Origin of the sequence: Clavibacter tessellarius (assembly GCF_001618005.1) — a bacterium.
Classification (GTDB): Bacteria; Actinomycetota; Actinomycetes; order Actinomycetales; family Microbacteriaceae; genus Clavibacter; species Clavibacter tessellarius_A.
Window position 1 is genome coordinate 1 of record NZ_LQXA01000013.1, and the last position, 56,888, is coordinate 56,888.

A 56,888-nucleotide genomic window follows, 5' to 3' on the forward strand; every position below is an offset into this window, starting at 1 on the left:
GCGACGGGCCTCCCCGTTTACTCAAGTTAAGTCCGGCGGTGTCCTACTCTCCCACAGGGTCCCCCCTGCAGTACCATCGGCGCTGAGAGTCTTAGCTTCCGGGTTCGGAATGTGACCGGGCGTTTCCCTCTCGCTATGGCCGCCGAAACACCTCATACACACCCCTCAGGGCATGAAATCTGTGATGAATCGACCAGTCAAGCTGGTTGTTCAATTGATACCCGACCGTATATCGGGAACCACATAGTGGACGCAAGCAAAGTGTTTTCAAGATATCGGCTTATTAGTACAGGTCAGCTCCACGAGTCTTTAGTCCTCGCTTCCACATCCTGCCTATCAACCCGGTAGTCTAGCCGGGAGCCTTCACCCTAAAAGGGATGGAAATCTCATCTCGAAGCCGGCTTCCCGCTTAGATGCTTTCAGCGGTTATCCGTTCCGAACGTAGCTAATCAGCGGTGCTCCTGGCGGAACAACTGACACACCAGAGGTTCGTCCATCCCGGTCCTCTCGTACTAGGGATAGATCTTCTCAAATTTCCTACGCGCGCAGCGGATAGGGACCGAACTGTCTCACGACGTTCTAAACCCAGCTCGCGTACCGCTTTAATGGGCGAACAGCCCAACCCTTGGGACCTACTCCAGCCCCAGGATGCGACGAGCCGACATCGAGGTGCCAAACCATGCCGTCGATATGGACTCTTGGGCAAGATCAGCCTGTTATCCCCGAGGTACCTTTTATCCGTTGAGCGACAGCGCTTCCACAAGCCACTGCCGGATCACTAGTCCCGACTTTCGTCCCTGCTCGACTTGTCAGTCTCACAGTCAAGCTCCCTTGTGCACTTACACTCGACACCTGATTACCAACCAGGTTGAGGGAACCTTTGGGCGCCTCCGTTACTCTTTAGGAGGCAACCGCCCCAGTTAAACTACCCACCAGGCACTGTCCCTGAACCGGATTACGGTTCGAAGTTAGATATCCAGAGTGACCAGAGTGGTATTTCAACAATGACTCCACCCGAACTAGCGTCCGAGCTTCACAGTCTCCCACCTATCCTACACAAGCCACACCGAACACCAATACCAAGCTGTAGTAAAGGTCACGGGGTCTTTCCGTCCTGCTGCGCGTAACGAGCATCTTTACTCGTAGTGCAATTTCGCCGAGTTCGCGGTTGAGACAGCTGGGAAGTCGTTACGCCATTCGTGCAGGTCGGAACTTACCCGACAAGGAATTTCGCTACCTTAGGATGGTTATAGTTACCACCGCCGTTTACTGGGGCTTAAATTCTCAGCTTCGCACTTGCGTGCTAACCGTTCCTCTTAACCTTCCAGCACCGGGCAGGCGTCAGTCCGTATACATCGTCTTGCGACTTAGCACGGACCTGTGTTTTTAGTAAACAGTCGCTTCCCACTGGTCTCTGCGGCCTTCAAACGCTTCAGGAGTAAATCCCTACACGCCTCAGGCCCCCCTTCTCCCGAAGTTACGGGGGCATTTTGCCGAGTTCCTTAACCACGATTCTCTCGATCTCCTTAGTATTCTCTACCTGACCACCTGAGTCGGTTTGGGGTACGGGCGATTGGAACCTCGCGTCGATGCTTTTCTCGGCAGCATAGGATCACTGATTTCGTCCGTGAGGACTACCCATCGGGTCTCAGGCTACATAGAAGACGGATTTGCCTATCTTCTGCCCTACATCCTTAGACCGGGACAACCATCGCCCGGCTCAGCTACCTTCCTGCGTCACACCTGTTAATACGCTAAACGCCTCAGCGTAGGGTCGTGTGCTAGGCCAAGACCGTCACCCCGAAGGGATCGAATCAAGGATTCAGACACTTAGCATTACTGGATTGTCTTGGGCGGTTCTTCATCGGTACGGGAATATCAACCCGTTGTCCATCGACTACGCCTGTCGGCCTCGCCTTAGGTCCCGACTTACCCAGGGCGGATTAGCCTGGCCCTGGAACCCTTGGTCTTTCGGAGGACGGGTTTCTCACCCGTCTTTCGCTACTCATGCCTGCATTCTCACTCGTGTGGCCTCCACGGCTGGTTCACACCGCCGCTTCGCTGGCCACACGACGCTCTCCTACCCATCTATACGGCTGGACCACGAAGGCCTGCCTGTAATATAAATGCCACAACTTCGGTGGCGTGCTTGAGCCCCGTTACATTGTCGGCGCGGAATCACTTGACCAGTGAGCTATTACGCACTCTTTCAAGGGTGGCTGCTTCTAAGCCAACCTCCTGGTTGTCTATGCAACTCCACATCCTTTCCCACTTAGCACGCGCTTAGGGACCTTAGATGGTGGTCTGGGTTGTTTCCCTCTCGACGATGAAGCTTATCCCCCACCGTCTCACTGCTGCGCTCTCACTTACCGGCATTCGGAGTTTGGCTGAAGTCAGTAACCTTTTGGGGCCCATCGTCCATCCAGTAGCTCTACCTCCGGCAAGAAACACGCAACGCTGCACCTAAATGCATTTCGGAGAGAACCAGCTATCACGAAGTTTGATTGGCCTTTCACCCCTATCCACAGCTCATCCCCTCCATTTTCAACTGAAGTGGGTTCGGTCCTCCACGACGTCTTACCGTCGCTTCAACCTGGCCATGGATAGATCACTTCGCTTCGGGTCTAGAACATGCGACTCATACGCCCTATTAAGACTCGCTTTCGCTACGGCTGCCCCTCACGGGTTAACCTCGCCACATATCACTAACTCGCAGGCTCATTCTTCAAAAGGCACGCTGTCACACCAACAAGGGTGCTCCAACGGTTTGTAAGCAAACGGTTTCAGGTACTATTTCACTCCCCTCCCGGGGTACTTTTCACCTTTCCCTCACGGTACTTGTCCGCTATCGGTCATCTGGGAGTATTTAGGCTTATCAGGTGGTCCTGACAGATTCACACGGGATTTCACGGGCCCCGTGCTACTTGGGATACTCTCCGGACAGGCGACGACATTTCGACTACGGGGTTCGCACCCTCTATGACTGGCCTTTCAAGACCATTCGTCTATATCGCGCTCATTGCCCTCACAGCTCGGTAGAACTGTACGGAAAGTCCCGCAACCCCGACCATGCAACTCCTACCGGATATCACACATGATCGGTTTGGCCTCTTCCGGTTTCGCTCGCCACTACTAACGGAATCGCTTTTGCTTTCTCTTCCTGTGGGTACTGAGATGTTTCACTTCCCCACGTTCCCTCTACCCGCCCTATATATTCAGGCGGGAGTCACCAGGTCACCCAAAGGGCCTGGCGGGGTTTCCCCATTCGGAGATCCTCGGATCAAAGCTCTATTATCAGCTCCCCGAGGCTTATCGCAGATTTATACGTCCTTCTTCGGCTCCAGATGCCAAGGCATCCACCGTTTGCTCTTAGAATCTTGAAATCACATGAGATTGAATCGTTTCGCCTCCCCTAGAGGAGACAGAATTGACCAATGATCTATAAATAGATCTTTGTGATCCACCGGTAAACCGGTGAATCTAAGATGCTCGCGTCCACTGTGTAGTTCTCAATATACGGGCGGTACCCCACCACCATCCACTCAGGGACGACAGAAAGGGTCCGACAAGAAACCAGACACACCAAACGGTGCGGCCCGGTCCCTCAGGACCCAACAGCGTGCAACATGCCCGCGACACCCCACACCACGTTCCCACCCCACAAGGAGGCGTACTAGCAGCACGACGAATCAACCGGCATCAATGTCAATGTTCCACCCATGAGCGCCACCACCAGGACATACGCCTGACGCGTGACTTGGCACCCTTGATCTCCCTGTATACAGAGGAGAGGTGCACATGCTCCTTAGAAAGGAGGTGATCCAGCCGCACCTTCCGGTACGGCTACCTTGTTACGACTTAGTCCTAATCACCGATCCCACCTTCGACAGCTCCTCCCTTGCGGTTAGGCCACTGGCTTCGGGTGTTACCGACTTTCATGACTTGACGGGCGGTGTGTACAAGGCCCGGGAACGTATTCACCGCAGCGTTGCTGATCTGCGATTACTAGCGACTCCGACTTCATGAGGTCGAGTTGCAGACCTCAATCCGAACTGAGACCGGCTTTTTGGGATTCGCTCCACCTTGCGGTATCGCAGCCCTTTGTACCGGCCATTGTAGCATGCGTGAAGCCCAAGACATAAGGGGCATGATGATTTGACGTCATCCCCACCTTCCTCCGAGTTGACCCCGGCAGTCTCCTATGAGTTCCCACCATTACGTGCTGGCAACATAGAACGAGGGTTGCGCTCGTTGCGGGACTTAACCCAACATCTCACGACACGAGCTGACGACAACCATGCACCACCTGTATACCGACCTTGCGGGGCACACATCTCTGCATGTTTCCGGTATATGTCAAGCCTTGGTAAGGTTCTTCGCGTTGCATCGAATTAATCCGCATGCTCCGCCGCTTGTGCGGGCCCCCGTCAATTCCTTTGAGTTTTAGCCTTGCGGCCGTACTCCCCAGGCGGGGAACTTAATGCGTTAGCTGCGACACGGAGACCGTGGAATGGTCCCCACATCTAGTTCCCAACGTTTACGGCATGGACTACCAGGGTATCTAATCCTGTTCGCTCCCCATGCTTTCGCTCCTCAGCGTCAGTTACGGCCCAGAGATCTGCCTTCGCCATCGGTGTTCCTCCTGATATCTGCGCATTCCACCGCTACACCAGGAATTCCAATCTCCCCTACCGCACTCTAGTCTGCCCGTACCCACTGCAGACCCGAGGTTGAGCCTCGGGATTTCACAGCAGACGCGACAAACCGCCTACGAGCTCTTTACGCCCAATAATTCCGGACAACGCTTGCACCCTACGTATTACCGCGGCTGCTGGCACGTAGTTAGCCGGTGCTTTTTCTGCAGGTACCGTCACTTTCGCTTCTTCCCTACTAAAAGAGGTTTACAACCCGAAGGCCGTCATCCCTCACGCGGCGTTGCTGCATCAGGCTTTCGCCCATTGTGCAATATTCCCCACTGCTGCCTCCCGTAGGAGTCTGGGCCGTGTCTCAGTCCCAGTGTGGCCGGTCACCCTCTCAGGCCGGCTACCCGTCGTAGGCTTGGTGAGCCATTACCTCACCAACAACCTGATAGGCCGCGAGTCCATCCCCAACCGAAATTCTTTCCACGACCAGACCATGCGGCCAATCGTCATATCCGGTATTAGCTACCATTTCTAGCAGTTATCCCAGAGTCGGGGGCAGGTTACTCACGTGTTACTCACCCGTTCGCCACTGATCCGCCAGAGCAAGCTCTGACATCACCGTTCGACTTGCATGTGTTAAGCACGCCGCCAGCGTTCGTCCTGAGCCAGGATCAAACTCTCCATAAATGCTTAAACGCACGACCACCCGAAAGCAGTCGGCACATCTAAAGCCAGACGTGAACGGGAATCGAACACGAACCAGCAAGTTTGAAACCGACAGAACAAATCATTACTGACTTGCTTGTTTGTTTAAATGTATTCCAAAGGAATCCGAAACGAGCATCCGAAGGACACCCGCAACGGGTATTTGGCATTTGACATTGTGCACGCTGTTGAGTTCTCAAGGAACGGACGCTCCCGACACCGACCATCACAGCCAGCCATCGGAGCTCACACTCCACCGCTCCCCGTGGGAGTGATCCAGACCACAAGGCCCAGCACTCACGTCGGAAGCAGAATCAGACCCTAGCTCAGTTGATGGTAAACACGCAACCCGTAAGCCGCGGCAACTTCTGTTTCACCAGGATCAAGCCCACCAGAACAGCTCCGGAAGCATTTCGCTTCCCGCCCGTTCCGGCGACAAGAGGAGACATTACGCGGACCACCCCACCCCCGCAAAACAACCCGCATCCCGGGCGTGTCGCGACGGCCGTGGGCGACAATGCCCGGTCACACGCGCATTCAGCCCACGGTGAGCCCGGCCAGGGTCTTCTTCCCCCGCCGGATCACCGCGAAGCGGCCGTGCAGGAGATCGTCCACGACGGCTCCCGCGTCGCCCACGGCGACGTTGTTCACGTAGACCCCGCCCTGCGCGATCGCGCGCCGGGCCTCCCCCGCGCTCGAGACGAGCCCGGTGTCGACGAGGGCCTGGATGACGGTGGTGCCGGCGGCGATGTCGGCCGAGGGGAGCTCGCCCAGCGCCGCACGCAGCGTCGACTCGTCGAGCGCACCGAGCTCCCCCTGGCCGAACAACGCCTGCGACGCGGCGATGGCGGACTCGGTGGCGGCCTGACCGTGCACCAGGGTCGTCACCTCCCACGCCAGCTCGCGCTGGGCCTCGCGCCGGAACGGCTCGGTCTCCACGGCGCGCTCCAGCTCCTCGATGCGCGCACGATCGAGGAACGTGAACACGCGGATCCGGTGGATGACGTCAGCGTCCTCCGTGTTGAGCCAGAACTGGTAGAACGCGTACGGGCTCGTGAGCTCGGGGTCGAGCCAGACGGCGTTGCCCTCGCTCTTCCCGAACTTCGTGCCGTCCGCGTTCGTGATGAGCGGGGTGCCGATGGCGTGCACGGTCGCCCGCTCACTGCGGCGGACGAGGTCCGTCCCGCTGGTGAGGTTGCCCCACTGGTCGCTGCCGCCGGTCTGCAGCACGCACCCGTGCGCGCGGTAGAGCTCGCGGTAGTCGAAGCCCTGCAGGATCTGGTAGCTGAACTCGGTGTAGCTGATGCCCTCGTCGGAGTTCAGGCGCGCGCTCACCGCGTCCTTCTTGAGCATCGTGCCCACGCGGAAGTGCTTGCCCACCTCCCGGAGGAAGTCGATGGCGCTGAGCGGCGCCGTCCAGTCCAGGTTGTTGACGATGCGGACGCCGTTGTCCCCCTCCGGGCTGAGGAACCAGGACACCTGCGCCTGCAGGCGACGCACCCAGTCGGCGACCGTCTCCGGCGAGTTGAGCGTGCGCTCCGCGGTGGGCCTCGGGTCGCCGATGAGGCCCGTCGACCCGCCCACGAGACCGAGCGGACGGTGGCCCGCCAGCTGCAGCCGGCGCATCAGCAGCAGCTGCACGAGGTTGCCGAGGTGCAGGCTCGGCGCCGTGGGATCGAATCCGCAGTAGTACGTGATGGACGGCCCGGTGAGGAGGGACTTGAGCGCCTCCGGGTCCGTCGAGACCTGCACGTACCCCCGCCAGACGATCTCCTCCCACACGTCCGGGAAGGACGGGTCGTTGCGCTGGGCGGAGAGGTGGGAGGGGATGGTGTCAGGCACTCGACCACGGTATCAGCGGGGTCGCGTCCGGATCGGGGACCGCGACGCGCGTCCACGCGATCCGTCCGGCGGCGGGCGGTGGAGGACGTGGCGCGGTGTCGGTGGCGGCCCGGAGGATCATGTCATGGGCCGACCACAGCATCAGGCCCTGAGGCTTGATCGGGGGAGATCAAGTGCTTAGCCTTGACGTGCGCCGGCATCTCCGCCGACGTGGAGGGGGTCCCGTGTTCGCCATCACCGCCGACCAGAAGTCGAGCCGCCGCGACGTCGACCGCGCGGGCATCATGCGCGACGACCTGGCCGAGCGCTACGACGGGAGGCTCGTGCTCCCGGTCGACCGCACGTCCGGCGACGAGGTGCAGGCGCTCGTCGCCGACGCCGCCACCGCGCTCGACATCGTGCTGTCGCTCACGCGGGCCGGGCGCTGGAGCGTGGGGCTCGGCATCGGCGGGGTGCGCACGCCCCTCCCCCGTGCCACGCGCGAGGCCACGGGCCCGGCCTTCATCGCCGCCCGGGCGGCCGTGGTCGCGGCGAAGCGCAGCCCGACCCGGTTCGCGCTCGCGGTGGAGCCGTCCGGCGGCTCCCCCCGTGGAGCCGTCGACGCCGCGCCCGGCGGCACGGCGACCGCCACCACGACCGGCGACCTCCCCGGGTCCGCCGAGGTCGAGGCGCTCATCACCCTCCTGCTGCTCACCCGCGACCGGCGCACACCCCAGGGCTGGGACGTCGTCGACCGCATGGCGCGCGGCGGCACGCAGCGCGACGTCGCCGCGGCGCTCGGGATCACCCCGCAGGCGGTGAGCACGCGGCTGCGCACCAGCGGGTGGCGCGCCGAACGCGCCGCCGTCCCGGGGCTCGAAGCGCTGCTCGCGCACCTGGACGCGGGCGCGACAGCCGCGGATCCGGGCGCGCCCGTCGCCGGAGGCCGCGCGTGATCCCCGTGGGCTCGCCCGCCGAGGTGACGGCCTGGATCGGCCTCTGCCTGCTCGTCACCGCGAGCCTCGTGCTGGCGATCCTGTCCGCGCGCGCACCGCGCACGGGCCCGGTCGCGGCCTCGGCCGGAGCGCTCGCGGCCGCGCTCGCGCTGGGCCTCGCGCTACTCGATCCGGCATCGCCCCTCGTCGTGGGCTACCTCGGGATCGCCGCGATCGTGCTCGCGGTGCTGGGCGGCGGAAGCGCGTCGACCGTGGTGCTCGCGCTCGCGACGCGCGGATCCGTGCCGCCGGGCGCGTTCGGCGGGATCCTCGTCGCTCCGCGGGGTCACGAGGACGACCCGTCGGCGCTGCGCCGTCCCACCCGCGAGGTGCTGCGCGGAGGCGCGACCATCGGCATGCTCGAGCGGCTCGCCGTCGTGGTCGTGATCCTCGCGGGCTACCCCGAGGCGCTCGCGGTCGTCATCGCCATCAAGGGGGTCGGCCGGTTCAGCGAGCTGGGCGAGGCGGCGGAGGCGCGCGAGCGCTTCATCATCGGCACGCTCGTCAGCTGGCTGTGGGCGGCGAGCTGCGCGGCCGTCGTGCTCATCGTCCGCTGAGGCGGCCCGCACGGCTCACCGGCGCACCCTCGCCACGTGCGCACGGTACGGCGAGACCGTGGCATCGCCCGGGATCCAGAACCGCCAGGGGAAGAGCTCGCCCGATCCGCCGGGTCCCGACACCCCGACGCGCGGGCCCGAGGCCGGGCGCGCCAGCGGGGCATCGGGGAGGACCAGGGCGTAGGGCGGCGCGTCGAGGGCCGCCCCGTCGTCCGCGAGCGGGATGCCGAGCGCCACCGCCAGACGGGCGGGACCGCGCGCGAGATCGCGGTCGCGGACGGTCGCACCCCGGCGGGTCCGCGCGATTTCCGCGCCCTCGATGATCTCGCCGGCGCGGAGCAGGACGCCCGCGCTGGTGCCCTCGGGCCCGCAGACGACGTTCGCGCACGTGTGCATCCCGTACGTGAAGTACGCGTAGAGCCGGCCCGCCGGACCGAACATCGTCGCGTTCCGGGCCCGCTTCCCCCGGAACGAGTGCGATCCGGGATCCTCGCCGACGCCGCGGTACGCCTCCACCTCGGTGAGGCGGACGGAGACGCGGCCCTCCTCCGAGTCGCGCGACAGCACCGCGCCCAGCAGTCCGGGTGCCACCTCGACCGCATCGCCGGCGAGGAACGCGAGGTCGCTCACGCGCGGATCAGAGCAGCTCGCCGTTGAGGCTCGCGACGACCACGACGAAGACGAGCACCGCGACCGCCACGCCCACCACGAGCGGCAGCAGCCAGCGGTGGCGCGGCTCCGGGCGCTCCGAGCGCCCCGGGCGCCCGCCGTTCGAGAGCGTCATGCGGACGCGCTCCCCGAGGCGGTCGCCCGACGCTCGGCCGCCGCATCCGCACGGGAGCGCAGCTCGGCGACGCGGCGCACCAGCTCGGCGCGCTGCTCGTCGACGCGCACGCGCGCGGTGCCGCCCACGCCGTCGCGGCTCGCCACGGATCCCTCGATGACGAGCACCTCGCGGACCTCGGGCACGAGGTGCGGCGAGACACCCCGCAGGTCGTCGTCGGAGAGCTCCTCCAGGCCGACGCCGCGGGATTCGGCCAGCTTCACGAGCTCGCCCGTGATCTCGTGGGCGTCGCGGAACGCCACGCGGTGCTTGACGAGCCACTCGGCGACGTCGGTCGCGAGCGAGAACCCCTGCGGCGCGAGCTCGGCCATGCGGTCGACATCGAAGCGCAGCGTCGCGATCATGCCGGTGAACGCCGGCAGCAGCACCTCGAGGGTCTGCACCGAGTCGAAGACCGGCTCCTTGTCCTCCTGCAGGTCGCGGTTGTAGGCGAGCGGGAGGCCCTTGAGCGTCGCGAGGAGCCCCGCGAGGTTGCCGATGAGCCGCCCGGACTTGCCGCGCGCGAGCTCGGCGATGTCGGGGTTCTTCTTCTGCGGCATGATCGACGACCCGGTCGAGTACGAGTCGCTCAGGGTGACGAAGCCGAACTCGCGCGTGTTCCAGAGGATGATCTCCTCGCTCAGCCGCGAGAGGTCGATGCCGACCTGGGCCAGCACGAACGCGAACTCGGCCACCACGTCACGGCTGGCCGTGCCGTCGATCGAGTTCTCGGAGCTGCGCGCGAAGCCGAGGTCGCGGGCGACCGCACCGGCGTCGAGACCGAGGGTGCTCCCGGCGAGGGCCCCGGATCCGTAGGGCGACACGTCGGCGCGCGCGTCCCAGTCGGCGAGCCGCTCGAGGTCGCGCACGAGCGGCCAGCAGTGCGCGAGCAGGTGGTGCGCGAGGAGCACGGGCTGCGCGTGCTGCAGGTGCGTGCGGCCGGGCATGATCGCGCCGCCCGCCGCCTCCGCCTGCGCGGCCAGCGCATCCACCAGCTGGACGAGCATCGCGTGGATGGTCGCCGCGTGGTCGCGGAGGTACATGCGCACGAGGGTCGCGATCTGGTCGTTGCGGCTCCGGCCGGCGCGGAGCTTGCCGCCGAGCTCGGGACCGGCGATGTCCATCAGGCCGCGCTCGAGGGCGCCGTGGACGTCCTCATCCGCGTCGGATGCGACGAGCGTCCCCGAGCGCACCCGGTCCTCCAGGGTGTCGAGCGCCTGCAGCATGGCGTGCCGCTCGGCGTCCGACAGGTAGCCGGCCGACGCGAGAGCACGGGCGTGCGCCCGGGACCCGGCGATGTCGTACGGCGCCAGCTGCCAGTCGAAGTGCGTCGACCGGCTGAGCGCGACGAGCTCGGGCGACGGACCGCCGGCGAAGCGACCGCCCCAGAGGGCGCCCGCCTCGCCGGCCCGGGAGGACGGATCCGTGCTCTCGGTCATGCGGCTACTCCGCGGCGGGCGAGGACGAGGATGCCGCGTCGTCGGCGCCCAGCGCCGCCTGCTCCACGGCGAGGTCGCGGCGCGCCGAGATCTTGCTCGGCAGGCTCCACAGCTCGATGAACCCCTTGGACAGCGACTGGTCGAACGTGTCGCCGGTGTCGTACGTCGCGAGGTCGAAGTCGTAGAGGCTCGTCTCGCTGCGACGACCGGTGACGACCGCGCGGCCTCCGCGGAGCGTCATGCGGATGTCGCCCGAGACGTGGCGCTGCGAGTCCTCGATGAACGCGTCGAGCGAGCGCTTGAGGCCGGAGAACCAGAGGCCGTCGTAGACGAGGTTCGCCCAGTCCTTCTCGACGCCGCGCTTGTAGCGGCCGAGGTCGCGCTCGATGGTGAGGGACTCGAGCTCCTCGTGCGCCTCGATGAGCGTCATGGCGGCCGGGGCCTCGTAGACCTCGCGGCTCTTGATGCCGACGAGGCGGTCCTCCACCACGTCGATGCGGCCGATGCCGTGGGCGCCAGCGGCCGCATTCAGCTCCTGCACGATGCGCAGCGGCGAGTAGCGCACGCCGTCGATGGCGACGGGGACGCCGGCCTCGAACGTGATGGTGACCTCGGTCGCGTCCCGCAGCACGTCGGGGTCCTGCGTGTACTCGTAGAGGTCCTCGATGGGGCCGTTCCACGGGTCCTCGAGGAAGCCCGTCTCGACCGCGCGGCCCCACACGTTCTTGTCGATCGAGTACGGGCTCTTCTTGCTCTGCTCGATGGGCAGGTCGTGCTCGTTCGCGTAGACGATCGCCTTGTCGCGCGTGAGGGCGAGGTCGCGGACGGGCGCGATGGAGGTGAGGTCGGGCGCGAGCGCGGCGACGGCGGCCTCGAAGCGCACCTGGTCGTTGCCCTTGCCGGTGCAGCCGTGCGCGACGCTGTTCGCGCCGAGCTCGTGCGCCACGCGGGCGAGGTGCTTGGCGATCAGGGGGCGGCTGAGGCCCGAGACCAGCGGGTAGCGCTTCTGGTACAGCGCGTTGGCCTTGAGCGCGGGGACGATGTAGTCGTCCGCGAACTCGTCCTTCGCATCCACGACCACGGCCTCGACCGCGCCGCAGTCGAGGGCGCGCTGCCGGATGACCTCCATGTCCTCGCCGCCCTGGCCGACGTCGACCGCGAGGGCCACGACCTCCTTGCCGGTCGCATCCTTGAGCCAGCCGATGCCGACCGAGGTGTCGAGTCCGCCGGAATATGCCAGTACCACGCGTTCGGCCATGCCGTTCTCCGTTTCCGTTGCTGAGATGTCTGAGGTGTGCGGGCGCTACGCCTGGCGCAGGAGCCAGACGAGCAGGGCCTTCTGGGCGTGGAGGCGGTTCTCCGCCTCGTCCCAGACCACCGAGCGCGGGCCGTCGATGACCTCGGAGGCCACCTCGTACTCGCGGTCGGCGGGCAGGCAGTGCAGGAAGATCGCGTCGTCGACCGCGTGCGCCATCAGCTCGGTCGTGACCTGGTACGCGCCGAGCTCGGCGAGCCGCACGGCTTTCTCCTCCTCGCGGCCCATCGACACCCAGGTGTCGGTGACCACGACGTCGGCGCCCGTGACGGCCTCGACCGGATCCGTGAGGACCCGGACGGAGCCGCCGGTGGACGCGGCGATGCGCTCGGCGTCGGCCACGACGGACTCCGACGGCACGTAGCCGGCTGGGGCCGCGATGCGCACGTGCATGCCCGCGGTGGCGCCCGCGAGGAGGTACGACTGCGCCATGTTGCAGGCGCCGTCGCCGAGGAAGGTGAGGGTCTGGCCGGCGGGATCCCCGCGGTGCTCCCGGATGGTGAGCAGGTCGGCCAGCAGCTGGCAGGGGTGGAAGTCGTCGGACAGCGCGTTGACGACGGGGACCGTCGTGCCCGCGGCCATCTCCTCGAGGCCCGCCTGGCCGTAGGTGCGCCAGACGATGGCGGCGACCTGGCGCTCGAGCACGCGCGCGGTGTCGCTCGCGGTCTCCTTGCCGCCCAGCTGGCTGTTGGCGGTGCTGATGATGAGCGGCACGCCGCCGAGGTCCGCGATGCCGACGGCGAACGAGACGCGGGTGCGGGTCGAGGACTTGTCGAAGATGACGGCGACCGTCTGCGGACCCGCGAGGGGGCGCTCGGACCAGCGCTCGCGCTTCAGCCGCATCGCCAGATCGAGCACCTCGGCCTGCTCGGCCGGGCTCAGGTCGTCGTCGCGCAGGAAGTGGCGGGTCATCGCATCGCTCGCTCTCGGGGGACTCGGGATCGATCAAGCCTAGGGGACGTGCGGGGGCCGTCCGGTCCGGGAGCGGCCCCGCGCGGGGGCGCCGACGGACCGACGACCAGGGGAGGGAACGAGCCGCCCCGCTCCCCCGCGATCAGCGCAGGTGCGCCAGCGCGCGGCCGAACCGCTCGCGGAAGTCGAGCACCTCCGCGTCGCCGACGATGAGCGGGGGTGCGATGCGCAGGCTGCGCGCGTTGGGGGCGTTGATGATGAGCCCCTCGCCGAGCGCGGCGGCCGCGATGCGCCCGCCGTCGTCGTGGTGGAGGCCCACGCCGATGAGGAGGCCGCGACCGCGGACCTCGGCGATGAGCGGGGAGTCGAGGCCGGTGATGGCCGCGCGGATCTCCTCGCCCCGACGCGCGGCGTTCTCCACGAGCCCGGCGTCCTCGATCTCGGCGAGGACGGCGTCCCCGGCCGCGGTGGCCAGCGGGTTGCCGCCGAACGTGGATCCGTGCTGGCCCTTCTGGAGGAGGTCGGCCGCCGCGTCGAAGGCCACGAGCGCCCCGATGGGGACGCCGCCCGCGATGCCCTTGGCGATGGTGACCGCGTCCGGCCGGACGCCCTCGTGCTCGTAGGCGAACCAGCGGCCGGTGCGGCCGACGCCCGTCTGGATCTCGTCGAGGATGAGCAGCGCGCCGTGCTCGCGCGTGAGCTCCCGGGCGCGGCGGAGGAAGCCCGCAGGCAGGTCGACCACGCCGGCCTCCCCCTGGATCGGCTCGAGGATGAGCGCCTGGACGGTGTCGTCGATCGCGGCCTCGAGCGCCTCGAGGGTCGGTGCGATGTGCTCGACGCCGCCGGGCAGCGGCAGGAACGGCGCCTGCAGCGCGGGCTGTCCGGTGAGCGCGAGCGCGCCCATCGTGCGGCCGTGGAACGAGCCCTGGAGCGTGATGACACGCGTGCGCCGCTCGGATCCGTTGCGGCGCGCCAGCTTGAAGGCCGCCTCGTTCGCCTCGGCACCCGAGTTGCCGAAGTAGACGCGGCCGGTGTCGCCCGCGCCCGTGATCCGGCGGAGGCGTTCGGCGAGCGCGATCTGCGGCGGCGTGGCGAAGTAGTTGGAGACGTGCGCCAGCGTCGAGACCTGCTCGGTGACCGCGCGGATGAGCGCCGGGTGCGCGTGCCCGAGCGAGTTGACGGCGATGCCGGCGAGGAAGTCGAGGTACTCGCGACCGGTCGAGTCCCACACGCGGCAGCCCTCGCCGCGCACGAGCATGGCGAGCGGCGGCGGGGACGAGCGCATCATCGCGGCCTGGAAGCGGTCGGACCATTCGCTCTCGGTCTGCGTGGTGCGCCGCTCGGGCTGGGTCGTGGTCATGCGGGCACGACCTCCGTTCCGATTCCGTTCGTGGTGAAGATCTCGAGGAGCATCGAGTGCGGGATGCGGCCGTCGATGATGGCGGCCTTGGGCACTCCCCCGTCGACCGCCTCGAGGCACGCGGCCATCTTCGGGATCATGCCCGACTCGAGGGAGGGCAGCAGGGCGCGGAGCTCGTCCGCTCGGATGTCGGAGACGAGCGATCCGCGGTCGGGCCAGTCGCGGTAGAGGCCGGCGACGTCGGTGAGGATGACGAGCTTCTCGGCCCCGAGGGCCACGGCGAGCGCGGCGGCGGCGGCGTCCGCGTTGACGTTGAGCGAGACGGCCGGGTCGGACTCGTCGGGCGCGATGGACGAGACGACGGGGATGCGACCGGCGTCGAGCTGCGCGAGCACGGCCGTGGGGTCGACGGAGACGACGTCGCCCACGAGGCCGAGGTCGACCTCGACGCCGTCCACGACCGCACCGCGACGGCGGCCCGTGAACAGGCCCGCGTCCTCGCCGGAGACGGCGGCAGCCAGCGGGCCGTGGGCGTTGATGCCGCGCACGACGTCGCGGCTGACCTGCCCGGTGAGCACCATGCGCACGACCTCGAGCACCTCGGGCGTGGTGACGCGGTAGCCCCCGCGGAACTCGCTCTCGATGCCGAGGCGCGTGAGCATCGCGCTGATCTGCGGGCCGCCGCCGTGCACGACGACCGGCCGGAGCCCGGCGTACCGGAGGTAGACGACGTCCTCCGCGAAGGTGCGCGTGAGCTCCTCGTCGACCATGGCGTTGCCGCCGAACTTCACGACCACGATGCGGTCGTGGAAGCGCTGCAGCCACGACAGCGACTCGATGAGCGTCGCCGCCTTCGACTCGGCCTGCGCCTGGTCGCGCTCCGCGGCGTCCTGCGTGATGGCGGTCACGTCCGTCCTGTCTGCGCCCGCCATCAGCTGGCGTACGCGCTGTTCTCGTGCACGTAGTCGTGCGTGAGGTCGTTGGTGAGGATGGTCGCCGTCGCGTTGCCCGCGTGCAGGTCGATGAGCACGTGCACGGCGCGCGGGTGCAGGTCGACCAGGTCGCGGCTCGCGTGCGGCTCGCCCGCGCGGCACACCTCGACGCCGTTGATGGCGACGTCGATGCCGTAGGGGTCGAATGCGGCGCCCGTGGTGCCGACCGCGGCGAGCACGCGGCCCCAGTTGGGGTCGTTGCCGAAGACGGCGGCCTTGAACAGGTTGCTGCGCGCGACCGCACGGCCGACCTCGACGGCATCGTCGTCGGACGCCGCGTGCACGACCTCGATGGCGATGTCGTGGGACGCGCCCTCGGCATCGGCCTGGAGCTGCTCGGCGAGGTCGGCGCACACGGCCGTGAGGGCGGCCTGGAACTCCGCGATGTCGGGCACGAGGCCGGATGCACCGGATGCCAGGAGCGTGACCTGGTCGTTGGTGGACATGCAGCCGTCCGAGTCGAGCCGGTCGAACGTGACCCGCGTGGCCTCGCGCAGCGCGGCGTCGAGCCGGGCGGCGTCGAGGTCGGCGTCCGTGGTGATGACGACGAGCATCGTCGCGAGGCCCGGTGCGAGCATGCCCGCGCCCTTGGCCATGCCGCCCACGGTCCAGCCGGCGTCGGAGGACCGCGCCGACTGCTTCGGCTTCGTGTCGGTGGTCATGATGGCCCGCGCCGCGTCGTCCCCGCCGCCCGCGCCGAGCGCGACGGCCACGCGGGCCACGCCGTCCTCGAGCTTGTCGAGCGGGAGCTGCTCGCCGATGAGGCCCGTGCTGCAGACCAGCACGTCGCCGCTGGAGACGTCGAGCGCGCGGCCGACCGCCTCGGCGGTCGCGTGCGTGACCTGGAACCCGCGGGACCCGGTGTAGCAGTTGGCGCCGCCGGAGTTGAGCACGACGGCGCTCACCCGGCCGTCGCCGATGACCTGGCGCGACCAGAGGATGGGGTTCGCCTGGCAGCGGTTGCTGGTGAAGACCGCGGCGGCCGCCTGCGACGGGCCGGTGTTGCGGACGAGGGCCACGTCGAGCGCGCCCGTGGACTTGAGGCCGGCCGCGACCCCTGCCGCGACGAAGCCGCGTGCGGCGGTGACGCTCACGGGGCGACCCCGTTCACCGGGAGGCCGAGATGCTCGGGCAGCCCGAGCGCGATGTTGGCCGACTGGATGGCCGCGCCCGCCGTGCCCTTGACCAGGTTGTCGATGGCCGTGACCGTGACGACGCGACCGGCGGCCTCGTCGACCGCGAGGCCCACGAGCGCGGTGTTCGACCCCGTGACGTCGGACACGTTCGGGAACGACCCCTCGGGCAGCAGGTGCACGAACGGCTCGTCGGCGTACGCGCTCTCCCACGCGGCGCGCACGTCGTGCGCGGAGGCGCCGGGCGCGAGGCGCGCGGTGGCCGTGGCGAGGATCCCCCGCGCCATCGGCACGAGCACGGGCGTGAACGAGACGCTCACGTGCCGGCCGCCCGCGGCCTCGAGGTTCTGGCGGATCTCCGGGGTGTGCCGGTGGGTGCCGCCGACCGCGTAGGCGCTCGCGGATCCGAGGATCTCGCTCGCCAGCAGGTTGGTGCGGAGCGAGCGCCCGGCGCCGGAGGGGCCGACCGCGAGGACCGCGACGATGTCCTCGGGCTCGATGACGCCCGCGCGGATGCCGGGCTGGAGCCCGAGCGTGATGGCGGTGACGTTGCAGCCGGGCACCGCGATGCGCTTCACGCCGGAGAGGCGCGTGCGCTGGGTGCCGCCCTCCTCGGCGTGCAGCAGCTCGGGGAGGCCGTAGGGCCAGGCACCCGCGAAGTCGCCGCCGTAGAAGGCGTCCCACGCCGCCTCGTCGACGAGCCGGTGGTCGGCGCCGCAGTCGACCACGAGCGTGGAGTCGTCGAGCTCGGCCGTGATGGCGCCGGACTTGCCGTGCGGCAGCGCGAGGAAGACCACGTCGTGGCCGGCGAGCTGCTCGGCCGTCGTCTCGACGAACGTGCGGTCGGCGTACGAGGTGAGGTGCGGATGCACCTGCCGCAGCCGCTCGCCCGCGTTCTGGAAGGCGGTGAGCGTCGTGACCTCGAGCTGCGGGTGGTCGGCGAGCAGGCGGAGGAGCTCCCCGCCCGCGTAGCCGCTGGCGCCCGCGACGGCGACTGAGAATGACATGCATCAAACCTAGCGCCGGTGCCGGGGGCGCCCTGCCGGGAGACGGGCGCCGGACGCTCGCGCGGGCGGGCCCTCCCTGGGGAGGAGCCCGCCCGCGCGGATCGACGCCGCTGCCGGCCCGCTACTCGCGGAGCGCGGCGCCGAAGCGCTCGGCGGCGAGCCGCACGGCTCCGTCTCGCGCCGCGCTGGCCTCGGCCGCGGTCAGCGTGCGGTCGGGAGCCCGGAAGCGGAGCGCGAACGTGAGCGAGCGGGTGCCCGCGTCCACGCCCGGGCCGCGGTAGTCGTCCACGAGCCGGGCGGTCTCGAGCAGCTCGCCCGCCCCCTCGACCACCGTGCCGAGGATCTCCCCCGCGGGGATCTCGAGCGGCACCACCAGGCTGAGGTCCTGCGTGGCGACGGGCATCGACGTGAGCGGGCGCACCTCGACGGTGCCGCCGGCGAGCGCGACGATCCGGTCGAGGTCGACCTCGGCGAGCGCGACGCGCTCCGGCAGGTCGAGCTCCGCGGCGAGCGCGGGCAGCAACTCCCCCGCGAAGCCGACGATGACGGGCCCGTCGGACGTGACGACCTCGACGGCGGCCGTGCGCCCCGGGTGCAGGGCGATGTGCGCGCCCTGCTCGAAGCGGATCTCGACGCCCGCCGCGTGCGCGAGCTGGCGGACCGCGTCGAGCGCGTCCACGAGGCCGGCGCGCTGCGCGGGCGTGCCCGGCTGCTTCGGCACGGCGTCACCGAGGATCAGCACGCCCACGTGGCGCGGCTGCGGCGGGATTCCCGCGTCGAGCGCGCGGAGCGTCTCCGCGTCGGGGCGGGCGGCGCCGGGCGGCATCTCGGGCGAGCCGTACGCGACGCCCGCCGACGGCAGGAACACGGTGCCGGTCTCGAAGAGCGCGAGGTCGGTGGATCCGCGCGACAGGTTGCGCCGCGCGATGTCGACGAGCCCGGGCAGCAGCGAGCGCCGGAGCAGCGGGAAGGCGACGTCGAGCGGGTTGGCGAGCCGGACCGCGGGGGCGTCGTCGCGGTCCGCGGCGCCGAAGCGCGCGTTCTGCGCCTCGGAGGCGAAGGGCGAGCCCATGACCTCGGTCAGCCCGCTCGCGGCGAGCACGAGGGATGCCTGCCGGCGGAGGCGCTGCGCCGCCGTGAGGCCGCGGCCGGGCGGCGCGACGGGCAGCACGGCCGGGATGCGGTCGTAGCCGACGATGCGCGCGACCTCCTCCACGAGGTCCGCGCGGTGCCGGAGGTCGGGACGCCAGGTCGGCGGCGTGACGAGGAGGACGCCGTCGCGCTCCTCGAGCGCGCAACCGACGTCGGCGAGCGCGTGGCGCACCTCGTCCGCGGTGTAGTCCACGCCGACGAGCGACGCCGGGTAGCCGAGCGGCAGCTCGACGGCGTCCGGTGCCGTGCTCGTGTCGAGGACCGATCCGAGGCCCTCCGCGTGCCCGCCCGCGAGCTCCTCGAGGAGCTGCACGACGCGCGCCGCGGCAGCCGGCGCGATCGCCGGGTCGACCCCGCGCTCGAAGCGCTTGGACGCCTCGCTCGGCAGCTTGTGCCGGCGGGCCGTGCGCGCGATCGACACCGGCTCGAAGCCGGCCGCCTCGATCAGCACGCGCGTGGTGCCCGCGCCGACCTCGGTGGATGCCCCGCCCATGACGCCCGCGAGCCCGACGGGCCCGGAGTCGTCGGCGATGACGAGGTCCTCGACGTGCAGCGCGCGCTCGCGCCCGTCGAGGGTCACGAGCGTCTCGCCCTCCGCGGCGCGACGCACCACGAGGCCGCCCTGCAGCCGGTCGAGGTCGTAGGCGTGGATCGGCTGGCCGAGCTCGAGCATGACGTAGTTCGTGACGTCGACCGCGAGCGAGATCGACCGGACGCCGGCCAGCGTGAGCCGCGAGACCATCCACGGCGGGGTGGGACGGGAGACGTCGAGGCCGGAGACCACGCGCGTGACGAAGACCTCGGCCCCGACGCGTCCGCGGATCGGGGCGGCGTCGTCGACGCGCACCTCGACGCCCTGGACGGGCGCGTCGGCCGCGAGCAGCGCGAGCGCGTCCGCGGGGTCGGTGAACGCGGCACCCGTGGCGTGCGCGTACTCGCGGGCGATGCCGCGGATCGAGAACGCATACCCGCGGTCGGGCGTGACGTTGACCTCCACCGCGGTGTCGTCGAGGTGCAGGAGCGCGAGCGCGTCCGTGCCGACCTCGGGGTCGAGGCCGAGCGAGGACAGGACGAGGATGCCGTCGTGCTCCTCCCCGAGGCCGAGCTCCCGGGACGACGCGATCATGCCGTCGGACACGTGCCCGTACGTCTTCCGCGCGCTGATGGGGAACGGGCCGGGGAGCACCGCGCCCGGCAGGCTCACCACGACCTTGTCGCCGACCACGAAGTTGTGCGCGCCGCAGACGATGCCGCGCACGTCCTCGCCGCCGTCGGCCGCCGTGGCGCCCTCGGGCGCGACGCGGACGGAGCACCAGTTGATGGTCTTGCCGTTGGTCTGGGGCTCGGGGGTCGCCTCGAGCACCTGCCCGACGACGACGGGGCCGGAGATCGAGAACGCGTGCACGTCCTCCTCCTCGAGGCCCACCTTCACGAGCGCCGCGTGGACGTCCTCGGGGACGACCTGCGCGGGGAGCTCGACGTGCTCGCCGAGCCAGCTGATCGGGATCCTCACGACTACACCACCATCCCGAACTGCGCGCCGAATCGGATGTCGCCCTCGACGATGTCGCGCATGTCGGAGAGGTCGTTGCGGAACATGAGGGTGCGCTCGGTGCCCATGCCGAACGCGAAGCCCTGGTACTCGTCGGGGTCGATGCCCGCGGAGCGCAGCACGTTCGGGTTCACCATGCCGCAGCCGCCCCACTCGATCCAGCGGGGTCCGCCCGCGGCGGCCGGGTGCCAGACGTCCATCTCGGCGCTCGGCTCCGTGAAGGGGAAGTAGTTGGGGCGGAGCCGGATGCGCGCGTCCTCGCCGAACATGGAGCGCGCGAAGTGCTCGAGCGTGCCGCGCAGGTGCGCCATGGTGAGGCCACGGTCGATCGCGATGCCCTCGATCTGGCGGAACGCGGGCGTGTGGGTCGCGTCGAGCTCGTCGCTGCGGAAGGTGCGGCCCTGCGCGATCGTGTAGACCGGCAGCTCGTCGGCGAGCAGCGTGCGGATCTGCACGGGCGACGTGTGCGTGCGGAGCACCAGGTGCGCGTCGGTCGGATCCACGTAGAAGGAGTCCTGCATCGCGCGCGCCGGGTGGTCGGGCGGGAAGTTGAGCGCGTCGAAGTTGAACCACTCGCTCTCGAGCTCCGGGCCCTCGTTCACCTGCCAGCCCATCCCGACGAAGATGTCGGCGATGCGCTCCTCGAGCATGGTGAGAGGGTGGCGGGCGCCGGCGCGCCAGCGGCTCGGCAGCGCGGTGACGTCGACGGCCTCGGCGACGAGGCGCTCGGCGGCCTCCTGCTCCTGGATCTCGGCCTCGCGGGCCTGGAACGCCTGCGTTACGCGGGCGCGCGACTGGCCGACGAGCTTGCCGGCGTCCTTGCGCTCGGCGGGCGGCAGCGACCGGAGCGACCCGTTCAGCCGGGCGAGCGGGGACGCCTCGCCGATGTGGGCGGAGCGCGCCTGGGCGAGCGACGCGGAGTCGGTGGTGGCGGCGAGCGCGGCCATCGCCTCGTCCACGGCGGAGGCGACGCTCTCCTCGGAGATCTGGGGTTCGGACATGAGGCCCGAGTCTACCGATCGGACGGGGCGCGACCCGCCCTCACGAGGACGCGCGACGGGCCCGCCGCGTGCGTGCGACGGGCCCGTGACGGGAGGCGGGGAGCGCCCCGCGGAGGGCCTACGCCCCCTGCGAGGTCCCGACCGCGACGGTCTTCGCGACACGCGGACCGCGCTTGCGGGCGAGGCGACGCGCGATGGTCGAGACCGTGAGGTTGAGCACGAGGTACATCCCCACCATGACCACGAAGATCGGCAGCGAGTTGTCGCGGCTCGTGGCCTCGAGGATCAGCTCCCCCTGCTTGGTGAGGCCCACGAGGCTCACGATCGTGCCGAGCGCGGTGTCCTTGATGAGCACCACCAGCTGGGCGACGATGATCGGCAGCATCGTGCGGAACGCCTGCGGGAACTCGACGAGCAGGCGGTTCTGCAGCGGACGCAGGCCGATGGCGAGGCCCGCCTCGCGCTGGCCGCGCGGGAGGCCGAGGATGCCGGACCGGAGCGCCTCGCCGATGATCGCGCCGTTGTAGAGCGTGAGCGCCGTCACGACCGACCAGTACGGGCCGATCGGGAAGATGAGGTAGATGAACAGCATCATCAGCAGCACGGGCATGCCGCGGAAGAACTCGAGCACCACGGTGACGGCGTAGCGCACGATCCGGTGCTCGCTCATCCGGAGGAGCGCGAGCACCATGCCGAGCAGGATCGCGAGCACCGCGGCCACCGCGGCGGACTGCAGCACCACCCAGAGGCCCTTGAGCAGCAGGCCCCAGACGAGCGGGTCGTTGAGCACGAGCCAGATGTCGGGGCTGAACTGCCCGGCCTGCTGCAGCTTGACGGCGGCGAAGGCCAGGACGGCCACGAGCACGACCCCGGTGACGACGGAGAGGATGCGGGAGCGACGGCGGGCGCGGGGGCCGGGGACGTCGTAGAGGACCTGGCTCATCGGGAGACCGCCACTCGCTTCTCGAGGTGGTCCGCCAGCTGACCGAGCGGGACCGTGATGATGAGGTAGAAGAACGCGACGCCCACGAACACCCAGACGACCGCGTTCCCGTTGGCGTTCGCGACGTCGCGGCCCACGTTGAACATCTCGTAGATGAAGTAGGCGCCGGCGATCGACGTGTTCTTGGTGAGCGCGATGACCACGTTGATCAGCGGCGGCACGACCGTGCGCAGCGCCTGCGGCAGGATCACGTGCCCGAGCGTCTGCGAGAACGTGAGCCCGATGCTGCGCGCCGCCTCGGCCTGCCCGACCGGCACGCTGTTGATGCCCGAGCGGATCGCCTCGGCGAAGAACGGCGCCGTGTAGAGCGTGAGCGCGAGCACCGCGGCCGTCATGAACGGCAGCGCGCCCGAGATCGACGTGATCACGACGCTGAAGAAGGTGAAGACGAGCAGGAGTGGGGTGTTCCGCAGCAGCTCGACGTACACCGTGGAGGTGGCGCGGAGGCTCGCGACGGGCGAGATCCTCATGGCGGCGATCACGACCCCGAGCGGGAGCGCGAAGAGCACCGTGGTGAGGAGCAGGCGCAGCGTGCCGCCGAACCCCCGGAGGAACACGTCGAGATTGTCGAGGATCACGTCCACGGCACACCTCCTGGATGATGCGTCCGGCGGGCCGGACGGCGGGTGGATCCGGGCGCTCGGGCGCCCGGACGAGGGAGGGCCCCGCGCGCGCGTCGGCGCGCGCGGGGCCCGGTGGGACTAGTAGCGGTCGATCGCCGGGGGCTCCGGCGTGTCGATGACCGTGCCGGCCGTCGCCTCGAACAGGCGCGCCCAGGTGCCGTCGTCGTAGGCCTCCTGCAGCGTGTCGTTGATGAACGTGCGGAACGCCTCGTCGTCCTTGGCGATGCCGATGCCGTAGGGCTCCTCCGTGAAGGTCTCGCCGTCGCCGACGAGCTTGAACTCGCCCTCGTTCTGGTCGATGAAGCCGGAGAGGATCACGTTGTCGGTCGTGACCGCGGACACCTGGCCGTTGCGCAGCGGGTCGAGGCACTTGCTGTAGACGTCGGTGGGCACGACGACCGCGCCGAACTTCGCCTCGATGTTCGCGGCGGGCGTGGATCCGGCGACGGAGCAGACCTGCTTGCCGCGGACGTCCTCGGGGGTCGTGATGGTCGTGTCGTCCGCGAGCACCATGAGCGCCTGGCCGGCGACGTAGTACGGTCCCGCGAAGCCCACGACCTCCTTGCGCTTGTCGTTGATCGTGTAGGTCGCGACGACCGCATCGACCGAGCCGTTCTGGATGAAGGGCTCGCGGTTCGCGGACACCGTCTCCGTGAACTTGATGCCGTCGAACGGGATGCCCATCTTGCTGGCGACGAGCGCCGCGATGGCGACGTCGAATCCGGCGGGCTTGCCGTCGAGTCCCGCGAGGCCGAAGAGCGGCTGGTCGTACTTCGTGCCGACCTTCATCTCGCCGGCGGCCGCGAGGCGCGCCATCGTGGTGCCCTCGTCGAACGTGGGGTTCTCCGCGAGCTCGAGCTTGTAGGGGCCGTCGCCGTTCTCGGGCGCGTTCGTGCCGGCATCGATGCTGCCGTTCGACGCGCTGCCGGCGGCGCCGCAGCCCGTGAGGGCGACGACGACGATCGCGGCGGCCGCGGCGATGGTCAGTTTCCTGTTCTTCATGGTTCCCGTTTCTCTGCTGGTGAGGTGGATGACGGATGCGACGTGTCGCGCGTGGTGCGGGTCGTGCCGTGGTGCGGGTCGTGCGGGCACCCGGACGCGCCTGCCTCGGCGGCGTCCGGATGCGGCGGGCGGGCGGCTCGGGCGGCCCGCCCGCGCGTCAGTGGGCGAGGATCTTCGAGAGGAAGTCCTGCGCGCGCGGGCTCTGCGGGTCGTCGAAGAACGCCTGCGGGGTGGTGTCCTCCTCGATGGCGCCGTCGGCCATGAAGATCACGCGGTCCGCGGCCTTGCGGGCGAAGCCCATCTCGTGGGTGACGACCACCATCGTCATGCCGTCCTTCGCGAGGCCGACCATGACGTCGAGGACCTCGGTGATCATCTCGGGGTCGAGCGCCGAGGTGGGCTCGTCGAGGAGGATCAGCTTCGGGTCCATCGCGAGCGCGCGCGCGATCGCGACGCGCTGCTGCTGGCCGCCGGAGAGCTGGGCGGGCATCTTCTGCGCCTGGTTGGCGACGCCGACGCGGTCGAGGAGCTCCATCGCCCGCTTCTCCGCCTCGGCCTTGCTCTTCTTGCGGACCTTGATGGGCCCGAGGGTCACGTTCTCGAGGACGGTCTTGTGCGCGAACAGGTTGAACGACTGGAAGACCATGCCCACGTCGGCGCGGAGGCGCGCGAGCTCGGCGCCCTCGGACGGGAGGTCCTGGCCGTCGATGGTGATGGTGCCGTCGTCGATGGTCTCGAGCCGGTTGATCGCGCGGCACAGCGTCGACTTGCCGGAACCGCTGGGGCCGATGACGACGACGACCTCGCCGCGGTTGACCGTGGTCGAGATGTCCTTGAGGACGTGCAGGTCCCCGAAGTGCTTGTTGACGTGGGATACGACGACCAGGGGCTCGCCGACCGCTGCTGCGGCGGGCGAGGCGGGGTCCACCGTCGGGCTCTGCTCCATGCGAACACCATATCCATGACGGTGTTTCGTCCGCGTTTCCCCGGGGCATCGTCACCCCATCGTGACGCGCCGCTCGCGTTTCCGCCGATCAGGCCCGGTGGACCCGCCCGTCGGAGACCTCGCGGCCGTCAGGCGTCCGCGGCACCGACCGTCGGGCCGCCGGCTCAGGCGCGCTGCGCGAACGCCGACTCGTAGAGGCACACGGATGCGGCGGTCGCGAGGTTCATCGACTCGGCCTGGCCGTAGATCGGCACGACGACGGCGCGGTCCGCGAGCGCGAGGTGCTCGTCCTGGAGGCCGCGGGCCTCGTTGCCGAACAGCCACGCGGTGGGCGCGGCGAGGCCGCCCGACGAGCGCTCGGCGAGGAGGTCGTCCCCCTTCACATCGGCGGCGAGGACCTGGAGACCTGCGGCCTTCACGCGCTCGAGCACGGCGTCGAGCTCGGGCATGATCGCGACCGGCAGGTGGAACAGCGATCCCGTCGTGGCGCGCACGACCTTGGGGTTGTAGAGGTCGACCGACCGGCCCGTGAGGATCACGGCGTCGGCTCCGGCGGCGTCGGCGGCGCGGATGATGGTGCCCGCGTTGCCGGGATCGCGCACCTCCTCGAGGATCGCGATGAGGCGCGGCTCGTCGCCGAGGATCTGCTTGAGCGAGGTGGGGAACTGCCGGCACACGCCCACGACGCCCTGCGGCGTGACGGTGTCCGCCATCGACGCGATGACGTCCTCCGTGACGAACTCGACCTCGACCTCCGACTCGCGGACCGCGCGCGCGAGATCCGGGTAGCGGTCGAGCGCCGTGGGCGTCGCGAAGAGCTCCAGGACGAGGTCGGGCCGGAAGGCGAGAGCCTCGGACACGGCCTGCGGACCCTCGAGCAGGAAGAGGCCGGTGTCGGCACGGGCATCCCGCTTCGCGAGCTTGGCGACGCCTCGGACGCGCGGGGAGCGGGGGTTGTCGAGCATGGCCCAAGACTAATGGCGCGCCCCCGAACGGGGACGCGCCATCAGCGGTGGGGCGGGAAGCGCTACGCGTTCGCCGCGACCTTGGGGGCCGAGGTGTTCGCGGGCAGGGCGGCCTTGGCCGTCTGCACGAGCGAGGCGAAGGTCGCGGGCTCGTGGACCGCGAGGTCCGCGAGGATGCGACGGTCGACCTGGACGCCGGCGAGCGAGAGGCCCTGGATGAGGCGGTTGTACGTCAGGCCGTTCGCACGGGCGGCGGCGTTGATGCGCTGGATCCAGAGGCGGCGGAACTCGCCCTTCTTGGCGCGGCGGTCGCGGTACGCGTAGACGAGGGAATGGGTGACCTGCTCCTTGGCCTTGCGGTATAGGCGCGAGCGCTGGCCGCGGTAACCGGCGGCGCGCTCGAGGATGACCCGACGCTTCTTGTGGGCGTTGACGGCCCTCTTGACTCTTGCCATTTCAGTTGTTCCTATTCGAGTTCAGGTGTCGCGGGCGACGAGGGGGTCTAGCGACCGAGGAGCTTCTTGGCGACCTTCATGTCGGCCTTGGCCAGGGGCTGGTCCTGGTTGAGTCGCGCCTTGCGCTTGGAGGACTTGACCTCGAGGTTGTGGCGCATGCCGGCCTGCTGCTTCATGATCTTGCCGCTGCCGGTGACCTTGAAACGCTTCTTGGCACCCGAGTGGGTCTTCTGCTTAGGCATTGTTCTCTTCTCTCGCTTCTCGTGCGCTCGCCTTGTTGGCGTCGCGCTTCGCGTTGGCCTCGGCCTTGGCCTCGGACTTGTTCTTGTGCGGTCCGATGACCATGACCATGTTCCGGCCGTCGATCGTGGGGGTGGACTCGACGCTGCCGAACTCGGCGACGTCCTCCGCGAACATCTTGAGCAGGCGCACGCCCTGGTCGGGACGCGACTGCTCGCGGCCGCGGAACAGGATCATGGCCTTGACCTTGTCGCCGTCCTGGAGGAAGCCCTCGGCGCGCTTGCGCTTGGTCTCGTAGTCGTGCTTGTCGATCTTCAGGCGGAAGCGCACCTCCTTGAGGATGGTGTTCGCCTGGTTGCGGCGTGCTTCCTTGGCCTTCTGCGCGGCCTCGTACTTGAACTTGCCGTAGTCCATGATCTTCGCCACGGGGGGCTTGGAGTTGGGCGCGACCTCGACGAGGTCGAGGTCGGCTTCCTGCGCGAGACGCAGCGCGACGTCGATGGATACGACGCCGACCTGCTCGCCTGCTGGGCCAACGAGGCGAACCTCAGGAACTCGGATTCGATCGTTGGTACGGGGATCGCTGATGGACTGCTCCTATTCGTGTCTTCGGGTGGCCCGGCGGCGTGTGAGCCGCTCGGATTCGAGACGAGGAGAGTTCTTCACCAGGGTGCGACGGATGCGTCGTACTCGGCAACACGCCCTTCCCCGCAGATGCGGGGCTCCCGTCTGCGGGTTCCCCTGCGGGATCCGTTCGGACGGGGGAGCGAAATCGACCCGGTAACCTATGGAGGCGGTCAAGCGCGGGTGGGAGATCAATCCTCTTTCGAACCGGGACTGTGACAGCCCCGGAGCCGTCGATCAGCATAGCAGACACCGGGTCCGTCCCGGAAGGGCGGGGATCGACGCCGCGGCGGGTCACCGCACCGGGCCGCATCCGCTCCCCGCCGCCGCACCGCCCGCACCACCAGCGAAGGACAGACATGACCGACACCCCCCGTCCCGACTCCGCGCCGGACGCGCACGTGCACCGCTTCGAGGAGCCGGACGCCGCGGTCGACGCCGCAGGCCCGGCCGAGGGAGTCGAAGGCGCCGCGGGCGTCGCCGACGAGGACACGGCCGACTTCGTCGCCGACCAGTACGCCCGCGACATCGCCGAGGTCTCCGCCGTTGAGGTCATCACCACCACCGCCGTCCACCTCATGAGCGCCGCCGCCGTCAAGTGCGGGCTCGCCGACGACCCCGCGACGCAGACCGACCTCGCCGAGGCGCGGAAGCTGATCATCTCGCTGGCCGGCCTCGTCACCGCCGCCTCCCCCGAGCTCGGCGACCAGCACGCGCGCAGCCTCCGCGACGGCCTCCGCTCGCTGCAGCTCGCGTTCCGCGAGGCGTCGCCCTACCCCGACGCGATCGGCCAGGGCCCCGGCGAGAAGTACACCGGCCCCGTCTCCTGACGCACGACCCGCGCGGCGTGGCCCGCCCGGGACGCGGGTCCAGCGCACGCGCCGCCCACGAGGCCGAGGACGTCCGAGGCGCTGCCGCGGTCGGCGCTCCCGCGCACCCGGTCAGGCGGCCGAGGTGACGCGGAGCCCCATGCTGTCGACGCGGTCGGCGAGCACGGCGCTCCGCGACCACCGGTCCTGCACCCGCGCGAGGAGGTCGTCCAGCGCCGACCGGTCGAGACCGTCGACGAGCAACAGCGTGATGAGGAGCTCCGGGCCCTCGAGGCGGGCCCGCGGGTCCCCCGACGCCGTGCCGAGCGCCACGACGGCGGGCTCCTCCCGGACGCTCTCCTCGAGCTCCGCGACGACCTCCGGGTCCTCCGGGCTCGGGGTCCACGGCAGCGACCGCGCGACCGCCCAGACGGCGGGACGACGCAGCACGAACTCGGTGTCGGACATCGGGTCGAGGACGACGAGGTCCGTCTCCTCGCTCGCGGCGGCCAGCGCGACCCGCGCGGCGTCCGTCGGCACGGGCCGGGCGGCCGGATTCCATCGGCCCATCGCGGCGACGGACGTGAACACCGGCATCACCGTGCGGCCGTCGGGCCCGGCGACCGTGATGATCGACAGCTCGGCGCTCTTGTCGGCCTTCAGGCCGGTCTCGCCCACCCCCTCCTCGCCGAGGCGCGCCACCAGCGGGATGAGCAGGCGGGCGTCGCGGAGCGCGTCCACGACCGCGGCCGCCCCCACCTCGCCGCGTCCGTGCCGGGCGAGCGCATCCGCCAGGGCGGGAGGCGCGGATCCGTCGTCGCCCGGGAACGCGGTCGGCTCGAAGGAGCGGCCGGCCCAGGGCGTCCCGGCGGAGTCGGCGTGCGGCGTGGAGCCCGTCATCACTCCCCGGCGACGTCGAGCGCCTGGCCGAGCGTGAACGCGCCCGCGTAGAGCGCCTTGCCGACGATGGCGCCCTCGAGCCCGAGCGGCACGAGCTCACGCAGGGCGGCGATGTCGTCGAGGCTGGAGACCCCGCCGGACGCGACGACCGGGCGCTCGGTGCGCTCGAGCACGTCGCGCAGCAGCTGCAGGTTCGGCCCCTGGAGCGTGCCGTCCTTGGTCACGTCGGTGACGACGTAGCGCGCGCAGCCGGCCTCCTCGAGGCGCTCGAGCACCTCCCAGATGTCGCCGCCGTCCTGGGTCCAGCCGCGGGCCGAGAGGGTGCGGCCGCGAACGTCGAGCCCGACCGCGACGGCATCGCCGTGCTGCGCGATGACGCTGGCCGCCCACTCGGGGTTCTCGAGCGCCGCGGTGCCGAGGTTGATGCGCGTCGCGCCGCTCTCGAGCGCCACGTCGAGCGAGCGGTCGTCGCGGATCCCGCCCGACAGCTCGATCTGCACGCCGTCGATGGCGCGGATCACCCGGGAGATGACGGCGAGGTTGTCGCCGCGGCCGAACGCGGCGTCGAGGTCGACGAGGTGCAGCCACTCGGCGCCCTGCTCGGCCCAGTCGCGGGCCGCGTCGACGGGGTCGCCGTAGCCGGTCTCGGTGCCGGCCGCGCCCTGCGTGAGGCGCACGGCCTGGCCGCCGGCCACGTCGACGGCGGGCAGGAGGGTCAGGCGGGGCGTGCTGGTGAACTCGCTCATGGTCGCTCTCGTTCTGTCGTGCGGGCGGGCGGATGCCGTCGGCGACGGCGGGGCGTTCGGGCCGTCAGGCGGCGCGGAGGGTGCCGAGCCAGTTGGCGAGCAGCCGGATCCCGGCCTCGCCCGACTTCTCGGGGTGGAACTGGGTGGCGGACAGCGGGCCGTTCTCCACGGCGGCGACGAAGCGCTCGCCGTGCGTGGCCCACGTGACGCGCGGCGCCGGCAGCGGAGGAAGCGCGTCGATGCCCCAGGTGCGCGCGGCGTAGGAGTGCACGAAGTAGAAGCGCTCCTCCTCGAGCCCGGCGAACAGCGACGATCCCGACGGGGCGTCGACCGTGTTCCAGCCCATGTGCGGCAGGACGTCCGACTCGAGGCGGTCCACCGTGCCCGGCCACTCCCCCAGCCCGGCGACGTCGACGTCGCGCTCCACGCCCCGGTCGAACATGACCTGCATGCCGACGCAGATCCCGAGCACGGGTCGCCCGCCGGCGAGGCGGCGGTCCACGACGCGGTCGCCGCCGGCCGCCCGGAGCGATGTCATGACCGCGGAGAACGCGCCCACCCCGGGGACCAGGAGCCCGTCGGCCTCGTGGGCCCGTCTCGGGTCGCCCGTGAGCTCGACGTCGGCTCCCGCCAGCTCGAGCGCCTTGACGGCGGAGTGGACGTTGCCGCTTCCGTAGTCGAGGACGACGACGGAGGGCCGCGTCACAGCGCGCCCTTGGTGGACGGGATCCCGGACACCCGCGGGTCGAGCTCCTTCGCCTGGCGGAACGCGCGGGCGAAGGACTTGAACTCGGCTTCGGCGATGTGGTGCGGGTCGCGTCCCCCGAGCACGGTGACGTGCACGGTGAGGCCCGCGTGGAAGGTGATGGCCTCGAAGACGTGACGGACCATGGATCCGGTGAAGTGGCCGCCGATGAGGTGCATCTCGAACCCGGCGGGCTCGCCGGAGTGCACGAGGAACGGGCGACCGGAGATGTCGACGACGGACTGCACGAGCGCCTCGTCGAGCGGCACGAGCGCGTCGCCGAAGCGCGCGATGCCGGCCTTGTCGCCGAGCGCCTGGCGGATGGCCTGGCCGAGGACGATGCCCACGTCCTCCACCGTGTGGTGCACGTCGATGTGCGTGTCGCCCGTGGCGGTGACCTTCAGGTCGGTGAGCGAGTGCTTCGCGAAGGCGGTGAGCATGTGGTCGTAGAACGGGACCGAGGTGCTGATCTCGGAGGCGCCGGTGCCGTCGAGGTCGAGCTCGAGCTCGATGCTGGACTCGCTGGTCTGCCGCGTGACGTGCGCGGTGCGCGCGAGGGTGCTCATGCCCTCCATGCTACCGAGCGGCTCCGACTCCCCCGCTCGCTCCCGGCCGCCACCGGGAGACGAGCGGGCCCCGCCTGCCGTCGCCCGCGTGCGGGGGCGCCAGGAGGGATCAGCGGGCGTACTGCGCCGGCACGGCGAGCTGCTGGCCCGCCGAGACGTCCGACGTGGGCAGCCGGTTGAGGTCGACCAGCGAGGCGATGACATCGCGCGGGTCGGAGGACGGCGCGATCTCCTCGGCGAGGTCCCAGAGGGACTGGCCGCTCGAGACGGTGACGTACTCGAGGGGCGCGGCCGCGGCGTCCTTCGACGCGACGGCGGCGCCGCCGTTGAGGGCCACGAGCCCGACGCCCAGCGCCAGGGGCATGGCGACGAGCGCCGTGAGGACGACGCGGCCTCGACGGGTGATGCGCAGGCGCGTGCGCGGCGCGACGGCGGCCTCCGCGACGGCGATGGATGCGGGTGCGGGTGCGGGTGCGGGTGCGGGTGCGGGTGCACTGACAGTGGCGGCGGGGGCTGCGGTGTTCATGGTGACCTCTCGTGCGAGACGGTGGGGCGTCGATGCGACGCGCCCGGCGGTGCAGTGCGGTACGGCATGCGATGCGGGTCCGGCAGCTCGCACCCGGCTCTCGGCCGGGAGAGCCGGATGCGAAGCTGTGTTCCGAACATACATTCGAAGACGGCGCTCCGCAAGCCCCCATCGCCCCGATCGTGAATCGTCGGCCGCGACACGCTCGAACAGGTGTTTGTACGAGGTGCCCCGGGTGGATACAGTTTCGAGTGCCTGGTCTCCATTCCACCGGGCACCACCGACATCGCCCTCGCGAGGGCGTCGCCCCGCCGGGTCGACGCGCCGCGGAGGGCGTCGGCGACGAGAGGCGGGCCGTGGCATGACGGACGAGCGAGCGGCGGGCGGCGGCGCGACGAGGCGCCGCAAGAGCCTCAGCGACAAGCAGATCTCGATCCTGGAGTTCATCCAGCGCACCATCGCCGGCCAGGGCTACCCGCCGAGCATGCGCGAGATCGGCGACGCCGTGGGCCTCGCCTCGCTCTCCAGCGTCACCCACCAGCTCAACCAGCTGGAGCTCTCCGGCTACCTCCGGCGCGACCCGAACCGGCCCCGCGCCCTCGAGGTGCTCATCGACCTCCCCGGCAGCGGCGCCGCCGAGAGCGGCGAGCCGTCGACGCCCGTGGGCGACGCGGCCATGGTGCCCATGGTCGGGCGCATCGCGGCCGGCATCCCCATCACCGCCGAGCAGATGGTCGAGGAGGTCTTCCCCCTCCCCCGTCAGCTCGTGGGCAAGGGCGACCTCTTCATGCTGCGCGTCGTCGGCGACTCGATGATCGACGCGGCCATCTGCGACGGCGACTGGGTCGTCGTGCGCCAGCAGAAGACGGCCGAGAACGGGGACATCGTCGCGGCGATGCTCGACGACGAGGCCACCGTCAAGGTGTTCCGCCAGCGCGACGGCCACACGTGGCTGCTGCCCCGCAACAGCGCCTTCGAGCCGATCCTCGGCGACTTCGCCGAGGTCGTCGGCAAGGTCGTGGCGGTCATGCGCTCCGTCTGACGCCCGCACGACGCACGAGAGCGGCCGGTCCCCGAGGGGATCGGCCGCTCTCGTGCGTGCGGGGAGTCGCGGATCAGGCGGTGGGCACCACCGCGTACCGGGCGACCTGCGCCTGCTGCTCCGCCGTGACGAGCGCGCGCACGCGCGTCCCGTCCTCGACGTAGGACGTCTCGAGCACCTTCGCGCCGTCGTGCAGCATCGCGACGACCTCGCCGTGCTCGAACGGCACCAGCAGGTCGACCTCGATGGTCGGCTGCGGCAGCAGCTCGGCGATGCGGCGACGCAGCTCCTCGACGCCCTCGCCCGTGCGGGCGGAGACGAACACGCCCTGCGGGGCGAGCCCGCGGAGGACGACGCGGTCCCCGTCCGACGCGAGGTCGCTCTTGTTGAACACCACGATCTCCGGGATGCCCGACGCGTCGACCTCGGCGATGACCTCGTGCACGGTGGCGAGCTGTGCGGCTGGATCCGGGTGCGACGCATCCACGACGTGCACGAGCACGTCGGAGTCCGCGAGCTCCTCCAGCGTCGAGCGGAAGGCCTCCACCAGCTGATGCGGCAGGTTGCGGACGAAGCCCACCGTGTCGGCCAGCGTGTACAGCTGCCCCTGGTCGGTCTCGGTCTTGCGGACCGTGGCGTCGAGGGTGGCGAACAACGCGTTCTCCACGAGCACGCCCGCCTTCGTCACCCGGTTCAGCAGCGACGACTTGCCGGCGTTCGTGTATCCCACGATGGCCACCGACGGCACGGCGTTGCGGTCGCGGTTGGCGCGCTTCGTGTCGCGCGCGGGCTTCATCCCGGCGATCTGCTTGCGCAGCTTCGCCATGCGCGTGTTGATGCGTCGGCGGTCGAGCTCGATCTTCGTCTCACCCGGACCGCGGGATCCCATGCCCGCGCCCGCGCCGCCGACCTGGCCGCCGGCCTGGCGCGACATCGAGTCACCCCAGCCGCGGAGGCGGGGAAGGAGGTACTGCAGCTGCGCGAGCTCGACCTGCGCCTTGCCCTCGCGGCTCTTGGCGTGCTGGCTGAAGATGTCGAGGATCACGGCGGTGCGGTCGATGACCTTGACCTTCACCACGTCCTCGAGCGCGCGCCGCTGGCTCGGGGCGAGCTCGGTGTCGGCGATGACGGTGTCGGCACCGACCGCGGCGACGAGCGCACGCAGCTCCTCGGCCTTGCCGCTGCCGAAGTAGGTGCTGGGGTCCGGGGTGGGCCGGCGCTGCAGCAGGCCGTCGAGGACCACGGCGCCCGCTGTCTCGGCGAGAGCCGCGAGCTCGCGCATGCTGTTCTCGGCGTCGTCGACGGAGCCCTGCGAGTACACGCCGATCAGCACGACGTTCTCGAGGCGCAGCTGCCGGTACTCGACCTCGGTGACGTCCTGGAGCTCGGTCGACAGGCCGGCGACGCGACGCAGCGCCTGGCGGTCCGCGCGCTCGGACTGGTCGCCGTCGAAGCCCTGCTCGGTGTCGGGGGCCGCGGACAGCGCCTGCGCACCGGATCCGCGGAAGAGGGCGTAGCCGGCGGACCGGTTCTCCGCCCGGGCGAGGACGCGCGCGACGACGTCGTCCCCGGCGGTGCTCTCGGTGGACGTCGTCGTCGGGTCCGCGGGCTGGTCGTGCTCGTCGTGCGTGATCATGTGCTCCCATCGTAGCGTCGGCGTCCGGTATCGTCCCGTTCATGGCCGACGCGCATTACTTCTCCTCGTCGCCGGCCGGCCCCCTGCGCACCCGCACCATCACGGTCGAGCTGGGCGGACGGACGGTCGACCTCGAGACCGCGGGCGGCGTCTTCAGCCCCGAGCACGTCGACCAGGGCACCCTGGTGCTGCTGCGCAACGTCCCGACGCCTCCGGCGGAGGGCCATCTGCTGGACGTGGGCTGCGGCTGGGGGCCGGTGGCGCTCGACCTGGCGATGCGGTCGCCGTCGGCCACGGTGTGGGCGGTCGACGTGAACGAGCGGGCGCTCGAGCTGACGCGGGCGAACGCCCGGTCCCTCGGTCTCGAGAACGTCAACGCGGTGCTGCCCGAGGATGTTCCCGCCGACCTCGCGTTCGCCACGGTGTGGTCGAACCCGCCCATCCGTGTGGGCAAGGAGGCCCTGCACGGGATCCTCACGCACTGGCTGCCTCGGCTCGCGGACGGCGCCGACGCGTGGCTGGTGGTGCAGCGGAACCTGGGATCCGACTCCCTGCAGCGCTGGCTGGTCGATGCTCTGCCCGCGGGGCTCGAGACCACGCGGGCCGCGTCAGACAAGGGCTTCCGCGTGCTGCGCGTCCACCGCGCCGACGACTAGGGCACGGGCCGGCTCTCCGCTCCGACGACGACGGCCGGGCCGCTGCGACGATCAGGCCAGCGCGACGACGCCGTCGAACACCAGCTCCGCGGGACCCGACAGGCCGACGTGCTCGCCGTCCTCCGCCGGGAACATGCGCACTCCGAGCACGCCGCCGGGGACCTGCACCCGCCACTGGTGCGGGGCCGCCGCGCCCGCCCAGTGCCGGGTCGCGAGGGCGGCGGCCACCGCGCCCGTGCCGCAGCTCAGCGTCTCGCCGCTGCCGCGCTCGTGCACGCGCATCGTGATGTGGCCGATGCCGTCGACGACGAGCGGATCCGCGGGGACGACCAGCTCGACGTTCACGCCGCCCGCGGGCTCCGGATCGAGCTGCGGGACGAAGCCCAGGTCGGCCTGCGCGAGCTCGTCCTCGCTGGAGAGCGCGACGACGACGTGCGGGTTCCCGACGTCGATGCCGAGGCCGGGGCGGGCCACCTGCAGGTCCTTGGCGCGCACCAGGGGCTCGCCGCCGGCGAGGGCCCAGCGTCCGAGGTCGACCTGGAAGCCGGATCCGCTGCGCTGCACCTCGCGCACGCCGGCGCGGGTGCCGATGGGGACGGTGCGGCCCGGCGGCAGCTCGATGAGGCCGTTCTCGATGAGGAAGAGCGTGAACACGCGGATGCCGTTGCCGCACATCTCCGCAGGGCTGCCGTCCGCGTTGCGGTAGTCCATGAACCACTCGGCGTCGGGGTCCTCCGCGAGGGCCGCCTGGCCCTCGGGGATCCGGCTCGACAGGACCGCGCGGATCGTGCCGTCGCCGCCGATGCCGAAGTGGCGGTCGCAGAGCGCCTGCACCTGCGTGTCGGTCAGCTGGATCTCGCCCGCGGGATCGGCGTACAGCACGAAGTCGTTGCCCGTGCCCTGTCCCTTGGTGAACTGCAGGTCTGCCATGCCGCCAGCCTACGGGCGCGTCACCGGGAGGGCGTCGAGGGCCTGCGCCAGGAGCTGGTCGTCGCGCGCATCGAGCCGCACCGCCTCGGTGTAGCGGCCGAACCAGGACACCTGTCGACGGGCGTACCGGCGGGTCAGCGCGCGCGTCTCCTCGACGGCCTCCGCCTCCGTGATCTCGCCCGCGAGCTGTCGCGCCGCCTGCGCGTAGCCGATGGCCCGCGACGCGGTGACGCCGTCGGCGAGACCCGCGGGCAGCAGCCCGGCCACCTCGTCGACGAGGCCGGCGGCCCACATGCCCTCGACGCGCGCGTCGAGCCGCGGGACGAGCTCCTCGCGCGGGAGCGTGAGGGCCAGGATGCGCGCGGGGTGCCAGGCCTGCGGCTCGGCCGTCTCGCGCGCCGGCTGGGCACCGGAGATCTCGGCGACCTCCAGGGCCCGGACCAGCCGTCGGCCGTTGTGGGCGCCGATGCGCTGCGCGGCCGCGGGATCGACCTCGCGGAGCCGACGGTGCAGCATCCCCGGACCGGTCTCGACGAGCTCGCGCTCGAGACGCTGCCGGATCTCCGGATCGGTGCCCGGGAAGTCGTAGTCGAACAGCACGGAGGAGACGTAGAGCCCCGAGCCCCCGACGAGGATGGGGACGGCTCCCCGCCCGAGGATCGCGCGCACCGCGGCGCGCGCGTCCTCCTGGTACGCCGCGACGGTGGCCTCGGCCGTCACGTCGAGGACGTCGAGGAGGTGGTGCGGGATGCCGCGGCGCTCCCCCTCCGGGAGCTTGGCGGTGCCGATGTCCATGCCGCGGTAGAGCTGCATGGCGTCCGCGTTCACGATCTCGGCCGCACTCCCCTCGGAGCGGATCCGCTCCGCGATGTCGAGCGAGAGCGCGGACTTGCCGGTGCCCGTGGCGCCGACGACCGCGATGATCGGGGTCACGCCCGGTGGCGCGGGTGCACGGACCCGCCGTCGCCCAGCGCCGCCACGCGGAGCGAGGGCAGGCCGAGCGAGACGCGGGGCGCCCCTCCGGCGCCGGGACCGGTCGTCGGCGCGGCCGCCACACCGCACGAGTCGGCCTGCGCGCGCTCGTATGCGTCGCCCGCACGCGTGCGGCGGATGCGCAGCGGCGCCTGGTGGACGGCATCGGCGATGAGGTGGAAGGGCGCGGCGCGGGTGATCTCCACGGTCACCGCGTCGCCGGGACGCGGCTCGCCGCTCCCCTCGGGCACGTCGAGGTGGACGAGACGCCCGTCCTGGGCACGGCCAGTGACGCGCCGCGTGTCGCCGTCCTTGCGCCCCTCGTGCGCGCTCACGAGCACCTCGACCGTGCGGCCGACCATGCGCTTGTTCTCCTCGTGGCTGATGCGCTCCTGCAGCGCGGTGAGCCGCGCGTAGCGCTCCTTCACCACGTCGGCCGGCACCTGCTCGTCCATCGTCGCCGCGGGGGTGCCCGGCCGGATCGAGTACTGGAAGGTGAATGCGGAGGAGAAGCGCGACGCCCCGACGACCCGCAGCGTCTCCTGGAAGTCCTCCTCGGTCTCGCCCGGGAAGCCGACGATGATGTCGGTAGTGATGGCGGCGTCCGGGATGCGCGTGCGCACCCGGTCGAGGATCCCGAGGAAGCGCTCCGACCGGTACGAGCGGCGCATGGCCTTGAGGACGCGGTCGGAGCCGGACTGGAGCGGCATGTGCAGCTGCGGCATGACGGCGGGCGTCTCGGCCATGGCGTCGATGACGTCGTCGGTGAAGGCGGCCGGATGCGGGCTCGTGAAGCGGATGCGCTCGAGCCCATCGATGGCGCCGGCCGCGCGGAGCAGCTTGCCGAAGGCGTGTCGGTCGCCGAACTCGACCCCGTAGGAGTTCACGTTCTGGCCGAGCAGCGTGACCTCGACCGCCCCGTCGTCGACGAGCGCCTGGATCTCGGCGAGGATGTCGCCGGGACGCCTGTCCTTCTCCTTGCCGCGGAGCGCGGGCACGATGCAGAACGTGCAGGTGTTGTTGCAGCCCACGGAGATCGACACCCAGCCGCTCGCGATCTCGTCGCGCTTGGTGGGGAGCGTCGAGGGGAACGTCTCGAGGCTCTCGAGGATCTCGAGCTGCGCCTCCCCGTTGTGCCGCGCCCGTTCGAGCAGCGTGGGGAGCGCGCCCATGTTGTGGGTGCCGAACACGACGTCGACCCAGGGGGCCTTCTCGAGGACCGTCGCCCGGTCCTTCTGCGCGAGGCAGCCGCCGACGGCGATCTGCATGCCCTCGTGCCGGCGCTTCACGCTGGCGAGATGACCGAGGTTGCCGTAGAGCTTGTTGTCCGCGTTCTCGCGGACGGCGCATGTGTTGATGACCACGATGTCGGGCTCGGCGCCCTCTGCCGATACGTAACCGGCCGCCTCGAGCGATCCCGTGAGCCGCTCGGAGTCGTGCACGTTCATCTGGCAGCCGTAGGTGCGGACCTCGTAGGTGCGGGGCCTGACGCCGTCGGTGGGACGGGACGCGCGGACGTGCTCGGCGACGGTGCTCATGATCGTCCAATCCTACGGCCGGGCATCCACCCCACCCGCTGCCGTCGCCTCAGCGGAAGCGCACGCGCGAGGATCCGCGTCGGGTGGCCAGCGCCGCCTTCGCCGCGTCGCGCACGACGCCTCCGCCGTACCCGCGGCGCATGAGGAACGACGTGAGCCGACGCTCCGCCGTCTCGTCGTCGTAGGAGGACAGCTGACCGACCCGCTTCATGGCGACCTCGGTGGCGCGGGCCAGCTCGTCGTCCGGCTGCTCCGCCATGGCCTCCTCGATGACGAGGGGGTCGAGCTTGCGGCGACGCATCTCCATCTCCACGGATCGGCGGCCGAGGCCCTTGCGATCGAGGTGGGTGTGGAGGATCTGCTCGGCCAGCGCGGCCTCGTCGATGTACTGCAGCGAGACGTAGCGGGCGAGCGTCTCCTCGACGATGTCGGGATCGATCTCCGCCCCTGCCAGCACCTCGTGGGCCTCCGCGAGCGACAGCCCGCGGCCGCGGAGGCGGTTGGCGAGCACGTTGTCCGCCCGCCGACGCTGGCGCTCGGGCGTGCGCTCCGCTACCCGCTCGTCCTCCGCCTCGGCTTCGCGACGCTCGTCCTCGACGCGATCCTCCTCCAGCCGGACCATGTCCCGACGGTAGGCCTCATCCTGCTCGGCCTTCTCCCGCGCACGGGCCGCCCGCTGCTCCTCGGCCCGCCACGCGGCCGGGGTCTCCTCGGGCGTCTCGACGGTCTCGGACTGCGCGCCCGGCGCCGGCTCCCGCGAGGGGCCGTCTGCCCCGCGCGCCGCCTGCGCCTCGGCCTCCGCCAGGACGCGTCGCGCCTCCGCGATGCGCTCCTGGGCCGCGAGAGCCCGCCCCGCCTCGGACGCGTCGACCGCCGCGCCGATCGTGACGACGCCGTCCACCTCGCTCACGGTCCGGCCACGTGCGGGGGGCGTGGGCTCCACGCGAGGAGCCGGCGCCTCGACGGCGGGCACCTCCGGCTCGACCCGCGGCCGTGTCGCGGCGCGCCGGGACCGACGGTCGGCGAGCGACGCGACGGGCGCGACCTCGTCGGCACCGGGACCGGTGCCCTGCTCGTTCTCGGAGGGGAATCTGACCATGGTGCGTCCGTCCTCGGGTGGCGCGCGCCCTCGCCTCGCGCGGGCGCGGCGGGTGGCGGGCCGATGTCGTGCAGGAGGGCGGGGCGCATCCGTGCGATGCGCCCCGCCGGGGTGCGCCGGGTCAGGCGCTCTTGCGGGCGGACGCCTTGGGCGCCACGGCGGCGACGGGCGCCGGTGCCGCGTCGGCCGCGGCCTCAACGGCGTTCGGGTCCTTCACGAGGCCGAGCTTGACCTTGATCTTCTGCTCGATCTCGGCGGCGATCTCCGGGTTGTTGAGGAGGTGCTTGCGCGAGTTCTCCTTACCCTGGCCGAGCTGGTCGCCGTCGTAGGTGTACCAGGCGCCCGACTTGCGGACGATCTCGTGCTCGACGCCGAAGTCGATGAGGCTGCCCTCACGGGAGATGCCCGTGCCGTACAGGATGTCGAACTCCGCCTGCTTGAAGGGCGGCGCCATCTTGTTCTTCACGACCTTGACGCGGGTGCGGTTGCCGACCGCGTCCGTGCCGTCCTTCAGGGTCTCGATGCGGCGGATGTCGAGTCGCACCGACGCGTAGAACTTCAGCGCCTTGCCGCCCGCGGTGGTCTCCGGGCTGCCGAAGAACACGCCGATCTTCTCGCGGAGCTGGTTGATGAAGATCATGGTGGTCTGCGTCTGGTTGAGCCCACCGGTGAGCTTGCGGAGCGCCTGGGACATGAGCCGGGCCTGGAGACCGACGTGCGAGTCGCCCATCTCGCCCTCGATCTCGGCGCGCGGAACGAGCGCCGCCACGGAGTCGATGACGACGAGGTCGATGGACCCCGAGCGCACGAGCATGTCGGCGATCTCGAGGGCCTGCTCGCCCGTGTCGGGCTGGGAGACGAGGAGGGCGTCGATGTCGACGCCGAGCTTCTTGGCGTACTCCGGGTCGAGCGCGTGCTCCGCGTCGATGAAGGCCGCGATGCCGCCGGCGCGCTGGGCGTTGGCGATGGCGTGCAGGGTGAGCGTGGTCTTTCCCGAGGACTCCGGACCGTAGATCTCGACGATGCGGCCGCGCGGGAGCCCGCCGATGCCGAGCGCCACGTCCAGCGCGACGGAGCCGGTGGGGATGACGGCGACGGGCGCGCGCTCGTCGCTGCCCAGGCGCATGACCGAGCCCTTGCCGAACTGACGGTCGATCTGGGCGAGCGCGGTCTCGAGAGACTTCTCGCGATCTGCGGATGATGCCATGGGGTGCTCCTCGTGTCGAAGGTGGGTTGCCTGCAGGCTGTCGCTCCGATGCCGCGGGCTGCGGGATCCGGTGCCGACAAGGCGACGGGTGATCTCCGCGAGGTGCACGTTATGCGGCCCCGCCGACATCCCTGCCGGAGGCGCCTGACCTGTGCAGTCCGCGCTTCGATTCGCTCCTGTGGGGAGACTACGCGCGTTCGAAGGGATATTCGAACGACGCGCCGCGTGTCGCGAGGCGTCGTCCCCGGCACGCCGGGCCGGAACCGCTCAGGAGCGGGGCTCGGGCACGCCGGCGCCGTTCCACCGCGACCGCGGGACGTCCTGCGCGCGACAGAGCGCGAGCCACGCCTCGCGGGCGGGGGTGCCGTCCTTCAGGGCCTGCGCGCACGTGCGTCCGCCGAGCTCCCCGAGCACGAGGTCGGCGACGAGCACCGGTCCGTAGCCGGCGCCGAACTCGTCGGCCACGGCCCGCTGGAACTCGCTCAGTCGCATGCCCTCACGCTACCCGCTGCTCTCCGACCGTCCGCGCGGCGACCGCGTCGAGCGGGCCACCGGACGACGACGCCCCGCCCGTCACGATGACGGGCGGGGCGGGAGGTGGGGAGAGCTGCGAGACTCAGCGCGCGACGAGGTCGCTGTCGAAGCCGGCGACCAGGTCGTCGGGGATCGTGTCCGGGATGGGGTTGAGGCCCTCGATGACGGCGAGACGGTCGCCGACCTCGCGCATGATGACCGAGATGGGCGTGTCGAGCGCGTCGGCGACGGAGGCGAGGATCTCGCTCGACGCCTCCTTCTGGCCCCGCTCGACCTCGCTGAGGTAGCCGAGCGCGACGCTGGCCTTGCTGGCGACCTGGCGGAGCGTGCGCCCCTTCTGCAGGCGGAAGTCCCGAAGGACGTCGCCGATCTCCTGACGGACTAGAACCACGGGACCCTCCTCGTTGCGCCTGGTGCCTGATCGAACCGGAGGTCCGGGGCTGATGCGCGAGCATCTGGCCGAGGACTCACGCTAAGCAGGGGCACTGGGCGTTGCTTGTGAACCTGCTTACGGCAACGCGGGCCGGCCATCAGATGTTCCCACCGGATCCGAGCGCGTCGGCGAGGGCCCGGAGCGCCTCGTGGACCACGCTCGCACGGACCTGCTGGCGGTCACCGTCGAGGTGCAGGGCGATGGCGCGGGAGTCGCCGTCGAGGGAGAGCCCGACGAAGGCCGTGCCGGGAGCCTGGCCGTCCTGCGGATCGGGACCGGCCGCCCCGGTGGTGGCGACCCCGACGTCGGCGGGGCGCCCGTCGACCTCGCAGGCCTCACGCACGCCGCGCGCCATCTGCCGGGCGACGTCGGGGTGCACGGCGCCGTGCACCGCGAGGATAGACGCCTCGACGCCGAGCAGCGTGCGCTTGAGCGCGGTGTCGTAGGAGACGATGCCGCCGGTCAGCGCCCGCGAGGCGCCGGGGACGCCCACGAGGGCGGCGGTGAGGAGCCCTCCGGTGAGCGACTCGGCCACGGCGAGACGGCGCCCACTCGCGACCAGCGCGGCGATCACGCGCGCGGCGAGGTCCTCGTCCGTGGCATCCGCGGAGTCCGCGACGCCGAACGCGCCGCTCACGAGGCGCGCTCCGCCCGCAGCGCCTGCCGCATGTAGTCGAGCCCGGAGAGCACCGTGAGGACGAGGGCGATGGACATGAGCACCGTGTTCACGACGTGCATGCCGCCCCCCACGACGTCCCACAGCGGCAGGAGCGCGACGCTGATGGCCACGGCCTGCGCGACGGTCTTCAGCTTGCCGCCGCGGGACGCCGCGACGACGCGGTCCCGCAGCACGGCGAAGCGGTAGGCCGTGATGCCGAGCTCGCGCACGAGGATCACGATGGTGACCCACCACGGGAGCTCGCCGAGCACGGACAGCATCACGAGGGCGGCGCCCGTGAGCACCTTGTCGGCGATGGGGTCGAGGAGCTTGCCCAGGTCGGTCACGAGGTTCCGGCTGCGGGCGATGTGCCCGTCGACGCCGTCGGTCGCGATGGCCACGATGAAGAGCGCCGCGGCGGCGTACCGCAGCGGGCCGTCGGATCCGTCGTCGGCCGCGAGGAGGACGACGAAGACGGGGGCCAGCAGGATCCGCACGATCGTGAGGATGTTGGCGACGTTCCAGGGGCTCGCCGGGGAGTCGCCCGCGCGCCAGACACGCGGTGCCCCGGCAGCACCCGATGCGATGCGATCGGCCACCGGTCAGTCCCTGCCCGTGAGGCCCCAGGCGTCGTCGTCGCCCTCGGCCTCCACCTGCTCGTACGCGTCGAGGTCCTTGTGCAGCGGATCCGACGGGTAGCGGTTCCCGTCGTCCGTCTCGGCGGGAGCGGCGGCCGCGGGGCCGGGCGCGGCTGCCGGGGCGGCGGTCGCGGGTGCCGCGGGCGTCTCCCCCCGCAGCGTCGCGAGGACGCCCGGCAGCTGCTCCGCGGAGACGAGGACGTCGCGCGCCTTGGAGCCCTCGGACGGGCCGACGATCTCGCGGGCCTCGAGGAGGTCCATGAGGCGGCCGGCCTTGGCGAACCCGACGCGCAGCTTCCGCTGGAGCATCGACGTGGATCCGAACTGCGTGCTGACGACGAGCTCGGCGGCCGCGAGGAGCACCTCGAGGTCGTCGCCGATGTCCGCGTCGATCTCCTTCTTCTCGGCGGCGACCGCGACGTCCTGGCGGTACTCGGGCCGGGCCTGGCGCGTGACGTGCTCGACGACCTTCGCGATCTCGGCCTCCTGCACCCACGCGCCCTGCACGCGGACCGCCTTGTTGGCGCCCATGGGGAGGAAGAGGCCGTCGCCCTGGCCGATGAGCTTGTCGGCGCCGGGCTGGTCGAGGATCACGCGGGAGTCGGTCATGCTCGACACCGCGAACGCGAGACGCGACGGCACGTTGGCCTTGATGAGGCCGGTGACCACGTCGACCGACGGGCGCTGCGTCGCGAGCACGAGGTGGATGCCGGCGGCGCGCGCGAGCTGGGTGATGCGGACGATCGAGTCCTCGACGTCGCGCGGCGCGACCATCATGAGGTCCGCGAGCTCGTCGACCACCACGAGGAGGTAGGGGTACGGGCGCAGCGTCCGCTCGCTGCCCTCGGGGAGCACGATGGAGCCGCTCGTGACGGCCTTGTTGAAGTCGTCGATGTGGCGGAAGCCGAAGCTGGCGAGGTCGTCGTACCTCATGTCCATCTCCTTCACCACCCACTGCAGCGCCTCGGCCGCCTTCTTCGGGTTGGTGATGATGGGCGTGATGAGGTGCGGCACGCCCGCGTAGATGGTGAGCTCCACGCGCTTCGGGTCGATGAGGACCATGCGCACGTCGCTCGGCTTCGCCCGCATGAGGAGCGAGGTGATCATCGAGTTGACGAAGCTCGACTTGCCGGAACCCGTGGAACCCGCGACCAGGAGGTGGGGCATCTTCGCGAGGTTGGCGATGACGTAGCCGCCCTCGACGTCCTTGCCGACGCCGATGGTCATCGGGTGCGCGCTGTTCGTGGCCGCGGACGAGCGGAGCACGTCGCCGAGGGAGACGATCTCGCGGTCGGTGTTCGGGATCTCGACGCCGATGGCGCTGCGGCCCGGGATGGGCGAGAGGATGCGGACCTCGTTGGACGCGACCGCGTAGCTGATGTTCTTGGCCAGCGCCGTGACGCGCTCGACCTTGACGCCGGGCGCGAGCTCGAGCTCGTAGCGCGTGACCGTCGGGCCGCGCGAGAAGCCGGTGACGGTGGCGTCGACCTGGAAGTTCGTGAGCACCTCGGTGAGCGCGCGCACCACCTCGTCGTTGACCGACGAGCGGGACTTCGCGGGCGTGCCGGGCGAGAGGGTGCTGGCCGCGGGGAGGCGGTACGGCGCCTGCGGCGCGTCGGACTCCCCCGAGACGACGCCCGCGTCGGAGCCGTCGTCCTCGAAGCCGGGCAGGACGGCGGGCTCGTCGTCGTCGCGGATGCCGGTGGGGTGCACCGGGATGGACGGCAGGATCGCGGTCGCCGTCGCGTCGACGGGCGCGTCGAGGTCGATGCGGCGGGTGGCGGCCTCGTCGCCGGCGAAGGCACCGGGCTCGGGGCGGGAGGCGTCGGGATCCACCGTGCGGTCGATGACCGTGGTGGGGGCCTCCGCGGCGGTTCTCTCGACGACGTCGTCGGATCCGGCGTGCGGCGCGAGCACCGGGCTGTCGAACGCGGGCGCGTCCTCGCGCTGGCTGCGGTTGCGGCGCCACCACGGGAGGCTGTCGGTGTCGACCGGCCCCTCGTCGTCGAGCCCCTCGAGCTCGACCTGCTCCGTCGCCTGCGCCTTGCGGGCGGCGCGGTCGGCGGCGCGCTGCTCCTCGTCCACCGGCGGGGCGCCGAAGAGGTAAGAGTAGAGCTCGCGGAGTCGCGCACCCACGCGGTTCGGCGGCGTGCGCGTGATGATGAAGAGGGAGAGCAGGAGCAGGATCCCTGCCACGATGCCCGCGCCGATCGGCGTGATGAGCAGCGACAGCGGGGCCGCGAGCACCCAGCCGAGGACGCCGCCGGCCCGGGCCAGCGCGAGCATGCCGTCGCGGGGATCCGGGGCGCCGGTGAGGATGTGGCACAGCGCGGCGATCGAGACCAGGAAGAGCGAGACGCCGATGCCGATGCGTCCGTTGTCGCTGACGGACGCCGGGTGCCGGAAGAGCCAGAGGGCGAGGAGCACCATCACGATGGGCAGCGCGAACGCGACCCGGCCGAAGAGGCCGCCGAACGTGTACGCGTCGAAGGCCATGGCCACGTCGTTGAGGGGGTTGAACCACTCGACGACGACGCCGGCGATCGCGAGCACCACGAGGAGGAAGGGGATGCCGTCGCGGCGCTCCTCCTTCGCGAGCTTCTCGGGGCCGAGGGCCCGGAAGAGCGCGCCCGTGGCGTGGGCGAGGCCCATCCACACGGCGACGAGTGGGCCGCGCCCCTCGGGCTGCACGGGGTAGGCCACGGTCTGCTGCTTCGTCTCGGTGGCGCGCCCCTTCCGCGGGGGCGTGGCGCGCGGCGCGCCCGAGGAGGTCTTCCCGGCGCGGCTGGTCGACCTGGTGCTCGTAGCCATGCGACCCACGTTATCCCGCGCCGCCGTCGCCGAGGGGACGCCTGGCCGGGCGGGACGCGTGCCGCCCGGGCGGGCATCGGCAGCGGATCGCGTCCACGACGGGCACGCGCACCGCGACCCGGGCGGGGAGCGGGCCCGCCACGGCGCCCATGAGGAGCGCGGCGCCCCGCCCCCGTGCGCCGCCCTACGCCTCGATGACCACCGGGATGATCATCGGGCGGCGGCGGTGCGACGAGTTGACCCAGCGGCCGACCGTGCGGCGGACGACCTGCGAGTACGCGTGCGTGTCGCGCGTGCCGTTGGCCGCCGCCTCCGCGAGCGCCCGGACGACGAGCGGCTTGACGCTGTCGAACACGCGGCTGTCCTCGGCGAACCCGCGCGCCTCGATCTCCGGGCCGACGATGGCCTTGCCGGTCTGCGGCTCGACCACCACGAAGATCGTGACGAAGCCCTCCTCGGAGAGGATGCGGCGGTCCTTGAGGTCGGCGTCGGTGATCTCGCCCACCGTGGACCCGTCGACGTAGACGTACCCGACGTCGAGCTGGCCCGTGACGCGCACGTGCCCCTCCTTCATGTCGAGGACGGTGCCGTCCTCCGCGAGGAACGTGTTGCGCTCCGGCACGCCCGTCTGGATGGCCAGCTGCTGGTTCGCGACCAGGTGCCGGTACTCGCCGTGCACCGGCAGGACGTTCCGGGGCCGGAGGATGTTGTAGCAGTAGAGCAGCTCCCCGGCGGCCGCGTGGCCCGAGACGTGGACCTTCGCGTTGGCCTTGTGCACGACCTTCGCGCCCAGCTTGGTCAGCCCGTTGATCACGCGGTACACCGCGTTCTCGTTGCCCGGGATGAGGCTCGACGCGAGGATGACCGTGTCGTCCTGCCCGATCTCGATCTGGTGCTCGAGGTTCGCCATGCGGCTGAGCACGGCCATCGGCTCGCCCTGCGACCCGGTGCTCATGTAGACGATCTCGTCGTCGCGCAGGGCCACCGCCTTCTTCGCGTCGATGAGGATGCCGTCCGGCACCTTGAGGTAGCCGAGCTCGGCGGCGATGGTCATGTTCCGGATCATCGAGCGGCCGATGAACGCGACGCGGCGCCCGTTCGCGGCCGCCGCGTCGAGCACCTGCTGCACCCGGTGCACGTGGCTCGAGAAGCTCGCGACGATGACCCGACGCGGCGCCTTCGAGATGACGGCCTCGAGCACCGGCCCGATGGAGCGCTCGGTGGGGGTGAAGCCCGGCACGTCGGCGTTCGTCGAGTCGGACATGAAGAGGTCGATGCCGGCCTCCCCCAGGCGCGCGAAGGCGCGCAGGTCGGTGATCCGGCCGTCGAGCGGCAGCTGGTCCATCTTGAAGTCGCCCGTGTGCAGCACCCGGCCGGCCGAGGTCGTGATGGCGACGGCGAGCGCATCCGGGATGGAGTGGTTGACGGCCACGAACTCGAGCTCGAACGGGCCCAGGCGCTCGCGGTCGCCCTCCTTCACCTGGAACGTGTACGGCGTGATCCGGTGCTCCTTGAGCTTCGCCTCGATGAGCGCGAGCGTGAGGCCGGAGCCGATCAGCGGGATGTCCCGCTTGAGCCTCAGCAGGTATGGGACCGCGCCGATGTGGTCCTCGTGGCCGTGGGTGAGGACGATGCCGACCACGTCGTCGAGGCGGTCCGCGATGGAGGAGAAGTCGGGGAGGATCAGGTCGACGCCCGGCTGGTGCTCCTCGGGGAAGAGCACGCCGCAGTCGACGACGAGGATCTTGCCGTCGATCTCGAACGTGGTCATGTTCCGGCCGATCTCGCCGAGGCCGCCGATCGGGGTGATGCGGAGGATGCCGGGCTTCAGCTCGGGCGGATCGTAGACGGCCTGGGCCATGGGTCTCCTCTGGTGGCGGTGCGGCACGACGGCCGACGACGGGAAGCTCGGGCGCGCCTCAGCGCGTGGTGCCGGCGACCTGTGGCAGGGCACCACCGGCGGCGGCGTTGCGGTCGGGGCGGAAGTTGCGGAAGTCCACGCCGGGGACGTCGCGGACGAGGTCGATCTCGTCCTCGATCTGCGCGGCCTCCCACTCCTCCGGTCCCACGAGGGGCAGGCGCACACGCGGGCTGCCGATGCGGCCGAGGCCGTGGAGGATGTACTTCGCCGCGACCGTGCCGGGCACGTGCGTCATGACGGCGCGGACGAGCGGCTCGAGCTGCTGATGCGCATGCGTGGCGGCGCTCAGGTCGCCCGCGTTCACCGCGTCGACCATGGTGCGGTACGGCGTGGCCGTGATGTTCGCGGTGACGCCGATGAGGCCCGTGCCGCCGATGGCGAGCGTCGGCAGCGCGTTGGCGTCGTCGCCCGCGAAGTACATGAGGCTCGTCTGGTTGAGCACGCGGCTCGCCTGCGCGAGGTCGCCCTTGGCGTCCTTCACCGCGAGGATGTTCGGGTGCTTGGCGGCGCGGAGGATGGTCTCGTACTGGATGGGGATGCCCGTGCGGCCGGGGATGTCGTAGAGGATGACCGGCAGGTCCGTGGCGTCCGCGATCATCCGGAAGTGCGTGAGCACGCCCGCCTGCGTGGGCTTGTTGTAGTACGGCGTGACGATCATGTTGCCGTCGGCGCCGGCCTTCTCGCTCTGCCGCGCGAGCTGCATGGCGTGCGCGGTCTCGTTCGAGCCGCCGCCCGTGATGATCTTCGCCCGGCCCGCGCTCACGGAGCGGCCGACCTCGACGAGCTTGATCTTCTCCGGGTCGGTCAGCGTGCTCGTCTCGCCGGTGGTGCCGGTGACGACGATGCCGTCCGCGCCCGCGGTGATGACGTCGTCGATGTGCTTCTCGACGCCCGGCCAGTCCACCTCGCCGTCGGCCGTGAAGGGGGTGACGAGCGCCACCAGGACCTGACCGAAGGGATTCTCAGACGACACGGCTCCCATGGTAACGGTCGGCGGGCGGGCCGCTCCGGTGCGCTACGGCGCGACGCGGCCGTTCTTCTGGAAGGCCGCGTGCGTGAGGGGCATGAGCCGCTCGAACTCGGTCTCCATCCTCTCGGCGCACATCTCGATCTCGCGCTGCGGGAAGCTCGGGAACGTCGAGTCCTCGTGCTTGGTGCGCAGCGACAGGAAGTTCATCAGCGCGCGGGCGTTGAGGGTCACGTACATCGACGAGTAGATGTTGAGCGGGAGCACGATGCGGGCGACCTCGCGGGCCACGCCCTGCTCGAGCATCCGCTGGTACGACGCGTAGGCCTCCGCGGACGTGCGCCGCGTCTCCTCCTGCACGAGCTCAGTCTGCTCGGGGGTGCCCGCGTGGAACTCGTAGGCGCCGGGCTTGCCGACCTGCACGAGGTTGCGCTCGGGGCCGGGCACGTAGAACACCGCGTCGAGCTCCTTGTAGCGGCCCGACTCCTCGTTGTACGAGGCCATGCGGTGGCGCATGAACTCGCGGAACACGAAGATCGGCGCCTGCACGTAGAAGGTCATCGAGTTGTGCTCGAACGGGGAGCCGTGGCGGTCGCGCATGAGGTAGTTGATGAGGCCGCGGTCGCGCTTGACGCGCTTCTCCTCGGCCTCGGTGTCGACGTCGCCCTCGAGGGCGCGGTCCTGGCCGTCGGGCTCGTCGAGCGCGCGCTCGAGGGTCTTCTCGCCGGCGGTGGAGACGCGGGCCGCGAAGATCACGTCGGAGTCGTGGGCGCTGGAGCGGACGAGCTCCACGGTCATGTCGGAGCGGAAGGCGATGTCGTGGGGCACGACGTCACTGTACGCGACCGCCGTCACGCGGGACGCCGGCTGGGAGGGCCGCGCGCGCACCTCCGTCGACGAGCCGCGCACGCCCTGCGCCCGGCCCGCGGGCGGTGGCGCGTCCTAGGCTGTGGGGCACCGACGAAGGGCGCCACCATGGCCGACAGCACCGCATCCCCCGCCCCGCTCACCGTCCTCATCTCGGGCGCCGGCGGCACCATCGGCACCGAGCTGCAGGCGCAGCTGCACGACGCGGGCCACCGGGTCCGGAAGCTCGTCCGCCACGCGCCCTCCTCCCCCGACGAGCGCGAGTGGCAGCCCGCCGAGGGGCGGCTCGATCCCGCCGCGCTCGACGGGGTGGACGCCGTCGTCAACCTCTCGGGCGCGTCGATCAGCCGCCTGCCGTGGACGAAGCCGTACCAGGAGGAGATCCGCTCGTCCCGTGTGCAGGCGACGCGCACCATCGTCGACGCCATGTCCGCCGCCGCGACGCCGCCCGCGGTGCTGCTGAACGGATCCGCCGTCGGCTTCTACGGCGACCGCCCGCAGCAGCGGCTCACCGAGGACTCGCCGCGCGGCGCCGGCTTCCTCGCGGAGGTCGTGGAGGCGTGGGAGGCGGAGGCGCACGAGGCGCCCGCCGGCGTGCGCGTCGCGACCCTCCGCACCGGTCTCGTGCTGGCGCAGGCCGGCGCCCTCGCGCCGCTCCGGCTGCTGACGAACCTCGGGCTCGCCGGCAAGCTCGGCACCGGCGGGCAGGTGTGGCCGTGGATCTCCCTGCGCGACGAGGCCGCCGCCATCGTGCACCTGCTGACGTCGTCGATCTCCGGACCCGTGAACCTCACCGGGCCCGAGCCCGTGATGGCGGACCGGCTCATGCGCCACCTCGCGAAGCGGATGCACCGCCCCTACCTGATCCCCGCGCCCGAGGCCCTCATCCGGCTGGCGCTGCGGGACGCGGGCCAGGAGCTGCTGCTCTCCAGCCAGCCCGCCCGCCCGGAGAAGCTGCTCGCCGACGGCTTCGTCTTCCGGGACCCGACCGTCGAGCTCGCGATCGACCGGCTGCTCGCGAAGGGCTGATCCGCGGGACGCACGGGATGCGAGCGATCCGCGTGCGCGCCCACGGCTCAGGCGGCGGGTTCGCGCGTGCCGTGCAGCGAGATCGCGCGCCGGATCGCGCCGCGGGCGCGACGGCGGTCGCCGCTCGCGTCATAGGCGAGCCCGAGGCGGAACCAGGCCCGCCAGCTCGAGGGCGCGTCCTCGACCTCGGCCTGGTAGACGGGGAACGACGCGTCGGCCGCGTCGCGCAGGGGCCGACCGCTCGCGCGCGTCGGCAGGTCGTCGACCGGCAGGCCGCCCTCCTCCTCGAGGATCCGCGCGAGCCTGCCGCTGCGCACCCCGAACGCCAGCTCGCGCACCAGCGCCCACGCACCCACGAGCGACAGCAGCACGAGGCCGATCCCGAGCAGGATGCCGACGGGCTGGCCCGACAGCACGAGCAGGACGGCGAACTGACCGGCGACCACGAGGTACAGCACCATGAGCACGGCCATGAGGCCGACGCCGATGCGCGTGCCCATCAGGAGCTCGTGACGGTGGCGGCCTGGCCGCTCGGGCCGCCGTCGTCCACCGGTCCGGTCGTGGACGCGGCGTCGGCGGCGCGGGCCGCGCGCTCGCGCGAGCCGTCCAGGTCGATGAGGCGGTCGAGCCCGACGCTCACGCCGCGCGCGCTGCGGGTGGCACGGAGCGCGAGCAGGATGCCGGCCTCGTAGGCGCTCGGGGCGAGCGTGTCGTGGCTGATCGTGAGGACCTCGCCGTTGCCGCCGAACAGCACGTCCTGCTTGGCGACGATGCCCTGCATCCGGAGGCTGTGCACCGGGATGCTGGCGACCTGCTGGCCGCGCGCGCGCTGATCCGTGTGCGGAGCCTGCACCGGGCCCCGATCGCCGCGGGCCTGGGACATGAGCTCCGCGGTGCGCACCGCCGTGCCGGACGGCGAGTCGATCTTGCTGGAACGATGTCCCTCGACGATCTCGATGGAGTCGTAGAACCGGGCGGCCATCTGCGCGAACGAGGTCGCGAGCACGCTGCCGATGGAGAAGTTGGGGATGATGATGACGCCCACCGCGAGGTTGCCGGTGATGCGGCGCTCGAGGCCCTGGATGCGCTCGGCCGTCCAGCCGCTCGTGCCCACGAGCACGTTCATGCCGTGCGCGATCGCGTACTCGACGACGCCCTGGCTGACCGCGGGGAGCGTGACGTCGACCGCGATGTCGGCGCCGAGCATGTCCGACAGCTCGTCCGTCGAGCGGAGGCTGGCGACGAGCTCGAACTCCTCGCTCGCCTCGACGATCTGCGTGATCAGCTGGCCCATGCGTCCCGTTGCGCCGACGACGGCGACCGTGGTTGTCATCCGGCCAGCGTACCGGGGCCGCCGCCGCGGACGCCCGGGCCGGCGCCCTCCCTCGGGATGGCGATCCGCGAGGAAGCAGCGCCGTGCCGCTAGTAGGGCTGCTGCTCCGGCAGGCCCGTGCGCAGCTCGACCGGCAGGTGGCCGAGGTCGTTGTGCACGACGAGCACGGGCGGCTTCGCCGAGCGCACGCGGATGATGGTGAGGCCGCAGTTGGCCTGGTTGATGCCCATCCAGCGCCACTCCGGCGCGTCGAACACGTGCCGCACGAACCACGCGATGACGAAGTTGTGCGTGATGAGCAGGTCGTGCCGGTCGCCGCGCGCGGGCGCGAGGAACTCGCTCACCGCGTCGGCCATCTGGGCGCTGCCCGCGTCGATCTCCTCCTCGGTGATCCCGCCGAAGAACGACTCGAAGGCGTGCGGCATGTCGGGCACCGGGCCGGAGGGGATGCAGTCGAACAGGAGCGACGACGGCTCGGGCTCCATGGCGGGCATCCGCTCCGCCATGATGGCGGCCGTCTCCTCCGCGCGGGCCAGCGGCGAGTGCCGGACCGACGTGAACGGCACGCCGCTCAGGCGATCCGCGATGCAGTGCGCCTGGCGCTTGCCGCGTCCGGAGAGCGGACCGTCGGGGAGGCCGTGCTCGGCGTCCTGCTGCTCGCCGTGGCGGACGAGGTAGATGTAGTGGGACACGGTTCCTCCTAGAGGAGCGAGGGGGTCGCGAGCAGCGGGGCGAACGCGTCGGCACCGACGGTGCCCACGGCGGCGATGGACAGCGGACGGGACGCGAGGTCGGCGGCGAGGGCGCGCACGTCCTCCGCGGTGACGCGGGACAGCCGCACCAGCGTCTCGTCGAGGTCGACGAACTCGCCGGTGGTGATCTCGGATCGGCCGAGTCGCGACATGCGCGTGTCCGAGTCCTCGAGCGCGAGCGCGGACTGGCCGGAGAGCTGACCGAACGCGCGGGTCAGCTCCTCGTCGGTCACGTGCTCGTCGGCGAGGCGGCGGAACTCGTCGAGCATGAGGCGCGAGACCTGCGCGGTCTTGGCGGCCGTGCATCCGGCGTAGAGCCCGAAGACCCCGGCGTCGGAGTACGAGGCGCCGAACGAGTAGACGGAGTACGCGAGGCCGCGCTTCTCGCGCACCTCCTGGAAGAGGCGCGACGACATGCCGCCGCCGAGCACGCTGTTCAGCATGGCGAGGGCCGGCCGGCGGCCGTCGGACGCCGCGAGGCCCGGGACGCCGAGCAGGATGTTGGTCTGCTCGATGGGACGGTCGACCACGACCAGGTCGCTGCCGCGGGTGATGGTCGGCGCGGCTCCCGTGCGACGGGCGACGGGGGCGGCCTGGACGGAGAGGTCCCAGCCCGCGCGCTCGAGGCCGGCCGTGACCCGCGCGACGAGGGCGTCGTGGTCGACGGCGCCGGCGGCGGTGACGACGAGGTCCTGCGGGCGGTAGTTGCGTCGGTAGTGCGCCACGACCGCGTCGCGCTCGGCCGCCTCAATGTCCTCGGGGCTTCCGCCGATGGGACGGCCGAGCGGGTGATCCCCGAGGACGGCCTCGAAGAAGCGCTCGCTCGTGACGTCGCCCGGGTCGTCGTCCGCCATGGCGAGCTCCTCGAGGATGACCCCGCGCTCGGTCTCGAACTCCTCGGCGTCGATGAGGCTCGAGGTGACCATGTCGGCCAGCACGTCGACGGCCATGCCGAGGTCGCGATCCCGGACCTTGGCGTAGTAGCAGGTGTACTCCTTGGCCGTGACCGCGTTGTGCTCGCCGCCGACCGCGTCGAACGCCACGGCGATGTCGAGCGCCGACCGCGACGCCGTGCCCTTGAAGAGGAGGTGCTCGAGGAAGTGGGTGGACCCGAGGTCTCCCGGCTGTTCGTCGCGCGAGCCCACGGCCACCCACATGCCGATGGTGGCGCTGCTGCTGCCGGGGACGTCCTCGCTGAGGATGCGGACGCCGGACGGGAGGACGCTGCGTCGGACCAGTGACCCGCCCGCCGCGCGGATGGTGAGCTCGGGCTGGTCGAGGGGGAGTTCTACGGGGCGCGACATCATCGTCACCCTACGCCACGGGTCTGACGCCGGATCGGTGGACGCGGGGGCCGCCGCCGCGCGTGGATCAGCATCCGGGCCCGGCGTCCCGCGCCCCGCACGCGCCGCCGACCAGGACGGTGGACCCCTGCAGCACGTGGATCGTGACCGGGCCGACGGTGACGGGCAGCGTGCCCGGGATCTGCTGCCAGGCCCCGCCGTCGAAGCGGTAGGACGGCGAGTACGCGATGGTGAGCGAGACCCGCCGGTCCCCCATCCGCCCGTATACGTGGCTGGTGGGTGTGGTCGTGAACTCCTGCTGGCGGAGATCCCGCCATGAGGCCCCGGGACCCTGCACGGTGGTGGTCGTCCCGTCCCCGTGATCCCAGGTGAAGGACACGGGCACGAACCGCACCTGCGCCGGCCGCCCGAGGAGCGTCCCGCCCACGACCTGCGCTCCGGCGTCGGTGAGGAGGTTGACCGGCGATCCGACCAGCGCCCACCCGTTGGGCTGCGACCGGATGGACGCGTCGCGCGGCACGAAGCCGGCGACGTCGTCGAGCGTCACGCCCGGTGCCGCGGGCGCTGCGGGAGCCGGATCGGCGGGCTTCGCGGGCGCCTGGGCGGGCGGCAGGAATACATGGTGCCCGTCTGCGCACGACCCGGCGCCCGGCGTGCAGGGCGTGTCCGTGTCAGCGGCGAGGCGCCCGCGGGGTACCGGGGGTGGGGCTTGAGGCGTTACCTGCGGCTCAGAACGATCGACAATTGGATTGATTGTGTTTGGTGCCGGCTGTTGCGATGGAGAAGTGGAGGTCCCGTGGACTATGACTCCACCTGGCCCGATTTCGGCGCCCACACACGAGGTACTCCCCAAACCCCGGCGCGCGCATGCTGCGTCTTCAGCCTGTGCCTGCGGCGCGACTATTAGAAGAAGAGTCACGGACAACAAGCAAACTACCGCCGCCCTCAATCGCATGCTCGAACCTTATCGTTTGGAACAAGGTCACTGATGCGCCACGCATTATTCTCGTTAAACACGGCTTTTAACTGAAGTGAGATTGTCGAATCACGCTTAGGGGTGACATCTCGCTTTTCAGCATCGAGCACCCTGGTGCCACTGACATCTAAACAAACTTGCGCAACCATGTAATTCGATCCACGATCGGTCACTCGAAAATTATAATACGTGTCTTTGCCGACAACAGTTTGCTGTGATGATTGGTATTGAGAAATTTCTCGCTGTTCATTTGTTAGGGCATCTCCTACCAGGAAGGGCCGCAAGTCATCCTGTGTCTCTCCCTCAAAAGGCAGCGCGAGGAAGCCGGACAACACATCCTCGAACGCCGCATCATCCTGCTGCTCCTGCGTCAACGAGGGCGCGGGCGCCGGCGTGGGGTCCGGGGTCTCGGACGGGGCGCACCCGCCGAGCGCGGTGACTGACAGCGCCACCAGCAGGGCGGCAGCGGCAGCTCGGCGTCGGCGCGGCGCATCGCTCGGTCGTTCGTGCAAGGTCGTCTCCCCCGGGGCGTCGGATGCCGCGCGCGGACATGGACGCGGAGGGCGTCGGCGTCGCGGTGGGGGAAAGGTAGCCGGGCGGGCATGACGGGACGCGGCTCGATCCACATCCCGGGGACGGTGGACGAGGCCCGCGCCTGTGAGCGGACTACTCCGAGGCGCGGTCGAGACGTGTGACGTCGTGCCGCGACAGCTGCACATGCGCCGCGTGGACCAGGTCGTGCACCTGCTCCGGCCGGCTCGCGCTCGCCACCGGCGCGACGACGCCGGGCTTCGCCAGCAGCCATGCCAGCGCGACCGTCGCGACGCTCGTGGAATGCTGCTCCGCGATCTCGTCGAGCGCCGCGAGAACGCGCAGCCCGCGCCGGTTGAGGTACTTCGCCGCCCGCTGCCCCCGCGCGCCCTCGCGCACGGAGTCCCGCGTGCGGTACTTGCCGGTGAGGAAGCCGTTCGCGAGCGCGAAGTAGGGCATCACGGAGAGCTGCTGGCCGCGCACGACATCGAGGTAGTCCGACTCGTAGGGCGCCCGGTTGACGAGGTTGTAGTGGGTCTGCAGCGCGACGAATCGGGGCGCGTCGTACAGCCCGCCCAGGATGCGCGCGTGCAGCAGCCGCTCCGCCGCGTAGTTCGACGCCGCGAGGTAGCGCACCTTGCCGGACGCGATGAGGCGCCCGGCGGCGGAGAGGCTCTCCTCGAGCGGCACGTCGAGGTCGTCCCAGTGGAAGTAGAGGAGGTCGATCGTGTCGGTGCCGAGCCGGGACAGGCTCGCGTCCACGGCGCGCTCGATGCGGGAGGAGCCGAGGCCCGGGAAGTCCTCGCTCTTGCCGATCTTGGTGGCGACGACCATCGAGTCGCGGTTGCGCCGCTCGCGCATCCACGAACCGATCATGTGCTCGCTGCGGCCGCTGGCGTAGGAGTCGGCGGTGTCGAGGAAGTTGCCGCCGGCCTCCTGGTAGCGGTCGAGGATGGCTGCCGTGTCCTCGGCGCCCGCGGTCCAGCCGAAGACGTTGCCGCCGAGGGCGAGGGGGAAGACGCGGAGGTCGGTGTCGCCGATCGCGCGACGCCGCGCGGGATGCGGGATGCTGCCGCCGGCCAGGAGGCCCGGCTCGGCGACGGCCTCGAGGACGAGGGCGCCCGCGGCCTGGACGGTCGTGTCGGCGAGGGTCGACGACGTCGTCGCCTGCTCCGTCGACGCGCTGCCTCGTCCGCCCGCCGCGGCGCTACCCCGGCGTCGCGGGATCGAACCGGGCGCGACCGTCGGGGAGGTGGGAGGGGACGACGTCACGCTCCCGATCGTACCGCCCAGCAGGCGAACGGTTTGCGTACCAACGGATCGGGGTGACGCGCCTTCGCCCCGTGGACACGCGCCGACCGTGACCGCCTCGTGCGGACCGGCGGGACGTCGCACGCGATCGGGGCGCACGGCCCCGAGAGGTGCGGCCGACCGGAAGGGGTGCCGTGGATCCCCCGATCCCGGCACCCCTCGGCGGCCTGCATCCCCCGATGCGTC

The 56,888-nt window shown here is 70.7% G+C and carries 52 protein-coding genes and 3 rRNA genes; 6 read left to right on the forward strand and 49 right to left on the reverse strand.

The window, feature by feature from the left end; all coding sequences use genetic code 11:
- Positions 1–30: 30 nt before the first annotated feature.
- The 4 genes from rrf to tyrS all read right to left on the reverse strand — a co-directional run bounded on the left by rrf (position 31) and on the right by tyrS (position 7,190).
- A 5S ribosomal RNA gene (gene rrf, locus AWH51_RS02230) occupies positions 31–147 on the reverse strand.
- 116 nt (positions 148–263) lie between these two features.
- Positions 264–3,383: ribosomal RNA gene (locus tag AWH51_RS02235) — 23S ribosomal RNA — on the reverse strand.
- Positions 3,384–3,809: 426 nt separating this feature from the next.
- Positions 3,810–5,330: ribosomal RNA gene (locus AWH51_RS02240) — 16S ribosomal RNA — on the reverse strand.
- The 16S, 23S and 5S rRNA genes sit together here, the layout of an rRNA operon.
- Positions 5,331–5,885: 555 nt before the next feature.
- Positions 5,886–7,190 (reverse strand): tyrosine--tRNA ligase, encoded by a 1,305-nt coding sequence (gene tyrS, locus AWH51_RS02245; protein WP_063070513.1) that lies wholly within the window; start codon positions 7,188–7,190, stop codon positions 5,886–5,888.
- A 224-nt stretch (positions 7,191–7,414) separates the two neighbouring features.
- Between tyrS and AWH51_RS02250 the strand changes: the two genes are divergently transcribed.
- The gene (locus AWH51_RS02250; protein WP_063070514.1) at positions 7,415–8,125 is read left to right on the forward strand and encodes a hypothetical protein; all 711 of its coding nucleotides are present in this window, start codon (positions 7,415–7,417) and stop codon (positions 8,123–8,125) included.
- Positions 8,122–8,721 carry a hypothetical protein gene (locus AWH51_RS02255; protein WP_063070515.1) on the forward strand — a complete coding sequence of 200 codons (600 nt, stop codon included), beginning with the start codon at positions 8,122–8,124 and terminating at the stop codon, positions 8,719–8,721. Before AWH51_RS02250 ends, AWH51_RS02255 begins: the two co-directional genes overlap by 4 nt.
- Positions 8,722–8,736: 15 nt before the next feature.
- On the opposite strand, the gene AWH51_RS02260 is transcribed toward AWH51_RS02255, so the two are convergent.
- The 19 genes from AWH51_RS02260 to infC form a co-directional block, all read right to left on the reverse strand.
- Positions 8,737–9,351, reverse strand: coding sequence for a DNA-3-methyladenine glycosylase (locus tag AWH51_RS02260; protein ID WP_063070516.1), 615 nt, complete (start codon positions 9,349–9,351; stop codon positions 8,737–8,739).
- Positions 9,352–9,358: 7 nt separating this feature from the next.
- Positions 9,359–9,505 carry a hypothetical protein gene (locus AWH51_RS16160; RefSeq protein ID WP_175345449.1) on the reverse strand — a complete coding sequence of 49 codons (147 nt, stop codon included), beginning with the start codon at positions 9,503–9,505 and terminating at the stop codon, positions 9,359–9,361.
- Entirely contained in the window at positions 9,502–10,983 is a 1,482-nt protein-coding gene (gene argH, locus AWH51_RS02265) for an argininosuccinate lyase (RefSeq protein ID WP_063070517.1), read from the reverse strand. The genes AWH51_RS16160 and argH overlap by 4 nt, the downstream gene beginning before the upstream one ends.
- A 4-nt stretch (positions 10,984–10,987) precedes the next feature.
- Positions 10,988–12,241 (reverse strand): argininosuccinate synthase, encoded by a 1,254-nt coding sequence (locus tag AWH51_RS02270; protein ID WP_063070518.1) that lies wholly within the window; start codon positions 12,239–12,241, stop codon positions 10,988–10,990.
- Positions 12,242–12,286: 45 nt separating this feature from the next.
- Positions 12,287–13,210 (reverse strand): ornithine carbamoyltransferase, encoded by a 924-nt coding sequence (gene argF / locus AWH51_RS02275; protein ID WP_063070519.1) that lies wholly within the window; start codon positions 13,208–13,210, stop codon positions 12,287–12,289.
- Positions 13,211–13,352: 142 nt separating this feature from the next.
- A complete protein-coding gene (locus AWH51_RS02280; RefSeq protein ID WP_063070520.1) occupies positions 13,353–14,570 on the reverse strand; it encodes an acetylornithine transaminase in 1,218 nt (405 codons plus the stop codon).
- Entirely contained in the window at positions 14,567–15,478 is a 912-nt protein-coding gene (gene argB, locus AWH51_RS02285; RefSeq protein ID WP_175345450.1) for an acetylglutamate kinase, read from the reverse strand. The genes AWH51_RS02280 and argB overlap by 4 nt, the downstream gene beginning before the upstream one ends.
- Positions 15,479–15,501: 23 nt before the next feature.
- Positions 15,502–16,656 (reverse strand): bifunctional glutamate N-acetyltransferase/amino-acid acetyltransferase ArgJ, encoded by a 1,155-nt coding sequence (argJ, locus tag AWH51_RS02290; protein WP_063070522.1) that lies wholly within the window; start codon positions 16,654–16,656, stop codon positions 15,502–15,504.
- Positions 16,653–17,702, reverse strand: a complete 1,050-nt coding sequence (argC, locus tag AWH51_RS02295) for an N-acetyl-gamma-glutamyl-phosphate reductase (protein ID WP_063070523.1) — start codon at positions 17,700–17,702, stop codon at positions 16,653–16,655. The genes argJ and argC overlap by 4 nt, the downstream gene beginning before the upstream one ends.
- 121 nt (positions 17,703–17,823) lie before the next feature.
- The gene (gene pheT / locus AWH51_RS02300) at positions 17,824–20,367 is read right to left on the reverse strand and encodes a phenylalanine--tRNA ligase subunit beta (RefSeq protein ID WP_063070524.1); all 2,544 of its coding nucleotides are present in this window, start codon (positions 20,365–20,367) and stop codon (positions 17,824–17,826) included.
- Positions 20,368–20,369: 2 nt separating this feature from the next.
- A complete protein-coding gene (pheS, locus tag AWH51_RS02305; protein WP_043584844.1) occupies positions 20,370–21,407 on the reverse strand; it encodes a phenylalanine--tRNA ligase subunit alpha in 1,038 nt (345 codons plus the stop codon).
- Between the two features lie 118 nt (positions 21,408–21,525).
- A complete protein-coding gene (locus tag AWH51_RS02310; protein WP_063070525.1) occupies positions 21,526–22,350 on the reverse strand; it encodes an amino acid ABC transporter permease in 825 nt (274 codons plus the stop codon).
- Positions 22,347–22,994, reverse strand: coding sequence for an amino acid ABC transporter permease (locus AWH51_RS02315; RefSeq protein ID WP_063070526.1), 648 nt, complete (start codon positions 22,992–22,994; stop codon positions 22,347–22,349). Before AWH51_RS02315 ends, AWH51_RS02310 begins: the two co-directional genes overlap by 4 nt.
- Before the next feature lie 117 nt (positions 22,995–23,111).
- Positions 23,112–24,035, reverse strand: coding sequence for a glutamate ABC transporter substrate-binding protein (locus tag AWH51_RS02320; RefSeq protein ID WP_063070527.1), 924 nt, complete (start codon positions 24,033–24,035; stop codon positions 23,112–23,114).
- Positions 24,036–24,192: 157 nt separating this feature from the next.
- Positions 24,193–24,981 carry an amino acid ABC transporter ATP-binding protein gene (locus AWH51_RS02325; RefSeq protein ID WP_063070528.1) on the reverse strand — a complete coding sequence of 263 codons (789 nt, stop codon included), beginning with the start codon at positions 24,979–24,981 and terminating at the stop codon, positions 24,193–24,195.
- 164 nt (positions 24,982–25,145) lie between these two features.
- Positions 25,146–25,946 carry a TrmH family RNA methyltransferase gene (locus AWH51_RS02330; RefSeq protein WP_063070529.1) on the reverse strand — a complete coding sequence of 267 codons (801 nt, stop codon included), beginning with the start codon at positions 25,944–25,946 and terminating at the stop codon, positions 25,146–25,148.
- A 62-nt stretch (positions 25,947–26,008) separates the two neighbouring features.
- Positions 26,009–26,401 carry a 50S ribosomal protein L20 gene (rplT, locus tag AWH51_RS02335; protein WP_063070530.1) on the reverse strand — a complete coding sequence of 131 codons (393 nt, stop codon included), beginning with the start codon at positions 26,399–26,401 and terminating at the stop codon, positions 26,009–26,011.
- Positions 26,402–26,448: 47 nt separating this feature from the next.
- Positions 26,449–26,643: a 50S ribosomal protein L35 gene (rpmI, locus tag AWH51_RS02340; protein ID WP_012298616.1), complete on the reverse strand. Its 195-nt coding sequence runs from the start codon at positions 26,641–26,643 to the stop codon at positions 26,449–26,451.
- Positions 26,636–27,229: a translation initiation factor IF-3 gene (infC, locus tag AWH51_RS02345; RefSeq protein ID WP_081234801.1), complete on the reverse strand. Its 594-nt coding sequence runs from the start codon at positions 27,227–27,229 to the stop codon at positions 26,636–26,638. The genes rpmI and infC overlap by 8 nt, the downstream gene beginning before the upstream one ends.
- Positions 27,230–27,624: 395 nt before the next feature.
- Between infC and AWH51_RS02350 the strand changes: the two genes are divergently transcribed.
- A complete protein-coding gene (locus AWH51_RS02350) occupies positions 27,625–28,095 on the forward strand; it encodes a DUF1844 domain-containing protein (RefSeq protein WP_063070532.1) in 471 nt (156 codons plus the stop codon).
- Between the two features lie 111 nt (positions 28,096–28,206).
- Here the strand turns inward: AWH51_RS02350 and AWH51_RS02355 are convergent, their stop codons facing one another.
- The 5 genes from AWH51_RS02355 to AWH51_RS02375 all read right to left on the reverse strand — a co-directional run bounded on the left by AWH51_RS02355 (position 28,207) and on the right by AWH51_RS02375 (position 31,557).
- Complete coding sequence (locus tag AWH51_RS02355) at positions 28,207–28,974, reverse strand: SseB family protein (RefSeq protein ID WP_063070533.1); 768 nt, start codon at positions 28,972–28,974, stop codon at positions 28,207–28,209.
- On the reverse strand, positions 28,974–29,720 hold the full coding sequence (priA, locus tag AWH51_RS02360) for a bifunctional 1-(5-phosphoribosyl)-5-((5-phosphoribosylamino)methylideneamino)imidazole-4-carboxamide isomerase/phosphoribosylanthranilate isomerase PriA (protein WP_063070534.1): 747 nt from the start codon (positions 29,718–29,720) through the stop codon (positions 28,974–28,976). The genes AWH51_RS02355 and priA overlap by 1 nt, the downstream gene beginning before the upstream one ends.
- A gap of 64 nt (positions 29,721–29,784) precedes the next feature.
- On the reverse strand, positions 29,785–30,426 hold the full coding sequence (gene hisH / locus AWH51_RS02365) for an imidazole glycerol phosphate synthase subunit HisH (RefSeq protein WP_063070535.1): 642 nt from the start codon (positions 30,424–30,426) through the stop codon (positions 29,785–29,787).
- Positions 30,423–31,031, reverse strand: coding sequence for an imidazoleglycerol-phosphate dehydratase HisB (gene hisB / locus AWH51_RS02370; protein ID WP_063070691.1), 609 nt, complete (start codon positions 31,029–31,031; stop codon positions 30,423–30,425). The genes hisH and hisB overlap by 4 nt, the downstream gene beginning before the upstream one ends.
- 109 nt (positions 31,032–31,140) lie before the next feature.
- Positions 31,141–31,557: a hypothetical protein gene (locus AWH51_RS02375; RefSeq protein ID WP_175345451.1), complete on the reverse strand. Its 417-nt coding sequence runs from the start codon at positions 31,555–31,557 to the stop codon at positions 31,141–31,143.
- A gap of 361 nt (positions 31,558–31,918) precedes the next feature.
- On the opposite strand from AWH51_RS02375, the gene lexA reads away from it, so the two are divergent.
- Positions 31,919–32,599 (forward strand): transcriptional repressor LexA, encoded by a 681-nt coding sequence (lexA, locus tag AWH51_RS02380; protein ID WP_012038705.1) that lies wholly within the window; start codon positions 31,919–31,921, stop codon positions 32,597–32,599.
- Between the two features lie 73 nt (positions 32,600–32,672).
- Here the strand turns inward: lexA and hflX are convergent, their stop codons facing one another.
- Positions 32,673–34,235, reverse strand: a complete 1,563-nt coding sequence (hflX, locus tag AWH51_RS02385) for a GTPase HflX (RefSeq protein WP_063070536.1) — start codon at positions 34,233–34,235, stop codon at positions 32,673–32,675.
- 41 nt (positions 34,236–34,276) lie between these two features.
- On the opposite strand from hflX, the gene AWH51_RS02390 reads away from it, so the two are divergent.
- On the forward strand, positions 34,277–34,891 hold the full coding sequence (locus AWH51_RS02390; RefSeq protein WP_063070537.1) for a class I SAM-dependent methyltransferase: 615 nt from the start codon (positions 34,277–34,279) through the stop codon (positions 34,889–34,891).
- Between the two features lie 51 nt (positions 34,892–34,942).
- Here AWH51_RS02390 and dapF read toward each other — a convergent pair whose 3' ends face one another.
- From dapF to thyX, 13 genes are all read right to left on the reverse strand, one after another.
- A complete protein-coding gene (gene dapF / locus AWH51_RS02395; protein ID WP_063070538.1) occupies positions 34,943–35,821 on the reverse strand; it encodes a diaminopimelate epimerase in 879 nt (292 codons plus the stop codon).
- Between the two features lie 9 nt (positions 35,822–35,830).
- On the reverse strand, positions 35,831–36,754 hold the full coding sequence (miaA, locus tag AWH51_RS02400) for a tRNA (adenosine(37)-N6)-dimethylallyltransferase MiaA (RefSeq protein ID WP_063070539.1): 924 nt from the start codon (positions 36,752–36,754) through the stop codon (positions 35,831–35,833).
- Complete coding sequence (gene miaB / locus AWH51_RS02405; RefSeq protein WP_063070540.1) at positions 36,751–38,331, reverse strand: tRNA (N6-isopentenyl adenosine(37)-C2)-methylthiotransferase MiaB; 1,581 nt, start codon at positions 38,329–38,331, stop codon at positions 36,751–36,753. The genes miaA and miaB overlap by 4 nt, the downstream gene beginning before the upstream one ends.
- 49 nt (positions 38,332–38,380) lie before the next feature.
- Positions 38,381–39,430, reverse strand: coding sequence for a RecX family transcriptional regulator (locus tag AWH51_RS16420; RefSeq protein ID WP_254654443.1), 1,050 nt, complete (start codon positions 39,428–39,430; stop codon positions 38,381–38,383).
- A gap of 121 nt (positions 39,431–39,551) precedes the next feature.
- A complete protein-coding gene (gene recA, locus AWH51_RS02415) occupies positions 39,552–40,637 on the reverse strand; it encodes a recombinase RecA (protein WP_063070541.1) in 1,086 nt (361 codons plus the stop codon).
- A 267-nt stretch (positions 40,638–40,904) separates the two neighbouring features.
- On the reverse strand, positions 40,905–41,129 hold the full coding sequence (locus AWH51_RS02420) for a DUF3046 domain-containing protein (RefSeq protein WP_063070542.1): 225 nt from the start codon (positions 41,127–41,129) through the stop codon (positions 40,905–40,907).
- Between the two features lie 124 nt (positions 41,130–41,253).
- A complete protein-coding gene (locus AWH51_RS02425) occupies positions 41,254–41,562 on the reverse strand; it encodes a helix-turn-helix domain-containing protein (protein WP_012298599.1) in 309 nt (102 codons plus the stop codon).
- A gap of 139 nt (positions 41,563–41,701) precedes the next feature.
- Positions 41,702–42,241: a CinA family protein gene (locus AWH51_RS02430; protein WP_081234803.1), complete on the reverse strand. Its 540-nt coding sequence runs from the start codon at positions 42,239–42,241 to the stop codon at positions 41,702–41,704.
- Positions 42,238–42,861, reverse strand: coding sequence for a CDP-diacylglycerol--glycerol-3-phosphate 3-phosphatidyltransferase (pgsA, locus tag AWH51_RS02435; RefSeq protein ID WP_063070543.1), 624 nt, complete (start codon positions 42,859–42,861; stop codon positions 42,238–42,240). The genes AWH51_RS02430 and pgsA overlap by 4 nt, the downstream gene beginning before the upstream one ends.
- Before the next feature lie 3 nt (positions 42,862–42,864).
- Positions 42,865–45,711 (reverse strand): FtsK/SpoIIIE family DNA translocase, encoded by a 2,847-nt coding sequence (locus tag AWH51_RS02440; protein WP_063070544.1) that lies wholly within the window; start codon positions 45,709–45,711, stop codon positions 42,865–42,867.
- 184 nt (positions 45,712–45,895) lie between these two features.
- Entirely contained in the window at positions 45,896–47,572 is a 1,677-nt protein-coding gene (locus tag AWH51_RS02445) for a ribonuclease J (RefSeq protein ID WP_063070545.1), read from the reverse strand.
- A gap of 58 nt (positions 47,573–47,630) precedes the next feature.
- Positions 47,631–48,614 carry a 4-hydroxy-tetrahydrodipicolinate synthase gene (gene dapA, locus AWH51_RS02450; RefSeq protein ID WP_063070546.1) on the reverse strand — a complete coding sequence of 328 codons (984 nt, stop codon included), beginning with the start codon at positions 48,612–48,614 and terminating at the stop codon, positions 47,631–47,633.
- A 33-nt stretch (positions 48,615–48,647) separates the two neighbouring features.
- Complete coding sequence (thyX, locus tag AWH51_RS02455) at positions 48,648–49,397, reverse strand: FAD-dependent thymidylate synthase (protein ID WP_063070695.1); 750 nt, start codon at positions 49,395–49,397, stop codon at positions 48,648–48,650.
- Positions 49,398–49,574: 177 nt separating this feature from the next.
- On the opposite strand from thyX, the gene AWH51_RS02460 reads away from it, so the two are divergent.
- Complete coding sequence (locus AWH51_RS02460; RefSeq protein WP_063070547.1) at positions 49,575–50,495, forward strand: TIGR01777 family oxidoreductase; 921 nt, start codon at positions 49,575–49,577, stop codon at positions 50,493–50,495.
- 47 nt (positions 50,496–50,542) lie between these two features.
- Here AWH51_RS02460 and AWH51_RS02465 read toward each other — a convergent pair whose 3' ends face one another.
- The 7 genes from AWH51_RS02465 to AWH51_RS02490 all read right to left on the reverse strand — a co-directional run bounded on the left by AWH51_RS02465 (position 50,543) and on the right by AWH51_RS02490 (position 56,663).
- On the reverse strand, positions 50,543–50,995 hold the full coding sequence (locus AWH51_RS02465; protein WP_063070548.1) for a hypothetical protein: 453 nt from the start codon (positions 50,993–50,995) through the stop codon (positions 50,543–50,545).
- On the reverse strand, positions 50,995–51,828 hold the full coding sequence (dapB, locus tag AWH51_RS02470) for a 4-hydroxy-tetrahydrodipicolinate reductase (RefSeq protein WP_063070549.1): 834 nt from the start codon (positions 51,826–51,828) through the stop codon (positions 50,995–50,997). The genes AWH51_RS02465 and dapB overlap by 1 nt, the downstream gene beginning before the upstream one ends.
- 89 nt (positions 51,829–51,917) lie before the next feature.
- Positions 51,918–52,520 (reverse strand): histidine phosphatase family protein, encoded by a 603-nt coding sequence (locus tag AWH51_RS02475; protein ID WP_063070550.1) that lies wholly within the window; start codon positions 52,518–52,520, stop codon positions 51,918–51,920.
- Between the two features lie 8 nt (positions 52,521–52,528).
- A complete protein-coding gene (locus AWH51_RS02480) occupies positions 52,529–53,884 on the reverse strand; it encodes a M16 family metallopeptidase (protein ID WP_063070551.1) in 1,356 nt (451 codons plus the stop codon).
- A gap of 67 nt (positions 53,885–53,951) precedes the next feature.
- Positions 53,952–54,431 carry a hypothetical protein gene (locus AWH51_RS16425; RefSeq protein WP_254654444.1) on the reverse strand — a complete coding sequence of 160 codons (480 nt, stop codon included), beginning with the start codon at positions 54,429–54,431 and terminating at the stop codon, positions 53,952–53,954.
- 398 nt (positions 54,432–54,829) lie between these two features.
- Positions 54,830–55,372, reverse strand: a complete 543-nt coding sequence (locus AWH51_RS15635) for a hypothetical protein (protein ID WP_081234805.1) — start codon at positions 55,370–55,372, stop codon at positions 54,830–54,832.
- Positions 55,373–55,526: 154 nt separating this feature from the next.
- Positions 55,527–56,663: an aldo/keto reductase gene (locus AWH51_RS02490; protein WP_081234807.1), complete on the reverse strand. Its 1,137-nt coding sequence runs from the start codon at positions 56,661–56,663 to the stop codon at positions 55,527–55,529.
- Positions 56,664–56,888 lie beyond the last annotated feature (225 nt).

What these genes read in the sequence shown, in the direction of transcription:
- argC (WP_063070523.1), bottom strand. Translation starts at nt 17,702, where the DNA reads ATGTCATTCTCAGTCGCCGTCGCGGGCGCCAGCGGCTACGCGGGCGGG.
- hisB (WP_063070691.1), bottom strand. Translation starts at nt 31,031, where the DNA reads ATGAGCACCCTCGCGCGCACCGCGCACGTCACGCGGCAGACCAGCGAG.
- AWH51_RS02310 (WP_063070525.1), bottom strand. Translation starts at nt 22,350, where the DNA reads ATGAGCCAGGTCCTCTACGACGTCCCCGGCCCCCGCGCCCGCCGTCGC.
- pheS (WP_043584844.1), bottom strand. Translation starts at nt 21,407, where the DNA reads ATGTCCGAACCCCAGATCTCCGAGGAGAGCGTCGCCTCCGCCGTGGAC.
- AWH51_RS16160 (WP_175345449.1), bottom strand. Translation starts at nt 9,505, where the DNA reads ATGACGCTCTCGAACGGCGGGCGCCCGGGGCGCTCGGAGCGCCCGGAG.
- AWH51_RS02465 (WP_063070548.1), bottom strand. Translation starts at nt 50,995, where the DNA reads ATGGGCACGCGCATCGGCGTCGGCCTCATGGCCGTGCTCATGGTGCTG.
- hflX (WP_063070536.1), bottom strand. Translation starts at nt 34,235, where the DNA reads ATGATCACGCACGACGAGCACGACCAGCCCGCGGACCCGACGACGACG.
- AWH51_RS02270 (WP_063070518.1), bottom strand. Translation starts at nt 12,241, where the DNA reads ATGGCCGAACGCGTGGTACTGGCATATTCCGGCGGACTCGACACCTCG.
- argF (WP_063070519.1), bottom strand. Translation starts at nt 13,210, where the DNA reads ATGACCCGCCACTTCCTGCGCGACGACGACCTGAGCCCGGCCGAGCAG.
- AWH51_RS02325 (WP_063070528.1), bottom strand. Translation starts at nt 24,981, where the DNA reads ATGGAGCAGAGCCCGACGGTGGACCCCGCCTCGCCCGCCGCAGCAGCG.
- thyX (WP_063070695.1), bottom strand. Translation starts at nt 49,397, where the DNA reads ATGACCGTGGAGCTCGTCCGCTCCAGCGCCCACGACTCCGACGTGATC.
- rpmI (WP_012298616.1), bottom strand. Translation starts at nt 26,643, where the DNA reads ATGCCTAAGCAGAAGACCCACTCGGGTGCCAAGAAGCGTTTCAAGGTC.
- recA (WP_063070541.1), bottom strand. Translation starts at nt 40,637, where the DNA reads ATGGCATCATCCGCAGATCGCGAGAAGTCTCTCGAGACCGCGCTCGCC.
- AWH51_RS16420 (WP_254654443.1), bottom strand. Translation starts at nt 39,430, where the DNA reads ATGGTCAGATTCCCCTCCGAGAACGAGCAGGGCACCGGTCCCGGTGCC.
- dapA (WP_063070546.1), bottom strand. Translation starts at nt 48,614, where the DNA reads ATGGGAGCCGTGTCGTCTGAGAATCCCTTCGGTCAGGTCCTGGTGGCG.
- AWH51_RS02375 (WP_175345451.1), bottom strand. Translation starts at nt 31,557, where the DNA reads ATGAACACCGCAGCCCCCGCCGCCACTGTCAGTGCACCCGCACCCGCA.
- AWH51_RS02320 (WP_063070527.1), bottom strand. Translation starts at nt 24,035, where the DNA reads ATGAAGAACAGGAAACTGACCATCGCCGCGGCCGCCGCGATCGTCGTC.
- rplT (WP_063070530.1), bottom strand. Translation starts at nt 26,401, where the DNA reads ATGGCAAGAGTCAAGAGGGCCGTCAACGCCCACAAGAAGCGTCGGGTC.
- AWH51_RS02480 (WP_063070551.1), bottom strand. Translation starts at nt 53,884, where the DNA reads ATGTCGCGCCCCGTAGAACTCCCCCTCGACCAGCCCGAGCTCACCATC.
- lexA (WP_012038705.1), top strand. Translation starts at nt 31,919, where the DNA reads ATGACGGACGAGCGAGCGGCGGGCGGCGGCGCGACGAGGCGCCGCAAG.
- AWH51_RS02280 (WP_063070520.1), bottom strand. Translation starts at nt 14,570, where the DNA reads ATGACCACGACCCAGCCCGAGCGGCGCACCACGCAGACCGAGAGCGAA.
- dapF (WP_063070538.1), bottom strand. Translation starts at nt 35,821, where the DNA reads ATGGCAGACCTGCAGTTCACCAAGGGACAGGGCACGGGCAACGACTTC.
- AWH51_RS02350 (WP_063070532.1), top strand. Translation starts at nt 27,625, where the DNA reads ATGACCGACACCCCCCGTCCCGACTCCGCGCCGGACGCGCACGTGCAC.
- AWH51_RS02420 (WP_063070542.1), bottom strand. Translation starts at nt 41,129, where the DNA reads ATGCGACTGAGCGAGTTCCAGCGGGCCGTGGCCGACGAGTTCGGCGCC.
- AWH51_RS02440 (WP_063070544.1), bottom strand. Translation starts at nt 45,711, where the DNA reads ATGGCTACGAGCACCAGGTCGACCAGCCGCGCCGGGAAGACCTCCTCG.
- AWH51_RS02445 (WP_063070545.1), bottom strand. Translation starts at nt 47,572, where the DNA reads ATGGCCCAGGCCGTCTACGATCCGCCCGAGCTGAAGCCCGGCATCCTC.
- miaB (WP_063070540.1), bottom strand. Translation starts at nt 38,331, where the DNA reads ATGAGCACCGTCGCCGAGCACGTCCGCGCGTCCCGTCCCACCGACGGC.
- AWH51_RS02460 (WP_063070547.1), top strand. Translation starts at nt 49,575, where the DNA reads ATGGCCGACAGCACCGCATCCCCCGCCCCGCTCACCGTCCTCATCTCG.
- argH (WP_063070517.1), bottom strand. Translation starts at nt 10,983, where the DNA reads ATGACCGAGAGCACGGATCCGTCCTCCCGGGCCGGCGAGGCGGGCGCC.
- AWH51_RS02390 (WP_063070537.1), top strand. Translation starts at nt 34,277, where the DNA reads ATGGCCGACGCGCATTACTTCTCCTCGTCGCCGGCCGGCCCCCTGCGC.
- priA (WP_063070534.1), bottom strand. Translation starts at nt 29,720, where the DNA reads ATGAGCGAGTTCACCAGCACGCCCCGCCTGACCCTCCTGCCCGCCGTC.
- dapB (WP_063070549.1), bottom strand. Translation starts at nt 51,828, where the DNA reads ATGACAACCACGGTCGCCGTCGTCGGCGCAACGGGACGCATGGGCCAG.
- AWH51_RS02355 (WP_063070533.1), bottom strand. Translation starts at nt 28,974, where the DNA reads ATGACGGGCTCCACGCCGCACGCCGACTCCGCCGGGACGCCCTGGGCC.
- AWH51_RS02330 (WP_063070529.1), bottom strand. Translation starts at nt 25,946, where the DNA reads ATGCTCGACAACCCCCGCTCCCCGCGCGTCCGAGGCGTCGCCAAGCTC.